This is a genomic window from Methanoculleus sp., from assembly GCF_036677455.1.
GTDB lineage: Archaea > Halobacteriota > Methanomicrobia > Methanomicrobiales > Methanoculleaceae > Methanoculleus.
This window is the reverse complement of sequence record NZ_JAVBWL010000007.1, coordinates 1-57,671: the sequence shown is the minus strand read 5'-3', so window position 1 is coordinate 57,671 and position 57,671 is coordinate 1. Positions and strand designations below refer to the sequence as shown.

48 protein-coding genes, 1 tRNA gene and 1 CRISPR repeat array (1 of these 50 running past the window's edge) are annotated in these 57,671 nt (G+C 62.0%); of the genes, 15 read left to right on the top strand and 34 right to left on the bottom strand.

Annotated elements, in window-relative coordinates; all coding sequences use genetic code 11:
* From V6K60_RS01790 to cfbC, 3 genes are all read right to left on the bottom strand, one after another.
* Positions 1 to 44, bottom strand: the start of a protein-coding gene (locus V6K60_RS01790) for a universal stress protein (RefSeq protein WP_332448798.1). The gene continues 430 nt to the left of window position 1, outside the view; only the first 44 of its 474 coding nucleotides appear in the window; the start codon lies at positions 42 to 44; its stop codon lies off the left edge, out of view.
* Between the two features lie 99 nt (positions 45 to 143).
* Positions 144 to 1,217 carry a nitrogenase component 1 gene (locus tag V6K60_RS01785; RefSeq protein ID WP_332448797.1) on the bottom strand — a complete coding sequence of 358 codons (1,074 nt, stop codon included), beginning with the start codon at positions 1,215 to 1,217 and terminating at the stop codon, positions 144 to 146.
* The gene (cfbC, locus tag V6K60_RS01780) at positions 1,177 to 1,995 is read right to left on the bottom strand and encodes a Ni-sirohydrochlorin a,c-diamide reductive cyclase ATP-dependent reductase subunit (protein ID WP_332448796.1); all 819 of its coding nucleotides are present in this window, start codon (positions 1,993 to 1,995) and stop codon (positions 1,177 to 1,179) included. Before cfbC ends, V6K60_RS01785 begins: the two co-directional genes overlap by 41 nt.
* A gap of 228 nt (positions 1,996 to 2,223) precedes the next feature.
* On the opposite strand from cfbC, the gene V6K60_RS01775 reads away from it, so the two are divergent.
* The gene (locus V6K60_RS01775; protein ID WP_332448795.1) at positions 2,224 to 2,847 is read left to right on the top strand and encodes a hypothetical protein; all 624 of its coding nucleotides are present in this window, start codon (positions 2,224 to 2,226) and stop codon (positions 2,845 to 2,847) included.
* Between the two features lie 17 nt (positions 2,848 to 2,864).
* Here V6K60_RS01775 and V6K60_RS01770 read toward each other — a convergent pair whose 3' ends face one another.
* From V6K60_RS01770 to nfi, 4 genes are all read right to left on the bottom strand, one after another.
* Positions 2,865 to 4,322 carry a TrkH family potassium uptake protein gene (locus V6K60_RS01770; RefSeq protein ID WP_332448794.1) on the bottom strand — a complete coding sequence of 486 codons (1,458 nt, stop codon included), beginning with the start codon at positions 4,320 to 4,322 and terminating at the stop codon, positions 2,865 to 2,867.
* A gap of 80 nt (positions 4,323 to 4,402) precedes the next feature.
* Entirely contained in the window at positions 4,403 to 5,428 is a 1,026-nt protein-coding gene (locus V6K60_RS01765; RefSeq protein ID WP_332448793.1) for a phosphoribulokinase, read from the bottom strand.
* Positions 5,429 to 5,543: 115 nt separating this feature from the next.
* Positions 5,544 to 6,734 carry an FprA family A-type flavoprotein gene (locus tag V6K60_RS01760; protein ID WP_332448792.1) on the bottom strand — a complete coding sequence of 397 codons (1,191 nt, stop codon included), beginning with the start codon at positions 6,732 to 6,734 and terminating at the stop codon, positions 5,544 to 5,546.
* Positions 6,735 to 6,892: 158 nt separating this feature from the next.
* The gene (gene nfi, locus V6K60_RS01755) at positions 6,893 to 7,603 is read right to left on the bottom strand and encodes a deoxyribonuclease V (protein WP_332448791.1); all 711 of its coding nucleotides are present in this window, start codon (positions 7,601 to 7,603) and stop codon (positions 6,893 to 6,895) included.
* A gap of 139 nt (positions 7,604 to 7,742) precedes the next feature.
* On the opposite strand from nfi, the gene V6K60_RS01750 reads away from it, so the two are divergent.
* Both V6K60_RS01750 and V6K60_RS01745 read left to right on the top strand, forming a co-directional pair.
* Positions 7,743 to 7,943, top strand: a complete 201-nt coding sequence (locus V6K60_RS01750; RefSeq protein ID WP_332448790.1) for a rubredoxin — start codon at positions 7,743 to 7,745, stop codon at positions 7,941 to 7,943.
* Positions 7,924 to 9,543: a thiamine pyrophosphate-binding protein gene (locus V6K60_RS01745; RefSeq protein WP_332448789.1), complete on the top strand. Its 1,620-nt coding sequence runs from the start codon at positions 7,924 to 7,926 to the stop codon at positions 9,541 to 9,543. The genes V6K60_RS01750 and V6K60_RS01745 overlap by 20 nt, the downstream gene beginning before the upstream one ends.
* A 25-nt stretch (positions 9,544 to 9,568) precedes the next feature.
* On the opposite strand, the gene V6K60_RS01740 is transcribed toward V6K60_RS01745, so the two are convergent.
* The 6 genes from V6K60_RS01740 to V6K60_RS01715 form a co-directional block, all read right to left on the bottom strand.
* A complete protein-coding gene (locus V6K60_RS01740) occupies positions 9,569 to 10,312 on the bottom strand; it encodes an MIP/aquaporin family protein (RefSeq protein WP_332448788.1) in 744 nt (247 codons plus the stop codon).
* A gap of 63 nt (positions 10,313 to 10,375) precedes the next feature.
* Positions 10,376 to 10,591 (bottom strand): DUF2180 family protein, encoded by a 216-nt coding sequence (locus V6K60_RS01735; protein WP_332448787.1) that lies wholly within the window; start codon positions 10,589 to 10,591, stop codon positions 10,376 to 10,378.
* 3 nt (positions 10,592 to 10,594) lie between these two features.
* A complete protein-coding gene (locus V6K60_RS01730; RefSeq protein ID WP_332448786.1) occupies positions 10,595 to 12,094 on the bottom strand; it encodes a DUF2193 domain-containing protein in 1,500 nt (499 codons plus the stop codon).
* Between the two features lie 52 nt (positions 12,095 to 12,146).
* Positions 12,147 to 12,323, bottom strand: a complete 177-nt coding sequence (locus tag V6K60_RS01725; protein WP_332448785.1) for a hypothetical protein — start codon at positions 12,321 to 12,323, stop codon at positions 12,147 to 12,149.
* Positions 12,324 to 12,457: 134 nt separating this feature from the next.
* Positions 12,458 to 13,459, bottom strand: a complete 1,002-nt coding sequence (gene fen, locus V6K60_RS01720) for a flap endonuclease-1 (RefSeq protein ID WP_332448784.1) — start codon at positions 13,457 to 13,459, stop codon at positions 12,458 to 12,460.
* 46 nt (positions 13,460 to 13,505) lie between these two features.
* Positions 13,506 to 13,820 (bottom strand): hypothetical protein, encoded by a 315-nt coding sequence (locus tag V6K60_RS01715; protein ID WP_332448783.1) that lies wholly within the window; start codon positions 13,818 to 13,820, stop codon positions 13,506 to 13,508.
* A gap of 57 nt (positions 13,821 to 13,877) precedes the next feature.
* Between V6K60_RS01715 and V6K60_RS01710 the strand changes: the two genes are divergently transcribed.
* Positions 13,878 to 14,783 carry a presenilin family intramembrane aspartyl protease PSH gene (locus V6K60_RS01710; protein ID WP_332448782.1) on the top strand — a complete coding sequence of 302 codons (906 nt, stop codon included), beginning with the start codon at positions 13,878 to 13,880 and terminating at the stop codon, positions 14,781 to 14,783.
* Here V6K60_RS01710 and V6K60_RS01705 read toward each other — a convergent pair.
* Entirely contained in the window at positions 14,722 to 15,702 is a 981-nt protein-coding gene (locus tag V6K60_RS01705) for an NOG1 family protein (RefSeq protein WP_332448781.1), read from the bottom strand. The two genes, V6K60_RS01710 and V6K60_RS01705, sit on opposite strands and share 62 nt — an antisense overlap.
* Before the next feature lie 48 nt (positions 15,703 to 15,750).
* On the opposite strand from V6K60_RS01705, the gene V6K60_RS01700 reads away from it, so the two are divergent.
* The 3 genes from V6K60_RS01700 to V6K60_RS01690 all read left to right on the top strand — a co-directional run bounded on the left by V6K60_RS01700 (position 15,751) and on the right by V6K60_RS01690 (position 17,592).
* Positions 15,751 to 16,632, top strand: coding sequence for a CBS domain-containing protein (locus tag V6K60_RS01700; protein WP_332448780.1), 882 nt, complete (start codon positions 15,751 to 15,753; stop codon positions 16,630 to 16,632).
* 144 nt (positions 16,633 to 16,776) lie between these two features.
* Positions 16,777 to 16,986 carry a histone family protein gene (locus V6K60_RS01695; RefSeq protein WP_292386548.1) on the top strand — a complete coding sequence of 70 codons (210 nt, stop codon included), beginning with the start codon at positions 16,777 to 16,779 and terminating at the stop codon, positions 16,984 to 16,986.
* A gap of 354 nt (positions 16,987 to 17,340) precedes the next feature.
* Entirely contained in the window at positions 17,341 to 17,592 is a 252-nt protein-coding gene (locus V6K60_RS01690; RefSeq protein ID WP_332448779.1) for a PRC-barrel domain-containing protein, read from the top strand.
* Here the strand turns inward: V6K60_RS01690 and V6K60_RS01685 are convergent.
* The 5 genes from V6K60_RS01685 to V6K60_RS01665 all read right to left on the bottom strand — a co-directional run bounded on the left by V6K60_RS01685 (position 17,574) and on the right by V6K60_RS01665 (position 23,090).
* Positions 17,574 to 18,278: a phosphoglycolate phosphatase gene (locus V6K60_RS01685; protein WP_332448778.1), complete on the bottom strand. Its 705-nt coding sequence runs from the start codon at positions 18,276 to 18,278 to the stop codon at positions 17,574 to 17,576. The two genes, V6K60_RS01690 and V6K60_RS01685, sit on opposite strands and share 19 nt — an antisense overlap.
* Positions 18,272 to 19,246, bottom strand: coding sequence for a DNA repair and recombination protein RadA (radA, locus tag V6K60_RS01680; RefSeq protein ID WP_332448777.1), 975 nt, complete (start codon positions 19,244 to 19,246; stop codon positions 18,272 to 18,274). The genes V6K60_RS01685 and radA overlap by 7 nt, the downstream gene beginning before the upstream one ends.
* Before the next feature lie 106 nt (positions 19,247 to 19,352).
* The gene (locus V6K60_RS01675) at positions 19,353 to 20,636 is read right to left on the bottom strand and encodes a nucleotide-binding protein (RefSeq protein ID WP_332448776.1); all 1,284 of its coding nucleotides are present in this window, start codon (positions 20,634 to 20,636) and stop codon (positions 19,353 to 19,355) included.
* A 16-nt stretch (positions 20,637 to 20,652) separates the two neighbouring features.
* Entirely contained in the window at positions 20,653 to 21,945 is a 1,293-nt protein-coding gene (gene lysA / locus V6K60_RS01670) for a diaminopimelate decarboxylase (protein ID WP_332448775.1), read from the bottom strand.
* Complete coding sequence (locus V6K60_RS01665) at positions 21,942 to 23,090, bottom strand: LL-diaminopimelate aminotransferase (RefSeq protein WP_332448774.1); 1,149 nt, start codon at positions 23,088 to 23,090, stop codon at positions 21,942 to 21,944. Before V6K60_RS01665 ends, lysA begins: the two co-directional genes overlap by 4 nt.
* A 203-nt stretch (positions 23,091 to 23,293) precedes the next feature.
* On the opposite strand from V6K60_RS01665, the gene cutA reads away from it, so the two are divergent.
* The 4 genes from cutA to V6K60_RS01645 are packed head-to-tail and all read left to right on the top strand — an operon-like array spanning position 23,294 to position 25,087.
* Positions 23,294 to 23,611: a divalent-cation tolerance protein CutA gene (gene cutA / locus V6K60_RS01660; RefSeq protein WP_332448773.1), complete on the top strand. Its 318-nt coding sequence runs from the start codon at positions 23,294 to 23,296 to the stop codon at positions 23,609 to 23,611.
* On the top strand, positions 23,611 to 24,360 hold the full coding sequence (gene fdhD, locus V6K60_RS01655; RefSeq protein ID WP_332448772.1) for a formate dehydrogenase accessory sulfurtransferase FdhD: 750 nt from the start codon (positions 23,611 to 23,613) through the stop codon (positions 24,358 to 24,360). Before cutA ends, fdhD begins: the two co-directional genes overlap by 1 nt.
* Positions 24,357 to 24,833 carry a DUF1890 domain-containing protein gene (locus V6K60_RS01650; protein WP_332448771.1) on the top strand — a complete coding sequence of 159 codons (477 nt, stop codon included), beginning with the start codon at positions 24,357 to 24,359 and terminating at the stop codon, positions 24,831 to 24,833. Before fdhD ends, V6K60_RS01650 begins: the two co-directional genes overlap by 4 nt.
* Positions 24,809 to 25,087 carry a DUF1894 domain-containing protein gene (locus V6K60_RS01645; protein ID WP_332448770.1) on the top strand — a complete coding sequence of 93 codons (279 nt, stop codon included), beginning with the start codon at positions 24,809 to 24,811 and terminating at the stop codon, positions 25,085 to 25,087. The genes V6K60_RS01650 and V6K60_RS01645 overlap by 25 nt, the downstream gene beginning before the upstream one ends.
* Positions 25,088 to 25,165: 78 nt before the next feature.
* Here the strand turns inward: V6K60_RS01645 and V6K60_RS01640 are convergent, their stop codons facing one another.
* Positions 25,166 to 27,208 carry a PKD domain-containing protein gene (locus V6K60_RS01640; protein WP_332448769.1) on the bottom strand — a complete coding sequence of 681 codons (2,043 nt, stop codon included), beginning with the start codon at positions 27,206 to 27,208 and terminating at the stop codon, positions 25,166 to 25,168.
* Positions 27,209 to 27,681: 473 nt separating this feature from the next.
* Between V6K60_RS01640 and V6K60_RS01635 the strand changes: the two genes are divergently transcribed.
* Together V6K60_RS01635 and V6K60_RS01630 are read left to right on the top strand one after the other, a co-directional pair.
* Complete coding sequence (locus V6K60_RS01635) at positions 27,682 to 30,030, top strand: PAS domain S-box protein (protein WP_332448768.1); 2,349 nt, start codon at positions 27,682 to 27,684, stop codon at positions 30,028 to 30,030.
* Positions 30,031 to 30,141: 111 nt separating this feature from the next.
* Positions 30,142 to 30,627 (top strand): TspO/MBR family protein, encoded by a 486-nt coding sequence (locus V6K60_RS01630; protein ID WP_332448767.1) that lies wholly within the window; start codon positions 30,142 to 30,144, stop codon positions 30,625 to 30,627.
* A 69-nt stretch (positions 30,628 to 30,696) separates the two neighbouring features.
* On the opposite strand, the gene V6K60_RS01625 is transcribed toward V6K60_RS01630, so the two are convergent.
* The 14 genes from V6K60_RS01625 to ppsA form a co-directional block, all read right to left on the bottom strand.
* Positions 30,697 to 31,299 (bottom strand): CDP-alcohol phosphatidyltransferase family protein, encoded by a 603-nt coding sequence (locus tag V6K60_RS01625; RefSeq protein WP_332448766.1) that lies wholly within the window; start codon positions 31,297 to 31,299, stop codon positions 30,697 to 30,699.
* Entirely contained in the window at positions 31,296 to 31,808 is a 513-nt protein-coding gene (locus tag V6K60_RS01620) for an adenylate kinase family protein (protein ID WP_332448765.1), read from the bottom strand. Before V6K60_RS01620 ends, V6K60_RS01625 begins: the two co-directional genes overlap by 4 nt.
* Positions 31,805 to 32,863, bottom strand: a complete 1,059-nt coding sequence (gene hisC / locus V6K60_RS01615; protein WP_332448764.1) for a histidinol-phosphate transaminase — start codon at positions 32,861 to 32,863, stop codon at positions 31,805 to 31,807. Before hisC ends, V6K60_RS01620 begins: the two co-directional genes overlap by 4 nt.
* Positions 32,847 to 33,971: an aspartate aminotransferase family protein gene (locus V6K60_RS01610; RefSeq protein WP_332448993.1), complete on the bottom strand. Its 1,125-nt coding sequence runs from the start codon at positions 33,969 to 33,971 to the stop codon at positions 32,847 to 32,849. Before V6K60_RS01610 ends, hisC begins: the two co-directional genes overlap by 17 nt.
* 49 nt (positions 33,972 to 34,020) lie before the next feature.
* Positions 34,021 to 34,938, bottom strand: coding sequence for a glutamine-hydrolyzing GMP synthase (gene guaA / locus V6K60_RS01605; protein ID WP_332448763.1), 918 nt, complete (start codon positions 34,936 to 34,938; stop codon positions 34,021 to 34,023).
* 6 nt (positions 34,939 to 34,944) lie between these two features.
* Positions 34,945 to 36,540 carry a CTP synthase gene (locus tag V6K60_RS01600; protein WP_332448762.1) on the bottom strand — a complete coding sequence of 532 codons (1,596 nt, stop codon included), beginning with the start codon at positions 36,538 to 36,540 and terminating at the stop codon, positions 34,945 to 34,947.
* A 139-nt stretch (positions 36,541 to 36,679) separates the two neighbouring features.
* Positions 36,680 to 37,087: a PaaI family thioesterase gene (locus V6K60_RS01595; RefSeq protein WP_332448761.1), complete on the bottom strand. Its 408-nt coding sequence runs from the start codon at positions 37,085 to 37,087 to the stop codon at positions 36,680 to 36,682.
* A gap of 86 nt (positions 37,088 to 37,173) precedes the next feature.
* Entirely contained in the window at positions 37,174 to 38,823 is a 1,650-nt protein-coding gene (locus V6K60_RS01590; protein ID WP_332448760.1) for an ABC1 kinase family protein, read from the bottom strand.
* Between the two features lie 43 nt (positions 38,824 to 38,866).
* Positions 38,867 to 40,036, bottom strand: a complete 1,170-nt coding sequence (locus V6K60_RS01585; protein WP_332448759.1) for an MFS transporter — start codon at positions 40,034 to 40,036, stop codon at positions 38,867 to 38,869.
* A gap of 5 nt (positions 40,037 to 40,041) precedes the next feature.
* Positions 40,042 to 40,653: an METTL5 family protein gene (locus tag V6K60_RS01580; RefSeq protein WP_332448758.1), complete on the bottom strand. Its 612-nt coding sequence runs from the start codon at positions 40,651 to 40,653 to the stop codon at positions 40,042 to 40,044.
* Positions 40,650 to 41,618, bottom strand: coding sequence for a diphthamide biosynthesis enzyme Dph2 (gene dph2, locus V6K60_RS01575; RefSeq protein WP_332448757.1), 969 nt, complete (start codon positions 41,616 to 41,618; stop codon positions 40,650 to 40,652). Before dph2 ends, V6K60_RS01580 begins: the two co-directional genes overlap by 4 nt.
* Positions 41,581 to 42,132, bottom strand: coding sequence for a hypoxanthine/guanine phosphoribosyltransferase (hpt, locus tag V6K60_RS01570; RefSeq protein ID WP_332448756.1), 552 nt, complete (start codon positions 42,130 to 42,132; stop codon positions 41,581 to 41,583). Before hpt ends, dph2 begins: the two co-directional genes overlap by 38 nt.
* On the bottom strand, positions 42,125 to 43,222 hold the full coding sequence (mfnA, locus tag V6K60_RS01565) for a tyrosine decarboxylase MfnA (protein ID WP_332448755.1): 1,098 nt from the start codon (positions 43,220 to 43,222) through the stop codon (positions 42,125 to 42,127). The genes hpt and mfnA overlap by 8 nt, the downstream gene beginning before the upstream one ends.
* Positions 43,215 to 45,509 carry a phosphoenolpyruvate synthase gene (gene ppsA, locus V6K60_RS01560; RefSeq protein ID WP_332448754.1) on the bottom strand — a complete coding sequence of 765 codons (2,295 nt, stop codon included), beginning with the start codon at positions 45,507 to 45,509 and terminating at the stop codon, positions 43,215 to 43,217. Before ppsA ends, mfnA begins: the two co-directional genes overlap by 8 nt.
* 95 nt (positions 45,510 to 45,604) lie before the next feature.
* On the opposite strand from ppsA, the gene serA reads away from it, so the two are divergent.
* Both serA and V6K60_RS01550 read left to right on the top strand, forming a co-directional pair.
* Positions 45,605 to 47,188 carry a phosphoglycerate dehydrogenase gene (gene serA / locus V6K60_RS01555; RefSeq protein ID WP_332448753.1) on the top strand — a complete coding sequence of 528 codons (1,584 nt, stop codon included), beginning with the start codon at positions 45,605 to 45,607 and terminating at the stop codon, positions 47,186 to 47,188.
* Positions 47,189 to 47,292: 104 nt separating this feature from the next.
* Positions 47,293 to 47,366 (top strand) — tRNA-Val (locus tag V6K60_RS01550).
* A 720-nt stretch (positions 47,367 to 48,086) separates the two neighbouring features.
* Positions 48,087 to 57,589: direct repeats of the CRISPR family, unit length 32 nt; unit sequence ATTTCAATCCACGCACCCGTGAAGGGTGCGAC.
* Positions 57,590 to 57,671 lie beyond the last annotated feature (82 nt).

Genomic DNA, 57,671 nt, shown 5'->3' with positions numbered 1-57,671 from the left:
GATGGTTTTGAAAAGTCCGTTGGGAATAGGATGCGTTTGAACATACTCTAGCACTCTCCTTGATGAGGTTCTCTGTGGGCCAGGTATTTAAATGGCGTTGTGGGGGCTGCTGGCCGGGTGTCGAGGTTGGTGTATACGGTTTATCACCCCCGCCTCTTCCCCCGGATCAGCACCCTCCACCGGTGGAGCATCCTTCCCAGGCCGGCGGTCCCCACCGGCGCCGGGTAGGGAAATGGTATGACCACTCCGTCCGGATCGACGGCAAGATCGAGGGCTTCGACGCACTCGGCGCAGACGGCCTCTGCACCCGGATCAGCCTCGAGCATGGGGTGGGGGGACTTGAAGCATATCCTGCTGCCCGCGACGTCGGAGAACTGCCCAAGCATCTCTCCCTGGTAGGCACGCTCCTCCTCGACCGCACCCGAAGGATCGACGCCGCAGATCCGGCCCGCCTCCTCGATGAACCGGCGCGTCCCGGCAAGGCCGGCCGGGAACGAGTCGATGTAAGGCGTGCCCAACCGTCGTTTGAGGTCGTCGCCGACCGGCCGCAACGTCGGCTCCCGGAGGATGTTAACGGCAGCCGAGCCGAGGCGTTCCACATCCCGGGTCGTGATCCCCCGGACAAACCGGAGGTTGACCCCGATGCCGAGCCGGGAGAGAAGGCGTGCGATCTCGGCCGCGTTCTCATCGACGCCGTACTCCAGGTTCTTCTCGCCGACCAGGTTCGCTGTGAGGGTCGTCTCTGCCGTGGGCAGGGCGAGCGCGGCGACGGCGGAAAGGGCGTTTCTGACGCCGGTCTCAAAGACCCCGCCGAGAAACCCCGCGGTCGGCACGGCGACCACCGGGACGCCTCGCGGTTTTGCACAGACCCCCGCGGTGTCGTCCCCGATTGTATCGACGATGCAGGTCGAGAGGACGAAGACGGAAGCGGGGGCAGGGGAGACCGAGAGTGCCCGGGTTATGGTCGCCTCCAGCGCATCCTCCCCCCCGAAGATGATGTCGTTCTCCGTCAGGCGGGTGGAGAGGAGGCGGGGGAGTTCGAGCCGGTCGTTCGAGAGCAGGGTAGCGTGGAGGAGGGAGAAGTTGTGGTGCGTGCATCCCGAAGGGCCGTGGATGATGCAGACTGCGTCCCGTACCTCTGTCGCCACCGAGAGCGCTCCGGTCAGGGTGCACCCCTCAAACCTGGACGAATTCAAGGGCGAAGGATTCGAGCTCATCCATCTCGAGAGGGGTGGGGATACTCGTCGTCTGGTTGTCGCGGATCGTGCGGGCGAGTTCCCGGTAGACCGCTGCCTGGTCCGAGTCGGGGGCGTATTCGACGACCGTCTGCCGGTTCAATTCCGCAACCTGCACCACCCGGTCGCGGGGGATGTAGGCGATGAGCCGGGAGTTGATCCGGCGGGCGAACTCCTCCACCAGGTCCCGCTCGCCGTCGATGTTCTTTGCGTTGCAGATCACACCGCCGAGCGTGCACTTGCTCCGCACCCGGTGCGAGAGGCGCGCGATGGCCTTCGCGATGTTATTTGCCGCGTAGATGGACATCAGTTCGCCGGAGGTGACCAGGTAGATCTCCTGCGCGTATCCCTCCCGCATCGGCATCGCGAACCCGCCGCAGACGACGTCTCCGAGGACGTCGTAGACGATGACGTCGCCTTTGAGGGCGTCCAGACGTTCGAGGAGCTGGAACGTTGCGATGATCCCCCGGCCCGCGCACCCAATCCCCGGCTCGGGCCCGCCTGCCTCCACGCACCGCACCCCCCGGAAGCCCTGGTAGACTACATCGTCGACGGTGATGTTTGCGTCCCCGCGCTCCCGGATAAGATCGAGGACCGTCGGGATCCAGGTCCCGTGCATCAGCATACGGGTGCTGTCGTGCTTCGGATCGCACCCGATCTGCAGGATATCAAGCCCCTCTCCCGCGAGCGCTGCCGATAGGTTTGCTGCCGTCGTGGATTTCCCGATTCCCCCTTTCCCGTAGAGGGCGATCTGCTTCATTATTCCTATTATGCGCTCGCATGGGTAATTAGGTGTCGGATGGAGTTCGCAATGCCCAATTATATACTATTTACTAGTATGCCATAACAGTCTCAGAAATTGCCTGGTGACGAAAAATCCCAAAATATTGCATCATTTGAATAATATGACTGTTATAATGCATTTTTTATTTTTAGAAAAGTATATAATAATGAACTAGAAACACATGGTTAAGCAAGAGGCATAGCGATGGATCCACGGTTTCGATCACGGTTGGTTGCGGCGGTTATTCTTATCTCCGTCGTCTGTTCGGTCTTCTCTGTGAGCCCGGTCACCGGCTTCCGCCTGGAGAATCGTGATGGGAGCGGCGCCGAGGCGGCACTTGCAGAGGCCCTGGTGTTCCAGCAGAGCACCAAAATAAGAAACGAGTTTATGGAGGATCTCACCGTTTACATCGACAGCAAGAATGCATTCTTCAAGCAGCATGATGCATCCGGAATCGGCATAAGCGGTCGTTACGTCTCCGACGAGAACGCCATCTACATCCGCTCGGACAGGGACCCGGCGCGGGCCGACGAGGTCTTTGTCCAGCAGGTCGGGTATCGGGTCTACCGCACCATGGGGTTTGAGGAGAGCACGGTCTTTGAGACACTGGAGATCAACTCGGGGTCGTACCTCTCCCGGGTCAGCGCACCCCCTGGTGAGGAGTGGAAGGCGGCGGTCTTTGCCGAGGCCTTCATGCTCTACCATGTCTCCCCGGCGCTCCTGGAGGAGGATGCCCCCGAGGTCTACGCTTACATGGACCTCCTTGTGGCGAACGGCGGGGACCGGGCGAAGGTGGACGACCTCTACGCCCATGACCGGCCGGAGTGACCCCCCTCTTTTTATGTTCAGTCGAACCGCTTAAAGAACCCCATTACGAACATGATCACCGGTATGACCTCAAGACGCCCTATCCACATGAGCAGGATAAAGAGGATCTTCCCCGGCCAGGTCATATCGGGTGAGACGAACCCGGTGGAGATGCCGCTGTTGCACATCGCGGAGACGACCTCGAAGATCACGTTGCTTGAGTCGAATGCCGTCGGCTGCAGGTGCATCACAAGCACTGTGGCGACGAAGATCGAGAGGAAGTAGAGCATGATGATCAGCATGTTCCGGGAGACCTCGAGGTCGGCGACGTTCTTCGGGATCACCCTGCCGTCGTACTTGAAGGGGACAAGGACATTCCCGGAGACGAACATCCGCCGGAACCACCAGAGCAGGCTCTGAAAAGCGAGGACGACCCGGGAGAGTTTGATGCCGCCGGCGGTGCTCCCCGACGCCCCGCCGATGACCATCAGCATCGAGAGGAAGAGGACCGTCACGCTCGCCCATTCGTTCGGGGAGGTGACCTGGAATCCGGTGGTGGTGACCGCCGCGGCCGACATGAAGAGCGCATGACGGATGGCGGTAGGGATATCGGTTGCGTTGAGCGTGACGAGATCCCAGGTTATCACGACGATCCCGAGCGCGATGAGCATGAAGAGGAGTCGTGCCTGCTGGTCGTCGAAGAAGCGCACGCCGTTCTGGCGGTAGAGGATGTAGTAGAGCTTGAACGGCAGGGCGCCGGCGATCATGATCGGGACGATGAGGACCTCGAGGAACGGGTTGTTGTAGAAGGGGATCCCCTCCGTGTGGAGGGAGAACCCCCCGGTGGAGATCGCGACGAGGGCGATGTTCACCGCGTCCCAGGGGGGTACCCCCGAGAGAAGGACGAGCCCGATCGAGGCGACGGTCAGCACCAGGTAGATCTTCCACATCTCCATGCCCGTTGCGACGACGCTCGGCATCAACGCCTCCGAACGTCCTTCCGAACGGTAGAGGCGGAACTGGGTCAGCCCGGTCCTTGAAGCCATCGCGATGGTGAAGGCGACGATGCCGAGGCCGCCGAGCCACTGCATCAGCGACCGCCAGAAGAGGAGCGTCCGGGGCAGGTCTTCAACCGACCGCATCATCGTCAGACCCGTATCGGTCCATCCCGACATCGCCTCAAAGACGGCGTCGAGGTACGGGACACCGAGCCCGAGGCTGAACGGCAGGGCACTCACCAGGGCGATGACGAGCCAGATCAGGGCGACGGCCATGAGGGCGGCGGAGAGAGGCGCCTCTCGCTCGTCCCGGGGTACCCGGACGAGGAGTGTCCCTAAAAGGAGGAGGGTGACCGGGACGGAGAGCATGGGCAGGATCATCTCCCACTCCCGGTAGATCGCCGCCACGAGAAGCGGCGCCGCTGTGGCGACGCTCATATACCGGAAGATATTGCCGATATCGGGTGCGATGGTCGAGAACCGCTCGATCCTGTCCATCGGTATATCTTCTCCGGGTGCTCTTATCTATCTTCGCTCACACGATCGTTCGAGGTTCCGGGCACCATTGAGCGATGGAATCATCGCCGGCCGCATCCACAGCCGCCGCTCCTGTCCGGCATCTCCCGTCTCCCGCCATCCGTCCCCGGAGCGCTCTCGATGAAGATCCGCCGGTTGATGATTCGCCAGGCGAGGATGAGCTGGGCCATATCCCCGGCCGTCAGGTAGTCGCCGCCCTGACTGAGATCGATGGGCTCCACCTGCGTCTGGATCTCGATGTTCCGCTCCAGTTTTCGTGCAACGGTGTCGTTCAACTCACCGTCGAACGTGAGCGCCCCCATCGCCTCTCCCCCGACGTCCTCGGTGGTGAACTCGACCATGAAGTCACGCTCTGAGAGCGAGAGGAGCCCGAAGAGGTCGATCGAGAGGTCGACGTCGCCGATGCTCTTCTCAAGCCTGCTCTGGCAGAGGGTGACGCGGTAGACGTTCCGCTCCTCGCTCACCTCCCTGCCGTACTTCGAGAAGGCGATCCGGATGACCGCATCCGCAAAGAGGCATTGCGGCGCGACATACTGCTCGTAGTCGGGTTTGCGCTCCTCCATCTCCTTGATGACCGCATCAGGGGCGTATCCCCGCTTCTCTACGTCGCGCTTGATCTTCCAGGCGCGTTTGACCCCGGGGTCCGGGTCCACATAGAGTTTGAAGTCGATCAGGTCACGCAGTGTCCCCGTGACGAAGGGGTGCAGCCCCTCGAGGATCAGGATCTTCGTGGGGCTGAAGGGCACCGGGGGATCGAACTGCCCGTTGTCGTGATTGTAGACCGGTTTTTCGATCGTCTTCCCTGCTTTGAGGGCGACAAGATGCTCTTCGAGCAGGTCGAACCGGTTCGCCTCGGGGACAAGCGGGGTGATCCCGAGAGCCTTGCGCTCCTGGCGGTCGTAGCGGTGGTAGTCGTCGATGGTGATCGTGGAGACGAGTTCCTCTCCAAAGATCTCCCGGATGGCCCGGGTGAAGGTCGTCTTGCCGCTTCCGCTGTCTCCCGCTACGCCGATGATGAAGACGTAGGGCGACTCTGCGATGACTCTCTTGAAATCGGACGGGAACATAGGTCAGCTCAATAGATTGGTCGGTATCTCACAGTTAAGATTTTGGTGCCGGATGAAGGGTTTTGGGGCAGGGAAAAAAGGGAGGCCAGCCGGAGTTCATCCCTTATACAGGTGCCTATGACGGGATGATCCCCGCTTCCTGGTGCTTCTTCAGGATATCGTCGGCGAGCCGATCGAGTGCCGCGAAGTCCTCCTCCTTTGGGTAGCCCTTGATATAGACCGGGTCGATAACCTCGACCTTGAGCCGGCCGAGCATGCCCGCCAGGGTATCGACGGTCTTCCCGCCCCAGCCGTAGGACCCGATCACCGAGACATACCGGGTCTTCGGGCGGAGAAGGTTTGCGAGATAGGCAGCGTAGACCGCCTGCGGGTGGGGGCCGAAGATGAGCGTCGGAGTCCCGATAACGATCGTCGCGGCGTCCACGATGCCTTTTGCAAGTTCGCCGATATCGGTCTTCGGGAGGTTGAACGGCTGGACCTGGACACCCCGCTCCATCAGGGCGCCGACGAAGTGGTCGACCATCGCCTGGGTGCTCCCGTGCATGGAGACATACGGAAGGATCACCACGTTCTTGACGTCGTCACCCACCCAGTCCCGGTAGGCGTCCATGATGAACGCCGGCCTGTCGTAGACCGGGCCGTGGCTCGGGGCGATCACGGCGATCTCGCGGGGCTCCAGTTTCGCGAGGTGCGCCTTGATGCTCGACCTGAAGGGCATCATGATCTCGGCGTAGTAACGCTTCGCGGACTCGTAGATCACCGCCTCGTCGGGGACATAGAGAGAACTCGTCGCGTAGTGCGAACCGAAGAAGTCGCAGGAGAAGAGGATCCGGTCCTCCTGGAGGTAGGTCAGCATCGTCTCCGGCCAGTGGACCCAGGGGGCGAGGATGAACTCAAGCGTCCGGTCCCCGAGGGTGAGCGTATCCCCGTCCCCGATGACGATGGCCTGGTCGGCGGAGATATGGAGGAGGTCAACCAGGAAATCCCGGCACTTTGCGTTCGTCACCACTTTCGCGCCGGGGAACCGGTCGAGCATCGCCGGTATCGAGCCCGAATGGTCCTGCTCGGCGTGGTTGGCGATGATGTAGTCGATCTTCTCGACCCCGAGCCGGTCCAGGTTTCTCGTGAGGTCCGAAAACTTCGGCGGGTTGACGGTATCGATCAACGCTGTCTTCTCGCTGCCCCGGATGAGGTAGCTGTTGTAGGAGGTGCCGTCGGGGGTCGGGATCAACTCATCAAAGAGCCGGAGATCCCAGTCGATGGCCCCGACGGAGAAGACGCCCGGCACAATCTCACGCGGGGTCATGCGCTGCCCCCCCAGGGTGCATTCCGGCGGTAATACAGTGTATGTGAGTAAATTCCTGACATAATTCACACTCCATAGGCTGCAACCGGTCGCGGTTTCTACCATGCCGGTCGGTGAACGCTTATTCAGCCCGAACGCAGATAACAGTTTCGCCCCCATTACCCGGTGGGGAGACCGGTCTGCCTCTCACCCCGGTCCACCTCCCTCCGGACCTCATTGGCATAGAGATGGGCCTGCCGGGTCGGCTCCGGGAGCCGGTAGCCCCGGGCGGTCGCGAGGACGAGATCGACCGCGGAGGGAAGATCGATCCGGTGGCCCACCGAGACGTAGACCGGTTTCGTCCTCTCTTTCGTCCGGACTGCCATCCCGATCGTCTCGCCGTCCCGGAGCATCGGGCTCATCGAGCCCCTTCCCGGACCGGGCTCCGTCACCGTGCCGACGAGGAGGCTCTTTGCAACCCCGATGGTGGGCCGGTCGAGCAGGATGCCCATATGGCTTGCGATGCCGAGGCCGCGGGGATGGGCGATCCCCTGTCCGTCGAAGAGGATGACGTCCGGCTCGGACCGCAGTCTCCGGAACGCCTCAAGGAGGGCGGGACCTTCCCGGAAGGTGAGAAGTCCCGGTATGTAGGGAAACGACGTCTCGATAGAGGCAGAGACACGCTCGACGACGGCGAGGCCGGGATACCGGAGAGCAACGGCGACCGCATGGATCTCGTTTGAGCCTCTCGCGTAGGAGGCGTCGGCGCCGGCGAGGAGAGTGACCTCACCTATGTCGCCGGAGAGGCTGATCTTCGTCCGGAGCGTCTCCTGGAGGCGAACGGCCTCCGCCGGGGCAAGGTCAAACGGGTGGGTCTCGTTGATCTCCATGATCACCGATACCTGATCCTTACAGACTATTACTGCCTGTTGGTGGGTGCGGCCCGAACCAGGTGCCGGGGTTCGGGGGCATATTTATATGTCTCGAGGTAGGGTACGGCTCGCGAGTCATCTCCGGGACGTGAGCGGTATGGCGCGATGGGTATGCAGCGTCTGCGATTACGAGTACAACGAGGAGACGGGAGACCCGGCCACCGGTATTCCGCCGGGGACGCCGTTTGAGGACCTCCCCGACGACTGGCGGTGTCCCGAATGCACCGTGGGAAAGGGAGCGTTTGTGCGGGTTGATGAAGAGGATGAGGTGAAGACAGATGAAGAAGACGACCTTTGAAGGGGCTATAGCGACGGTGGCCGACGTGATGGTAGCAGAGTTAGAAGCATGGGGGGTCACCCTCTACTTCGGTATGCCCGGATCGTCGGCGCTCCCGCTCGTGGACGCGGTCAGGAGAAACCCGAATGCCCGGTATATCGTCGTCCGGCACGAGCAGACGGCGGCCTTCGCCGCGTCTGCCTACAACAAATTCACGGGAAAGATAGCGGTCTGCCTGACCATCGCCGGGCCGGGAGCGACGAACCTCGCCACCGGCCTGTACGACGCAAAGGAGGATCATGCGAGTGTCCTCTCGCTGAATGGCCAGGTCCAGACGCAGTATGCCGGACCCGGCGGCATCCAGGAGATCGACCAGGACGCCTTCTTCCGGCCCATCACGGTCTTCAACAACACCGTCGCCGACCCGACGACGGCGATCAAACTCCTCACCCGGGCGCTGCGCTACGCCGTCGTCGCCCGCGGCGTCGCCCAGCTCTCGCTCCCGAACGATGTCCAGAGAGAACCGCTTGATGCAACTTACTGCGAGCGTGAGACCTGCCTCCCGGAGGTCGGGGTTGCGCCGACCGACGGAGCCGTCGCGGCCGCGGCGGAGGCGATCGACGGCGCCGCACGACCGGTCATCCTCGCGGGGTTCGGGGCCATGCGTGCGGCCGGTCCGGTCCTCGACCTCGCGGAGACGATCCAGGCGCCGATCGTCACCACCTTCCGGGCAAAGGGCATCCTTCCCGACGATAACGAGTGGGTTGCCGGGCTTCACGGGCAGCTTGGGACGCCGCATGCCCTGACCCTCGTCCTGAAATCGGACCTGGTGATCGCCTGCGGCGCAAGTTTTTCCGACCTCACCGGGATCCCCGGGAGTAAGCGGGCCGTCCATATCGATATCGACCCGCTTCAGCTCGGGAAGCACCCGCTTGCGGTCGGGGTCTGGGGCGATTGTGCCATTGCCATACCCCGGATCCGTGAACGGGTCCGGCCGCGGGATGACCCCGGGACCCGGCAGTGGCTCGCGGAGAAGAAGCAGGAATGGCGCGACCGGCTCGACCGGGAGGCCGACCCGGAGGCCGTCCCGCTCCGTCCTCCGTTCATCATGAAGGTCCTCTCAGAGACCTTGCCGGAGGACGCGGTCATATCGCTTGATGTCGGGGAGAACCAGTGGTGGTTCGGGCGGAACTTCCGGATGAAGCGGCAGCGGTTCGCGATGTCGGGCTACCTCGGGACGATGGGGTTCGGGCTGCCCGGGGCGATTGCGGCAAAACTGGCCTATCCGGAGAAGAGCGTCGTCTGCATCACCGGGGACGGCGGGTTTGCCATGGTCATGGCCGACTTCACCACGGCGGTCAAATACGATCTCCCCATCACGGTCCTTGTCTTGAACAATCACGACCTCGCCATGATCCGCGAAGAGCAGCGGGAGGCGAAATACCCGCCCTTCGGGACCGACCTCACGAACCCCGACTTTGCGGCGTACGCGGAGGCCTGCGGCGGCGCCGGGATACGGGTGACCCGGCCAGGAGACCTCCGGGACGCCGTCCTCCGTGCACTGGCGATGGAGAAACCCGTTCTGGTCGATATCGAGACCGACCCAAAGCGCTTTGCGTGAGGAAAAAAAAGGTAGGGGAGGTTCATCAGTCGCTACAGAGGTAGTCGTAGAGGAACGCAGCGAGCAGCGCACCGACGATGGGTCCGATGATGTAGATGGGGAAGAACTCCCAGAGGTTCTGGCCGGCAAGCAGCCAGTCACCGAGGTAGGGCCCGAATGTACGGGCAGGGTTCAACGACGCGCCGGTCAGGTTCCCGGTCGTCGTGATGATGCCCGCGACCGCGAGGCCCACCATAAGCCCGGCAAAGCCCGGCGTGGCCCGTTCGTCGACAGCGACGCCCATGATGACGAGCATCAGGAGGAACGTCCCGATGAGCTCGATGACGATCGCCTGCAGGTAGCCGATGCCGGGGAAGGGTGCTGTTGACCCGAGGCCCCCGATGGTGACGGCGTCCGGGCCGATGACCCAGGCTAAGAGCAGGCTTGCGGCCGCAGCGCCGATGAGTTGCACGACGATGTAGGCAACCGTGTCGCGCCCGGAGAACCGCCGGGTTGCAAAGAGGGCTATCGTGACCGCCGGGTTGATGTGACAGCCTGATACCCTCCCGAAAGCATAGATGGACCCGGCGATGGCTATGCCGAAGGCAAGTCCTATGGCGAGCCAGTCGCCGAGGCCCCCAAGCGCCCCGATCCCTATGTTAAAGGGGGTCGCCGGGGTGGTCCCCGCGGCGAGCATCAGCGTGACTACTGCGGCACCGGTTCCGAAGAAGACCAGGATGAATGTCCCGATAGCTTCGGCAATGCAGCGTTTTCCAAGGGATGTGGTCATGATTACACCAGATTGGCATAGATTTTACGAGAAGCCGACCAAAAAAGGTCGGGGGCGTGTGCTTTACTTCTCCTTTCCATACAGGGCAGCATAGCACTCGGGACAGAGGATCCTCGGCAGTGGAGCCTTCACGCGCCTGCTGGGGAGCGGGTAACCGCCCTCCCAGACATCGATATCCTTTCTGATGGCATGATCCATGCAGAGTCCCATCCCGCAGACGATGCAGACTGCCACTGCTTCGCTCTCCTTCCCCTCAAGGGCGCAGTAGTAGCACTTCATGGTTTAGACCGCCTCTTTCCACTGGCAGTACTGGTGCCGCATGTCGACCAGGCACGCCGAGGCACAGTTCTTGCAGGCCCGCACCGGGGCGGCTGCCGTCTCCTTCTCGAGAGCGATGATGTTCGTCATCATCGTCGCGGTCACCGGCTCGCTCGTCAGGAGGCACGGGTAATCCGAAAGCCGCATAAGGGCGGAGAACCGGACGGATATCGCACAGGCCGCGTAGACGTACCACTGCGGGTTCATCAGCACCTCGTTCTTGTGGATGGGCGAGAGGTCGACGGGGTACTTGCCGACCATGGGAACCAGCGGTTCACCAGACCCGTTCCGCATCCGCCCTGCCTTGTCGAGGAGTTTCCACCCGCGGTAGATCATGTCCATGAAGTCGCAGTTGTGGAGCTCCGACGCTGCTCCCCGGGACGGGTAGATCTGGACGTAGTTGTGGAACCGCTTCGTGAGCAGGTCGACGATCATGGGTGCGTTGAACCCGTCGAGCTGGAGGAGATACTCGGTTGCGGCGGCAGACGACCCGGTCGCGACCGAGAGGACGTCCCAGTAACTCTTGTAAGAGTCGAGCGAGTTCCGGAGCGACGACTCCATCACGTCGGTGACCCCTTCGATCGTCGCCATGACGACATCGTCCTTGCACATGTTGAAGGTCGTCTGCGCGATGTGGTGCGCGATGTCGCCGACGCTGTAAGCCGGGATGGTCAGGATGTTGCCGTAGTGGACACCGTCGTCGATTGCGGCCTTGATCGTCCCTTCCATGCGGCGCCGGTACTCGCTCATGTACTTCCGCTGGTCAAAGGAAGTCATCCCGGCCGCATCCATCAACTCCGCCTGGGCTTCGACCGGGTCGCGGTAGATCTTCTGCATCGTCGCGATCTCTTTTGCCGTCGCCTCGGTGGGGGTGGCTCCTCCCTCGAGGGCGTGGGCGAAGTGGTCTCCAAACCCGTAGGAGGTGTTCATGGCCCATGATTTGGCGGCGAGGATCGCTCGCTTGTGCTCGACCGGTATATCGGTCTTCTGCAGCACCTGGTTCACCACGTTGCTCGTGCTCCCCGGGATCAGTGCAAAGTCGACGACGCAGGTGGGGCCGTAGAACCCGCCGTAGTGCCGCACTGCCTCAAGGCCGATCAGGCTCTCCGCATCCGCGATCGCCTGGACGAAGGTATCGACGCTTTTTGCAAACGCCTCGTCCTGATCTTTCAGGATCTCGAGCACCACGGGTGTCTGGTAGTGTTCGACGAACGGGTCGTCTTCGGGGCGGACGGTCGTTGTAAGGCTTTTCAGGGTCTCGTAATGCGAGACCACCGAGTCCTTGTGGAGGTCGATGACCGCCTGGCTCTGGTCCCCGATCGCCGTCATCTTCTTCGCCACGTCGACGTAGGGTTTCGTGTCCTCGATGACGAACTTCTGGCCGCGTTTCGCCTTTACCGTATCCACATCCGCCCGCTGGGCGGCCATGGCCTCGTTTATCATCTTCTCGTAGAGTTCTCTCATATCAATCACCTCTTGGTATCGTTTAACGGCGGTCCGGCAGGAGCCACCGTGGTTACAGGGCGACGCTGGGAGACGGAAGGGACTTGGTCCCGGGAAGAGCCCGGACGAACCGGGAGAACGAAAGGTCAATAATAGTCTGGGAGACTGAACGGTAATCAGAGATTGTGCGTGTCCGCTTTCGTCCCTGCACTCCCCATCCTGTCTTGAAGGCCCGGGGTTTCTTCGTCAATTGGCTTACTTGGTCGTTCTGCCATATAACTGTTGCGTCGTCTCCCGATGCGCCATTATGGAAAAGAGTGCGTCGCTTTCCGGGATTCGCCGCCATTCTGCGACCTTCCCGGGAGAGGCGGAGCATCGGGAGTATCAGAACCAGGCATCCAGTGTCTTCTGCGTCGCCTTCACCGAGACCTTGGCGAGAGCGCCCCTGACCCGTTCCTCGGAGAAGTCATAGCGGCCCGAGAGCATCTCGATAACCCCGTCGACGTCCGGCGCCCTCCACTCAAGGGCATAGTCGTCGGTGACCGGCGGGTCGAGGAAGAAGTCCCGGATGGGTTCGGGGTCGAAGTCGGGTGCTCTCTCTGCAATCACCGACTCGAACTCCCCGTTTCGGACGACTTTTAAGGCCGTCTTGCCGCCGACGCCCCGGATGCCCGGGTTGAAGTCCGTGCCCACCAGGATGCCGATCTCGACGAGTTGCTCCCGGGTGACGCCCAGGCAGTCGAGGAGGGAGGAGAGGACGATCCTCTCAGGGTTTACTGTGATCGTCCGCCCCCGCATCTTTCGCCGGCCGCTGATCGTGAGGTTCCGGACAAGCACCGGGGAACCGAAGAGGAGCGAGTCGTAGTCCTGCGAGACCGCGTAGGTGACCGTTCCCTTCCGCGCCATGTGGGCCGCCTGCGCTTCGCCCTCGCTCGGCGCCTGTACCCGGGGGATACCGAGCAGGTCCAGGAGTTCGTGGGACGACTCGAGGATCTGGCTGTCGATACGGGTGGACGCGCTCGCCTGCCGGTAGGCAACCTCCATATCCCCCTCCCGGAGTGCCGCTTTCCAGGCCTCGTCGGCCCGGAGACGAACCGCCCGCCGCTCGCGGATCGTCTCCTCCTTGAACTCCGGCGGCTTTCCGTCGAAGACGAAGACCGGTTTTATGCCCTTCTCCAGGAAGTTGACCGTCCGAAAGAGGATGCCGGAGAGGTGCGAGGTGACCCTTCCAGCCCCATTCATCAGCGGTGTGCCGTCAGGCTGCCGGATGATCGAGAGAAACTGATAGAGCGCGTTATGGGCGTCCACTGCGGCGGTGCCGGATAAATTCTCCCATGTCAACGTCTCTTTACAGTCTGCCAGAATATCACGGATAGCGACGCCCATGCTACCTATTCATGAGAGGGAAAGGCCATTAAGGTGGCGATTCAGTTCACCGGTACATCCGCCGGGAGAGCCCGTCGACGATCTCCTCGATGTGGCTCACGGTGTTGTCATACTTGGCGCTCATCGTGTTCCCCATCTCTTCTATGTTCACGCGCATGGTGCGCTCCCGCTGTACGACGCTCTGCTCAAGACTCACAATCTTCATACCGAGAGAGATGAGCAGCCCCCCGAGGGAGAGCATCATGAGCGTTGCGGCAATCGCTATGGTCAGGTCCTGCCAGAATCGCATCACCAGCACGACGGTGGAGACCACCATCACGATGGTGAGAACGATGTCGCCGATGAGTTCACGAATCTCCATATTTTAAAGTAATGAGGATGCATTAATTAACCTACCTATAGTGAATGGAGATTTGTGATGCAGATACGTGAATGGCTACCCTTTCTTGGAATGCCCCTGATGCTCCTCTCGGTCCAGATGATTGCCATCATCCTCGTCCTTCCCATGCAGGCGGCGGGGCTTGTGGCGTTTGAGGATCCCGAGTCGGTTGCAAACCCTCTCTTCTTCATAGGGATACTGCTCGCCTTCACCCTGGTCCTGCTCCTCCTGATCCGGGTGGGGGGACGGAGGTTCCTCGCTGTCTTCATCGGCATTGCCATATTCATGACGTTCGTCTACATATTCGGGGCGCTCCTCGGCCTCGCGCTCGGGGCCACCGATGCCGCCGCCGTCGGAACGCTCATCGCTGCCGGGGCGGCGACGACGCTCCTCTATCTCTATCCGGAGTGGTACGTCATCGATATTCTCGGCGTGCTGCTATCTGCAGGCATCACCTCAATCTTCGGTATATCCCTCGCCATCCTGCCGGTGATCGTGCTGCTCGTGCTCCTCGCGGTCTACGATGCCATATCGGTCTACCGGACAAAACACATGATCACGCTTGCCGAGGGTGTCATTGAGACGAAATCCCCTATCATGGTCGTGGTCCCGAAGAGAGCGGACTACTCATTCCGGCGTGAAGGCCTCAAGATCCAGGAGGGGGAGGAGCGCGGCGCGTTCCTCATGGGCTTGGGCGACCTGATCATGCCCTCCATCCTCGTGGTGTCGTCGCACGTCTTTGTGGATGCGCCCGCCGTCCTCTGGGTCCTTTCCGCCCCGACACTCGGGGCGATGGTGGGATCGCTTGCAGGGCTTGCCGTGCTCCTCTACTTCGTCAACAGCGGAAAGCCCCAGGCAGGGCTCCCCCCTCTGAACGCCGGTGCTATTCTTGGGTTTCTGGTTGGGGCGGCTCTCGCAGGTTCGTTTGGGTGGTGGCCTTTCTGAAGGTGAGCAGGAGGTCGAGTGCCCCTTCCACCCCTTCGCCGGTGAGCGTGGACATCGTCGGGTAGCCCTCGATCCCCTGGATGTCCGCCTTATTGACGACGGTCACCACCGGCACGTCGACGAGCCGGCGTATCTCCTCGAGGAGCCGGATCTGATCATCGAGTGAATACCCGCAGTGCTCGCTTGCGTCCAGGATGAAGAGGACGACGTCGGCGGTGTTGATGATGGCACTCACCGCCTGCCGCTCAATGGGGTTCCTCTCTTCAGCGGGTCGTTCGAGGACTCCCGGTGTGTCGATGAACTGGATCCGGTCGCGTTTCCCGATCTCGTGGTGACCGACGATGATCCCCTTTGTGGTGAACGGATAGGCGGCGATCTCGGGGTCCGCCGTTGAGACGAGCCTGATGAACGAGGATTTCCCGACGTTCGGGAAGCCGGCCACCACCACGGTGAACTCGTCCTCGGTCACATGCGGGAGTTTCCGCAGGACGTTGCGCGCATCATTGAGGAATACCAGGTCGTCTTCGACCTGGTGGACGATAGAGGCGATGCGGGCGACGGCCTGCCGCCGTTTCTGATCGGTCTCCTCCCCGGATCGCATACTCCGGGTGTAGCCGGAACCGATGGTCCAGACCTGCTCGGCAGCCCAGGTGACGGCGCCGAGGGACCGTTTCAGCCGGTCGAGCGAGACCAGGATCTCGGTCGCCTCCTGGTAGAAGGGGGGAAGACGTTCGAAGCTCGGGAACGAGCTGACCACGCTCTTTAATTTGTCGTGGATGGCTTTTGCGACCGCTCGCACGAACTCCTCGTTCGCTCGGTCTACATTGGTCTTCAACTTCTTCTTGGCGGCCGCCCTGCGAAGGCTGCGGTCGAGTAGTTCGTCCGCCGTCGGAACGGTCGGGATGGTTTCAAATTCCACTGTACGCACAACCTAATCTATTTAAACAACATATAATGACTGATAATTATGGATCTCTCTCCAATCCAGAAGGACATCCTGATAACTCTGATTACCCTATATCATCAGTCTTCTCACTCTATAAAAGGTGAGGAGATCGCGGACGTGCTGACGCGCAACCCCGGCACGGTCCGTAACCAGATGCAGGCATTGAAGGCGCTCGGGCTCGTAGACGGCGTGCCCGGCCCGAAGGGCGGGTATAGCCCGACCGCCCGTGCATACAAGGAACTGAACCTCGGCGACCTCGAGCACCAGTCTGAGGTGCCGATCTTCCGCGACGGTGAGAAGGTGAAGGGCGTCCGGGTCTCGGAGCTCGATTTTACCACCCTCTGCCACCCTGACCTCTGTCACGCGATGGTCAAGATCATCGGGAGCGTGAAACTCTTCAAGGTCGGCGAGATGGTCTCGATCGGGCCCACGCCGGTGAACAAAATGCTCGTCAAAGGAGAGATCTACGGGATGGATGAGAACCTGCAGGCGCTCCTGATCAGTGTCGCGGAGATGATATCTCTCCCGAAGCAGGCGATCAAACATTACATGAGCGCTCCCCTCCTGACCCTGTCGCTCTCCGCCACCCTCCGGGATGCGGTCCACCTCTTCAATGTGCATCACATCCACGGGGCACCGGTGAGGGGGGAGGGGACCGACCTTGTGGGCATCGTGACGGTGAGCGATGTTGCCCGCGGCCTGGACGAGGGCCTGACGCTGGATGCGCCCGTCTCAGAGATCATGACCCGTGACGTGGTCGAGGTGCCGTCATCGATCCGGCTCTACGAGCTCGTGAAGCGTTTCAAGGAACGAGAGATTGGGAGATTGATTGTGGTCGAGGATGGCAAGCCCGTTGGCATCGTTACCCAGACCGATATTATTCGGGTCTTTCCCTCACTTTGATCCCCTCCCCGTTCTGAATTTGGCACTTCAACCCCTCAGGAGAAGGATAACTATTTATATCAGAATACCTATGGTGCTTCTGTCAAACGAGTTCTGTGTGAGAGTACATTTCACAGAACTCAATGAAAAGGGGGAAATGAGAACATGACAGATATACCTCTGGCACCAGTTGGCAGAATTGTGAAGAAGTCCGGCGCGGAACGTGTGAGTTCCGATGCCAATGAAGAGCTCGCAAAACTGATGGAGCAGTACGCGTCACGGATCGCGAAAGAAGCGATCAAACTGGCGGGTCACGCAGGCAGAAAGACGGTCAAGGCGACCGATGTCCGGATGGCCGCCGAGACTGTGAGATAAACCAACCCTCTCTCTCCTATTTTGCAGCGCGGGAGCGCTCCCTCACAGGGCGGCCCGTCTGACCGTTTCCTGGAATGTCGGCGGTTCGCCGTGTGTGAGACTGGAGTATGGTGATCTGCCGCCCCCCCGTTACCGCCCGGCGAAGTGGTGCGATACGCCGGGGGACCGGGGGTGGCAGACGCCCTTGCCTGCGGCCGGTCCGGGGCGCGAGGCCACTTCGCCCCGGCAACCGGGCGTTCCCTGGCGGGCAGCGGCCGGCGGCAACGTTCCCGGGTAAAAAGGCGGTACCGGGGTTTTTCCCTGATTTTGAGGATTTTAAAAGATATAAATAGTATAAACGCCCCACGGTTCTGTATGAGTAAAACCTTCTGCCGTGCCCTCGCCAAGAAGAGAGTGATGAGCAACGATGGCATGCTCATCGGGAGCATCAAGAACATCGTGGTCGACCTCAATACGGGGCAGGTGATCGACCTGATCGTCAAACCGGACGAGACGTTCAAGACCGACGGTTACCGGACCGACGGGGACAAGATGCTCGTGCCGTTTGAGGCGGTGAAGGATATAAAAGACTATGTTGTGGTCGACCGCTACCTGCTGAAGAGATAAGGGTAATACTTTTTTACTGCTTCTACGAATCCGTCTCCGTACGGGGACGGGGACACCCAGTCTGCCGCCGCCTGCACCGGGGCCGTGGCGTTCTGGACCGCAACGCCGACGCCGGCGGCTTTGAGCATCTCGATGTCGTTCTCCGAGTCCCCGACAGCCATCATCTCCGAGAGGTGAAGGTCCATCTCACCTGCGAGTTCTGCGAGCGCCGTCCCCTTGTTCACGCCGAGCACCTGGAGGTGGACGGCAAACCCGGTGTCGAGCACCCGGACGGGGAGATGGCGATCGCGGACGACCGCCCGCGCCTCGTCCGGGTCGATGTTCCGGGCGAAGGCCACATCGGCGAACCGGTACTGCGCGCCGAAGAGTTCGAGTTCGACGCCTTTTTCGGCAAAATACTCTCTCAACACCTCGAACGCTTCAAGGCAGGTCTTCTGGTCGCCGGGAACCCGGAGGGTGCCTGAGAACCCCCTCCGGTAGACACCCCCGTTCTCGCCGATGATGGTCCCGTCCGTCCCGACCATCTTGCAGAGCCCGTCCATGAAGCAGACGGTGTTGCCGCTTGCGAGCACCACCTCGATGCCGGCATCGAAGAGCGTGCGGATGGTCTCGATGGCGGCGGTGTTGATCCGCCGCCGCCGGTCGGTGATGGTGCCGTCGACGTCGGTGACGAGCGCCTTCAGCACGATTTGAGCCCGGCCTGCTCGACCATGAATGCCGCCTCGCCCTCGGGGAGGTTCGGGCTGTCCACCAGGCGGGCGACCCTCTTGCCGGCCTTGCTCTTCCGGAGGTAGAGCCGGAAGGTTGCCGTGTGCCCGACGATGTTGCCGCCGATCGGCCTCGTGGGGTCGCCGAAGAGGACGCCGGGGTTCGACATCACCTGGTTGGTCACGAGACCGACGGCATTGTGGTCGTCGAGCAACTTGAGCAGGTCGTGCATGTGGCGGTTGAGTTTCTGCTGCCGGGCCGCAAGGGTGCCGCGCCCCGCGTACTCCGAGCGGAAGAGGGACGTCAACGAGTCGATGACGAAGAGCCTGATCGGATAGTCGGAGGTCCGCAGTTCGTTGGCGAGCTCCCGTGCGGTCTCGAGGAGCAGCATCTGGTGGTCGGAGCTGTGCGCCCGGGCGACGTGGATCCGCTCGAGGATATCCTCGATGGGCCCGAGGTCCGCCTCTTCGGGGAGCCCGTTGACCATCTGCTCGATCCGCTCCGGGCGGAACGTGTTCTCGGTATCGACGTAGATGACCCCGCCGGCAAGGCCGCCGAGTGCTACGGGAAGCTGGACGTTGACGGCCATCTGGTGAACGAGCTGGCTCTTCCCCGACCCGAACTCCCCGTAGACCTCCGTTATCGCCTGGGTCTCAAGGCCCCCACCGACCAGTTCGTCGAACTCGGGGACCAGTGTCTTGAGTTTCTCGATATCCTTTCTCTTGTCCAGGATATCCCGGCCCGTTTTGAAGCCCCCGATATCCGCCATCTTCCGGGCGGCGAGGATCACCTTCTTTGCGGTCCCCTCACCGATCTCAGCCGCTTCGGCGAGGTCCGATGTGGTGGCCGTTGCTATACTCTCGACGGTTCCGTATCCGGCCTCGCGGAGTTTCTCGGCAGTGGCGGTTCCAACGCCTGGTAAATCTTCAAGATCAATCTCTGACATCTCATTCCTCACTTGATCTCTGTGTGTGTTCTGCTCTGGTACACTTAGAGTCTATAGCGTGAGACATAAAGGTCGCTCGCCGTGCGGGGTGAAAGTGGAGAGTGGATCAGGATCCCCCGGAGAGTCGATCCAGGCGACGCCGCAGGTCGTCCTGATCGGGTAATACGGCCTCCAGAGCATGGAGGCTGATCACGCCCCGGTGCACCGTACCTCTCGCGCGCACAACGTACCCGACGGGCAGCTCTCTGTCGAGGAGGTAGCAGGCATCGCCGGTATCAAGCGCGATCCCCTGCGCGGTCGGGATGATCGTCCCAACGACTTCGACCTCCTTCTCCTCCTCTCCGCGGAGGACGAGAGCGCTCCCCCACGAGAGGTGGAGCTCGAGATCACCGTAGCGCCCGCGTTTCGCGGTCGCGTTGTAGGCCTCGATCCGGTCGCCGGACACCAGGTGCTCGTCTGCCTTCTCGCCCCAGATGACGACCGGGACCTCGTTCTTCCCGTCGGTGACAACCAGGTTCCGGACCGAGGACTGCCGCCCGTTCCGCGTGACAAACGAGTGCGGGGGCTCGACCTGCACCACGGCTCCGGTAAACGAGCAGGACCCCCCCTCCTTGATATCGGCAAGGGTGTCGAGCGGGACCGCGATCGCCTGCTCCAGGCGCGTGACAGACGCCGCCTCGCCGAGGCTGTACTCGATGCCCCGTTCGCCCTCCCGTGCCGTGGCCCCGCGGATGACGACCGTCTCTCCCGGTTCGAACCCGAGGAGGACGGCCGGAGCCCAGGCGACGAGCCGGAAGACACCGTCTTCGTTCCCGATCACCGCCTCGACCATCTCCCCCGGGCTTCCGTCGCGCCTCTTGAACGTCCGCGGGCTCTCGACGGCGAGCAGCCTGACCTCGAGGTCTCCCGTCGGTCCGGAGGATGTGGCGGGTCCCGTCTCCTCGCAGGTGATCTCGCATGATGCCTCCTGGATGGCGACGGCAGTGACGTCGGGGACCTTTCCTTTTCCCTTCGGCCGGCCGAGGACCTCGATCACATCCCCGGCCTCTACCTCATGGGCCCCGCCGGCCTTCTCGTCCCAGAGTGTCACCCTGGCCCTGCCGGTCTCGTCGCCCACCATCACGCTCGCGACGATGCCGGGCGTGCCGTCAGGCCGCTCGAACTCCCGCGGCTCAACGACCTCGAGGACCTTTGCAAAGAAACAGGCGAGGCTCGGAGCGGCCGCGAGGTCGCGGATCCGGATGTGTGCCCGTCCGAGGTCTCTGACGACCAGCATCGCCGCCGTCCGCTCGTCGAGGAGGTCCCCCGACTCCGCTACCTTCTCCTCCACCTTGCGCTCGAACTCTCCCTTCGCGATGAGGTCGTCGACCAGGAGATAGTGGAACTGCACGTCCGCCGCTCCGGTCCTACGCCTGCCAGGGCACCGTCACCATGGGTCCGGTCAGGTCCTCGATCGTCTCGGCCCGGCGCATCAGAGCCGCCTTCTCGCCCGCGAGGAGGACCTCGGCGCACCGGGGACGGCTGTTGTACTGGGAGGACATCGCAAACCCGTAGGCCCCGGCGTCCAGCACCGCGATGAGGTCGCCGGCCGATAGTTCGGGGAGCAGCCGGTCTTTCGCGAGGATGTCGCCTGTCTCGCAGATCGGCCCCGTGACGGAGTATTCCCGGGCCGCCGGCGCATCCGCCTTGTTCGCCGCCACGACCTCGTGGTAGGAGTCGTACATCGTCGGCCGGACCAGGAGGTTGAACCCGGCGTCGACGTTTGCAAACGTCTTATGCGCGGTCTTGACCGAGTTCACCCGGGAGAGGAGGAGCGTCGAGTCGGCAACGAGCCACCGGCCGGGTTCGACCCAGAGTTCGGGCTCGATCCCGAGGTCACGGATGCCGTTGAGGAAGACCGGCATGACCGCTCCCGCATACTCTTCGGGCGTCGGCGCCCGGTCGGTCTCCCGGCGGTAGGGGATGCCGAGGCCGCCCCCGATATCGATGAACGAGAGCTTGACCCCGATATCGATGAGGTCGCGGGCGACGCCGATCAGCACCTCGACCTCGTGGGCGAAGGGTTCCACGGCCAGGATCTGCGAGCCGATGTGACAGTGGATCCCGACGGGGTTGACATGCTCGAGAGCGAGCGCCTCCCGGTAGGCGTCGAGGATCTGCCTCGCCGGGATACCGAACTTGCTTGTGGCGAGACCGGTCGCGATCTTCGGGTGGGTGGGGACCTCGATCGCCGGATTGACCCGGAAGGCGATATCGACGGTCTTCCCTGCCTTTGCGGCCGCTCTGTCGAGTTGCCGGAGCTCGTCGGGCGAGTCGACCGAGACCCGGATCCCCTTCTCGACCGCGAGAACGAGGTCGGCGGGGGTCTTTGAGCTCCCGTTGAAGAGGAGCGACTCCGGCCGCATCCCGGCACCGAGGGCGAGCGCGACCTCGCCCGCCGAGAAGACGTCCGCTCCCGCGCCCATGGAGGCGAGGATCTTGAAGACCGCGAGGTTCCCGTTCGCCTTCGCGGCGTAGAGCACCCGGACCTTCGGATAGTGGGCGGTGAGGGCACCCGAGAGCCGGCTGAAGTTCTCGCGGATCCGGTCCTCGCTCGTGACGTAGAGCGGGGTGCCGAACCTATCTGCGAGTTCTATCGTGTCGTGTTCGCCGATCGCAAGGTGGCCGCCCCTGATCGAGAGGTGGGAGGGCAGGATCACAGGTCGAGCCCCCGCATCCGGTCCACCGCCTCGTTGATCCGCTCGATCGACCGCGTGATGGCGAACCGGACGAACCCTTCGCCGTTCTTGCCGAAGCCGACTCCGGGGGTCGCGACGATCCCGGCCTTATCGAGGAGTTGTGCCGCAAACGCCATGCTGTCGTCGACCGGCGCCCAGACGTAGAAGGTGGCCTTCGGTGCCCGGACGTCGAGGCCGATCTCGGTGAGTCCTTTCACCAGGGCGTCCCGACGCTCCTGGTAGACCGAGCAGGCCTCCCGGACGCAGTCCTGCGGCCCGGTGAGCGCGGTGATCGCGGCGTGCTGGATGGCGTCAAACGCGCCCGAGTCGACGTTGGTCTTGACCCGGCCGAGCCCGGCGACGATCCCGGGGTTGCCACAGGCCATGCCGATACGCCACCCGGTCATGTTGTAGGTCTTCGAGAGCGAGTGCATCTCGATCCCCACCTCCATCGCGCCGTCGACCTCGAGGAACGAGGGCGCCCGGTAGCCGTCGAAGGTGATCTCGGAGTAGGCGTTGTCGTGGACGACGACGATGTTGTGCTCCCGTGCGAACTCGACGACCTCCTCGAAGAACGAGAGGGGGGCTATCGCCGCGGTGGGGTTGTTCGGGTAGTTAATGAACATCAGTTTCGCCTGCTTCACGACGTCGGCGGGGATATCCTCGAGGACCGGGAGGAAGCCGTTCTCCGCCCGGAGGGGCAGTTCGTGGACCTTCCCCTCGGCAAAGAGCGTGGAGGTCTTGTAGACCGGGTAGCCGGGGTCGGCCGCGAGGACGACCTCTCCGGGGTTGACGAAGGCCTCGGCGATATGGGCGATGCCTTCCTTTGACCCGATGAGCGCGAGGGTCTCCTTCTTCGGGTCCAGGTCGACCCCGAACCGGCCATGATACCACTCGGCAACCGCCTCACGGTAGGCGAGCATGCCGGCGTAGGAGGGGTAATGGTGGTTCTTCGGGTCGCGGGCCGCGGTGCAGAGCGCCTCCACGATATGCGGCGGGGTGGGGAGGTCGGGGTCGCCGACCCCGAGGTCGATGACATCGACACCCTGGCGTCGTTTCTCCTCCTTCATCTCGTCAATGCGTGCAAAAAGGTAGGGGGGAAGATGGTCCATGCGTCTTGCGTACATTACCTCAGGTATTGCGCACGGGACCCTATCTAATTACTCGTCCGGCGGGTCTTCCCGCCCGCCCCCGGAACCGGCAGGGCCGCCGGAGCCATACCCGGTATGCACGGATATCCGGGAACGTTCCCCGGGCGGTGCAGCAGCGCAGTCCGGCACGGTTCTCGCCCGGAGAATGGTTATATACGGGGGATACGAAACGTAACCTCATGGTTCTCCCGGAATATATCGTGGCCTTCTGCACGGCCCCTGCCGGCGAGGCGGAGCGGCTCGCGAAAGCGCTCGTCGACGAACGCCTCGCCGCCTGCGTGAACGTGACCGGGGTGCAGTCCTGCTTCCGCTGGGAAGGCACGGTCTCGAACGAGCCCGAACAACTCCTGATCATCAAGACGCAGCACCGCCTGCTCGACCCCCTCATCGCCAGGATCCGGGAACTCCACAGTTACGACCTTCCCGAGGTCATCGCCATGCCCATCATCGGCGGCCACGTCCCCTATCTCGACTGGATACGGGAGGAGACGTCCTGATGGAGATCGTCAGCCGCACCGGGATCCAGGTGACGGAGAACGGCGCCCGTGAGGTCCATGACAGTATCATCGTCGAGGGCCGTGTCCGGCTCTTCCTGAACGGCGAGTACCTGACGACCATCGTGGCAAGCCCCGACCGCCTCGACGACCTTGGGGCCGGGTTCGTCGTCTGCGAGGGGCTGGCCGAGACCGTCACCTCGGTGGAGGTCTCCGGCTCCGACGTCTCCATCACCGCCCCGGTCAGGAAGGAGATCCGGCTCGAGATGGAGTCGTCCGGCGGTTACCGCGTCCTCGGCGAGCCCCGGAAGGTTACGTCGTCGATCACCGTCACGGCGGACGGCATCCGTGCGGTCACGGCGGCGATCGAGTCTGAGACATGGAAGAAGACCGGTGCCGTCCACTGCTCGGTCCTCTTCTGCGACGGCGAACTCGTCACCCGGGCCTGCGATGTCGGGCGGCACAACACCGTCGATAAGGTCGTGGGTTACGCGACCCTCCGGGGGCTCGACCGGTCGAGGTGCATCCTTGGCTGCACGGGCAGGCAGCCGTCGGGGATGGTGGCGAAGGTGGCGAACGCAGGCATTCCCATCGTCGTCTCCCGCGCCGCCTCGACCGACCGGGGCATCCTGACGGCGGAGAACGCCGGGCTCACCCTGGTGAGTTTCTCGCGGGGGGAGCGGTTCACCATCTACACGCACCCGGAGAGGGTGCCCGAAGTCCTTCAAGAACTGGAGAAGACCCGAAAATGACCGAAAACGACGAGAAAACCGCACTACTCCTGCTCGGGTGCCCGCAGGTACCCGTCCAGACAAGCATGGCGCTCTACCTGGCACACGGCCTCTCAGAGCGGGGCATCCGGCCGGTGGTTGCCGGGACGACCGCGGCACGGAAGTTGATGGAGGTTGCCGACCCGGGCCGGTACTACCTTGACGAGGTGACCGATATTGACGACGCGATCGACGATATCACGGGGAAGGTGCGGGACTTCGATCTCTGTTTCGTCTTCATCCATAACGACTCCGGGATCGCGTATGCCGGGACGATGGCCTACATATCGAAGGCACGGGTCTATGCGCTCATCTTCGGGGAGCACGCGGAGGAGCTCGCCGCCGAGATCGAGTTCCCCTGCGAGGTCGTCGCGGCGAAGGCCGTGCACAATCCCATGCCGCTGAAGCGAAAACTTGAGGAGGTGATGCAATGGGCGGCTGTCTCGAAGCGATGAAACCCGAGATCCTTCTCTCCCAGTCCTCGTTCAAGGATGCGCGGGAGTACATCAAGAAGAACGTCCGGGAGTTCTACGAGGTCGAACCGGGCTACAAGGTATTCGACGTCCACATCATCGGGGTCCCGCCGCTGTATATCGGGGTGGAGGGCGATGACCTCATCTTCCCCTACACCAAGCCCTGCCACGGGACGTTCCTGGTGAAGGTCCCGGGCGGCGAGGAGATCGCGCGGCTGCGGGCGCGGAAAAAATAGCCTCTCTCTATTTTTCTCTCAAAAAAGTGGGCGCTCTCTCGCGCCGCCTCAGTCGTAGTTCTTGAAGAGCGCCGGGTTCTATCTCCCGGTCCGCCTGCGCCGGACCCGGTGCCCGACGGCGACGAGCGCCAGAACGACCCCGAATGCAAGGGCGGCTGTCCCGAACGAGAATCCCGGGGTCGGTTGGCCGGCCGGTGCGGCCGTGGTCTCTTTTGCGGTGGGTTGTGTTGTCGCCTGCGGCGTGGTCTGCGTCGCCGTCGGGGTCGTTACGGCCTCCCCGGCCTGCTCGATCCCGGTGATTGCAGAGAGCGAGAACCCGGGGGTTGCCGCCCTGAAGGTGACCGTCGCCCCGCTGTCGCCCACGACCCACGTCGGGAGCGCCTCCCACACGGTGCCGTTGTAGCGGTGCATCACGATCTCACCCGGGGCAAACCCGTGCTCAGCGAGCCACGCGGCCGGGACGCTGAAGGTGATGTTCGCTCCGGTGATCTCCTCAAACCGTGCCGGCACCAGGTCGACGTACTGGTACGGGGTGCCCGGCGCCGGGGGGATCCCGGTTCCCGGGGAAGACTGTACCCGCCCGGTGACGATGAGTTTTTCAACCCCGGTGCCGGTGACGGTGACCTTACTCACAGCAGAGTCTCCGCCGACGTTATACCCGTCCGGCCCGCCGGTCGAACCGCCGCCACCGCCGCCGCCGCTGTAGGGCGGCCGGCTGGTCGGGGTTACGGTTGGAGTTACGGTTGGGGTCGGTGCGGGGGAGACCGTGATGTAGTCGGTCCTGGTCTCCGTATCCGGTCCTGCCGCGTTACTGGCCGTCAGGCTGACGGTGTATGTCCCGGCTACTGCGTAGGTATGCGTAACGTTCCTCTCCGCCGCGTCCGTGGTGTTGTGCCACGCGCCGTCACCGAACGACCAGTTCCAGACGGTGGGAGAGCCGGTCGAGGTGTCATTGAACTGGACGGCGAGCGGCTCGGTGCCGGTGGTCCGGTTGGCGGTGAAGGCCGCCGACGGGGCGACCGGTGCCGTGACCGTGATGTAGCCGACCTTCCGCGTGGCGTTGTAGCCGTCGTCGTTGTATGCCTGCAGGGCTACCGTGTAGGTGCCCGGGGTGGTGTAGGTGTGCGTGGGGTTCCGGGCGTTTGATCCTGCGGTTTCAAGGCGCCAGACATCGTTTTTCCTGACGCCGTCATAACCGCCCATGAGTATGATGCTTCCGCCCGGCATCGCGACGCTGGTGGGATCGTAGCGTGCCGACCACCCGGCGCTCGCGTTCACGCACGTCCATGTCGTGCCGTTATCGGTCGACCGCCAGATGTCGTACATGTACTTTAATGGGAGGGAATCACCGCCGAAACCGCCCATAAGTATGATGCTTCCGTCTGGCATCGCGACGCTGCTGTGGCCCTTTCTTTTCGACCATCCGGCGTTGGGCAACTGCGCCCAGGTTGCGCCGTTATCGGTCGACCGCCACACGTCTTTCTTGCCGCTGCCGTCATCGCCGCCCATGATTACGATACTTCCGTCCGGCATCGCGACCGCCGCGTGATCCGACCGGGCCGTCCACCCGGAACTTGCGTTCACGCACGTCCATGTCGCGCCGTAATCATCCGACCGCCAGGTGTCGTTCATTTTCCCGCCGCTGGAAGCAAAACCGCCCATGATTACGATGCTTCCGTCTGGCATCGCGACGCTGGCGTGCCCCTCCCCTGCCGTCCACCCGGAACTTGCGTTCACGCACGTCCATGTCATGCCGTTATCGGTCGATAGCCAGGTGTCATTCTTCGTATTGTAGCCGGCATCCACCCCACCCATGAGTACGATGCTTCCGTTCGGCATCACGACGCTGGTGTGACCGATCCGTCCGTTCCACCCGGCCGAGTCGGTCTGCTCAATCCACGGCGTGCTGTTATACGTCTCGTCGCCGAAGAACCACGCCCACCCGGTCGGGCTGCCGGAGGATGAATCGGTGAACTCTACAGTCAGTGGTGCGGCACCGCTGGTCACGTTGCCGCTGAAGGCCGCTTCCGGTACGGCGCCTGCCGTGCCGACCAGCAGCGAAAGAGCTGCAATAAACAGAAATAGCACTGCCGGAGGAGTGCTCCTGGAACGTTTCGCCATCAAATATTAAAAAAAGTTGAAATGTATATGGATTTCGTTTTGGCAATCCGGGCCCGGAGGCAATTCCGCCGTGAATCCATTCTTAAAAAGTCACCGATCTCCCGGCCCTGCGCAATATTATTTCCTATTTTGAATCGGAGCTGGATCCGGGATTGTGGAGCGATTCCACCACATCTCGCGCCGCCTCAGTCGTAGTCCCGAAGAGCCCGGGGTTCTGCCGGTATCTCTACCCGTGGTAAGCACCAGGTAGCCGCCGGAGGACCGGGGCGTTCGTGGTCTCTCCTGCGGTGGGCACTGCTGGCGCCCCAGGACCGGCCTCCCGTCCGCGCCCAAAGAACGAGATATAAATCCCCTGAGGACGGTACTACTGTATGTACGAACCCGGTCGCGTGCGGTCATGCCCGCGGTTGGCCGGGAGACCAGAATTTACGCCGATACGGGCTTACTGCCGGGCCCTGGATGCGAGTGATACCATGAGCGAACCGTTGAGCGTGTTGTTGATCGGGGGGAGCCCTGACGATCTCCGGAGTATCAGGGAGATGATCCGCGAGTGCGGGCGCGACGTTGAGTTGACCCACTGCGAGCGGTCCGGGGACGGGCTTGCCACGGTAGTGCGGGGCGGAATCGATCTGGTGCTCCTCGACTTCCCGGGCAGCGGGGGGGCGGCGGCCTTCGACCGCCTGCGCCTGGCCGCGCCCGATCTCCCGATCATCGCGCTCACCGCGAGGAGCGACGAGCATGCCGGGCACGATGCGATCCGGCGCGGCGCGCAGGACTACCTGGCCCGGGAGAGGATGGACGCGGAGTTGCTCTGCCGGGCCATCAGGTACGCGGTGGAGCGGACGCAGGTGGAGGTCGCGCTCCGACATTCAGAGGCGATGTACCGGAGGCTGGTCGAGAACCTCAACGAAGGCGTCGTCGCGGTGGACGAGAGGGGGCTCATCACCTTCGTCAACCCGCGGATGGAGGAGATGCTCGGCTGCCCTGCCGACCGCCTGATCGGGTCGCCGGTCGCAGCGTTCATCGCCGGAACCTCTCCGGGCGGAAGAAATCCCTTCTGCCGGGAGACCGACCGGAGGCAGGAGTTCGAACTGGACTTCCTCCATAGCGACGGAGGTCGCGTCCACGTGCTCGTGGTCACGTCGCCAATCACCGACGCTGCCGGAGCCTTCGGGGGATGCCTTGCCGGGGTGCTCGACATCACGGGCCGGAAGCAGGCGGAGGAGGCGCTCAGGCAGAGCGAAGAGAAGCACCGGCTGGTCGTGGAGAGCCTCAGCGAGGGGATATGGGTGCTCGACCCGGACGCCTGCACCTCGTTTGTCAATCCAAGGATGGCGGAGATGCTCGGCTACGCCCCGGAAGAGATGGCCGGAAAGCCCCTCGCCTCGTTCCTCTCTCCTCACGGCAGCGCCACGGCCCGGATTCACTTTGACTGCCGGAGGGACGGCGCCCGGGAGCAGTACGAGTGTGAATTCGTCCGAAAAGGAGGCGACTGCATCACCGGACTGGTGATAGCGTCCCCGTTCACGGACGGATCAGGCGCGTTCCGGGGCTCCATTGCGGGCGTTATGGACATCACCGAGCGTAAATGCGCTGAAGAGGAGCTCAGGGTCCGGAACGAGCAACTCATGGTGCTCAACCAGGTGATCAGCGTCTCGGCCACCTCGCTCTCCCTCGGCGAACTCTTAGAGGAGTCGCTTGAAAAGACGCTCAACCTGATGGGGCTCCATGTCGGCATCGTCTACATGCTTGACCCCGAGCGTAAAAGAGCCCTGCTGCAGCACCAGAGGGGGTTGTCGGAATCATGCCTCGCCCGGAACCGGGTGATCAAGGTCCACCACTGGCCGTTCAACTTCATCTTCATCGCCGGCCAGCCCCGCTACATCGAACGGCAGTCGGACCTGAACTCCATCGAGGCAAGCATACTCGAGGATCTCGGTGTCTCGGCGCTCGCGTGTATCCCCCTCATCGCCGAGTCGGTCGTTGTCGGGGCGGTCTACGCCGGCAGCGGGGAGAAGGATTCGTTCTCCCGCGAGGAGAGGACGCTCCTCGAGACGATAGGCAAGGAGATCGGGTCGGGCATCCTGAAAGGGATGCTCCATAAGAAGCTCGAGGCGGCGAACCGGGAGGCGAACCTCTACCTGGACATCATGACGCACGACATCAAGAACGCCGAGAACGTCTCGAGCCTCTACGCCGATCTCCTCCTCGATACACTGGAGGGAGAGGCGGCACAATATGCCGGCAAGATCCGGAGCAGCATTCACAAGAGCGCCGAGATCATCGGGAACGTCACGACGATCCGGCGCATCCACCATGACCCGCCCGAGCTCGGGCCGGTCGACCTCGATGCCGTCATCCGGGGGGAGGTCGCCACCTTCCCCGGTGTTGCGATCGGGTTCGGGATCAGCCGCCGCCAGGTCTGGGGGGACGACCTCCTCTCCGAGGTCTTCGCGAACATCTTCCGCAACGCTGTCAAGTTCGGCGGGCCGGGGGTCCGGATCGCTGTCAGGGTGGAGGAGTATGACGGCGAGAGCGTGCTCGTCTCGGTCGAGGACACCGGCCCGGGCATCCTCGACGGGATGAAGGAGTCGATCTTCCACCGGTTCGAGCGGGGATGGGCCGAGGGGTGCGGTGACGGGCTCGGGCTCTTCATCGTCCGCACCCTCATCGAGCGCTACGGGGGGACCATCCGGGTGGAGGACCGGGTGGAAGGGCGGCCGGACCTCGGTGCGGCGTTCCGGTTCACCCTGCGCGAGTACCTCCCCTCCGGGGGCGACGAAGACGATGATTACCCGGATGAGGAGAAATCCGAGGTATAACTCCCCGGGTCCGGTGCGGGAGTGGCGCACCGTCGGCTCTCTGTCGGGCCGGGACCGGCCTCCTCTCCTCGTATCAAAAGATTTAAGGACACCGATTCACCATGTAGCGTTATGGCATCCGTTTACGTTCGGGCGGTTCAGTTCCTTCTCTCGATCGGGGTCTGCCTGCTTGCAGGATTGATCGGGTCGATCTACTCGATACCGGCTATTCCCGGCTGGTATGCCGGTCTTATAAAAACCGGGCTGAATCCACCTCCATGGGTCTTTGGCCCTGTCTGGACGGTGCTCTATATCCTCATGGGCATCGCGCTCTACCTCGTCTGGAGCAAGGGGTGGGAGCAGAAGGATGTGAAGGTCGCCATGGCGATCTTTGGCGTCCAGCTGATTCTCAACGTCCTCTGGTCGTTCCTCTTCTTCGGGTTGCAGTCCCCCTTCCTTGCCCTCATCGAGATCGTCCTCCTCTGGATAGCAATCCTCATGACGATACTCGCCTTCTACCGGGTCTCGGTACCGGCGGCGGTGCTGCTTGTGCCCTACCTCCTCTGGGTGACGTTTGCGACCTACCTCACCTACGGCGTCTACGTCCTCAATCCGTAGGGGCGGCCTACCCCCAATTTTAGCAGTGAGAAAAGAGATGGTTCCGGCCGATAAAACCCGGAGGGCGCCTCACGGTTTATCGATCTGCCGCCAGACGTGGACGAACCGCTGAAGAGCGGTGTAGTGTCCGAGGATGCCGAATATGACGAGGAGCCACCCGAGGTAGTTCAGGCCGTAGATCTCCCCCGGTATCAGGACCGTGAGCGCCCCGGCGATGATGATCAGCACCAGGCGGTCCGCCCGGCCGAGGATGCCCCCGTAGAACCTGCCGACCCCGACAGCCTGCGCCTGGGTGCCGAGGTAGGAGGACATCAGGACCCCGGTCAGGGCAAAGACACCGATCGGCCAGGGGGCGGCGCCGCCCGCGAATATGCCGGTGATGATGAAGATGTCCGCATACCGGTCGATGACGTGGTCGAGGAAGTCCCCGCGGCGTCCGGCGATCCCGAGGTCCCGGGCAAGGGCTCCGTCGAGCGCGTCGAAGACGGCGTTGAACGCGACCATGACGGTGCCGAGCACGACTCCCCCGGCGTAATAAGCGAGCCCTGCGAGCGCCGATACGAAGAGCGATGCGATGGAGAGCCCGTTCGGCGTGACCCCGATCTTTCGCATCAGGTTCACCACGGGCTGCATGATACCCTGCACCTGCGGTCGGAACTGGTCGAGGGTCATCTGCCGGGCTCCAGGTAGCAGGTCCAGTCGATGGACCCGTAGGACGGCGGCAGTTCTCCCCGGATGAACCGTTCGATCCGGTCCGCGCACTCGTCGGCGGAGAGACCGGTCGTATCGAGTTCAAAGACATGCTCGTCCGGGTGGCCTTCGAGCGTCTCGATCAGGATGACATCGAGCGCCTCCGCCTCGACGTTCTCCGCGACCTTCGCGCTGGGGTAGTTCCGCGGGCTGAGGCGTGCCGCGAGGACGTCCGGGCGGCACCGGAGCACCACCACCCGGTCGCAGGGGAGGAGGTGCGCGAGGTGGCCCTCGACGATCCCGTCGACGGGCGTAAACTCCTCCACCCACCGGTCGACGTCCACCACCATGGTTTCGCGGCAGCGGTCCTCCTCGATGATGTAGGGCCGCACCGTATCGGTCAGGTGAACGACCCGGTGACCGCGCCGCTCGAGTTCAGCCGCGATGGACGTCTTTCCGGTTCCCGGCGTGCCGGTGATGCCGATCATCATAGGTTCTTCGCCGCCTCCAGGAATCGTTCGTTCTCCCAGTCTTCGCCGATGCTGACCCGGATGTAGTGGTCGCCGAGCCCCGGGAAACTGGTGCAGGACCGCACCAGAACGCCCTGCGCCGCGAGGTGGTCCACTGCCTCGTCACCAGTGTGGGGGGCGACGTCGATCATGACAAAGTTTGCGTCCGAGGGATACGCCGCAAACGGTATCTCTTCGATGAACCGCCGCCGCCACCGCCGGACATGGTCGCGGGTCCTCTGCACCCGGTCGGGGTCGGCGAGCGCCCCGGCCGCTGCTGCGATCGAGACCGAGTTCAGGGCAAACGGCGTCGCCGCCCTCAGGTAGAATGGCTCGAGCCACGCCGGGACAAAGGCGTAACCGACCCGGAACCCCGCGAGGGCGAAGATCTTCGACATCGTCCGCCCGAGGATGAGGTTCTCGTGCCGCCGCATCAGGGGCCGGTAGTCGATATCCGAGAAGTCGACGTAGGCGTTGTCGAGGAAGAGCAGCCCTTCCACCCCGTCAAGGATCTCCTCGACCGTCTCGATGGGGACCGAGTTTCCCGTGGGGTTGTTCGGGGAGCAGAGGAAGGCGAGTTTTGCTCCCCGGGAGGCCTCGATGAAGGCTGCCGGGTCGACCGAGAAGTCCTCCCTCCGGGGGACGCTCACGACCCGTGCGCCATGCGCCGTGGCCGCGATCCCGTAGAAGGAGAAGGTGGGGGTCGAGACGACCACTGCCTCACCGGGCTCGACGACCGTCCGGATCACCGTCTCGATGACACCGTCCATCCCGGCGCCGGTCACGAACCGGTAGTCGCCGTGATAGCGGCGGAGGGCTTCGACCAGCACCGATGCCCGTTCGTCCGGGTAGCGGTTCCCCTCCCGGAGAGCGGCCGCCGCCGCCTCAAGCGCGGCGGGCGATGGGGGGCAGGGGTTCTCATTGGACGCGAGACGGGCTATCCGGTCGATGCCGTGCTCGCGCGCGACGTCCTCCGCCTTCTTCGCGTAGGAGTACCCCGTCGCGCCCGCGTAGCACGCTCTAATCAAGTGCCGCATCGATGACACCGACAGCCGTATCGATCTCCTCGTCCGTGATCACCAGCGGCGGAATCAACCGGAGGTTGCCGTCGGCGGCACAGTTGACGAGCACGCCGTTCTCGGCGCAGATACGCTGGACCTCCGGACACCGGTCCCCGACCGAGATGCCGATCATCAGGCCGCGGCCCCGCGGGTTGTGACGAGCGAGACCCTTCATGAACCGTTCGCCCTTTGCCGGGATGCCGGGGAGGATCTTCTCGATGACCCCGATCGTCGCGAGCGCCGTAGCGCAGGCGAGCGGACCGCCGGCAAACGTGCTGCCGTGCTCGCTCCTGTCAAACTCGAGCCCCTCGCGGGCGACGAGCGCGCCGATCGGAAATCCGCTCGCAAGCCCTTTTGCGAGCGTGACGATGTCGGGGGTGACACCGGTGTGCTGGATGGCAAGCCACTTCCCGGTCCGGCCCATCCCGGTCTGCACCTCATCGACGATCATCAGTGCGCCGGCATCGTCGCAGATCTCCCGGATGCCCCGGAAGAAGGTCTCGGGCGGTATCAGGACGCCTGCTTCGCCCTGGATCGGCTCGACGAAGACCCCGGCGGTATCCTTATCGATGGCCGCGGCGAGCGCATCGAGGTCGCCGTAGTCGACGAATGTACAGGCGGGTTCGAGCGGCTCAAACGGCTCCCGGATCGTGGGCTTGTGGGTGACCGCAAGCGACCCGCAGGTCCTGCCGTGGAACCCGTGGGTGAACGCGACGAACTTCTTCCTTCCCGTCCGAACGCGGGCGAGTTTGATCGCCCCCTCGTTTGCCTCCGCGCCGGAGTTCGAGAGGAACGCCTTTGCAAGGCCCGTGGTCGCGACGAGTCTCTCCGCGAGTTCCGCCTGGTTCGGGACGTAGTAGAGGTTCGAGCAGTGGATCAGCCGACGGGCCTGGTCGCAGATCGCCTCGACCACCTCCGGGTGGCAGTGGCCGGTGCTGCAGACCGCAATACCGGCCACGCAGTCGATATACTCCTTTCCCTGGTCGTCCCAGACGCGTGACCCCGCGCCGCGGACGATCTTCATCGTCCGGGAAAACGCGGGCATGTAGTAGCGAGCATCAAGCTCCCGTGAATCTTTTGCCATGATCAGGTTGCGGGCGTCAAACACCCGCGATTGTTCTTCCATAGTCTCCTCACTCGTACTCGATCGTCGCCGGGGGTTTCGGGGTGACGTCGTAGACCACCCGGGAGACGCCGGGGATCTCGGCGGTGATCCGGGACGCCATCCCGGTGAGAGTCTCATAAGGCAGGAGCAGGGGTTCGGCGGTCATGCCGTCCCGCGACTGAACTGCCCGGACAGCGACGATCCAGCCGTGGAGCCTGATGTCGCCCTTCACCCCGGTCCCGAGACCGATGAGCGCCGCAAAGCACTGCCAGGGGCGGAACTTCTCCACCAGGCACTCCTCGGCGATGGCGTTTGCTTCCCGGACGATCGCTATCTTCTCTCTCGTCACCTCGCCGATCACCCTGACGGCAAGCCCCGGCCCGGGGAAGGGCATCCGGTGCTGGATCTCCGCCGGGAGCCCGAGCCCACCGGCGACCTCGCGGACCTCGTCCTTGTAGAGGTCGGCAATCGGCTCGATGACGCCTTTGAACTTGATATCGAGAGGCATGCCGCCGACGTTGTGGTGGCTCTTGATGCCCCCCTCGCTCTCGATGCGGTCGGGGTAGATCGTCCCCTGCAGGAGCATCGTTGCTCCCGTCCGCTTCGCCTCGCGCTCGAAGATACGGACGAACTTCTCGCCGATGGCTTTGCGTTTCTCCTCGGGATCGGTGATGCCTTCGAGCGCCGCGAAGAACTCGTCCGCGGCATCCACGACCTTGAGGTTTGTGTCGGCGAAGAGCGACCGGATGCGTTCGGTCTCTCCCTTGCGCATGAGGCCGGTATCCACGTATATCGGGACGAGGGCATCTCCTATGGCGCGGGAGGCGAGAGCCGCGCAGACCGACGAGTCCACGCCGCCGGAGAGCGCCATCACGACCTTTTCTCCACCTGCAGTCTGCCGTATCTGCCGGACTGCCTCATCGATGAATCTTTCAACGTTTACCATGCTGTGTCACCGTGTCTGGTCCTGGGATGAGGATTTATTCTTTTTGCATGCCTCTACAAACCCGATGTAGGGCGGAGAGGGGTTGGTCGGGCTTGATTTGAACTCGGGGTGGAACTGTGTCGCAAGGTAGAAGGGGTGGCCCGGGAGTTCGCAGACCTCCATCCGCTCGCCGCAGGACCCCGAGAAGACGAGGCCGGCGTCTTCGAGGTCGCCGATGAACGCCGGGTTTACCTCGTAGCGGTGCCGGTGCCGCTCCACGATCTCCGTCCTGCCGTAGAGGGCGGTCACCTTTGTCCCTTCTTTGAGCTCGATGGTGCAGTCGCCGAGGCGCATCGTGCCGCCGAGGTCGGCGACGCCCTCCTGCTCGGGGAGGATGGCGATGACGTGCGTCCCCGCCCCCATCTCTTCGCTCGTGGCATCGTTGATCCCGAGGACGTGGCGCGCATACTCGATCACCGAGAGCTGGAAGCCGAGGCAGAGGCCGAGGTAGGGAACCCGGTTCTCGCGAGCATACCGGATCGCCCGGATCTTGCCCTCGACGCCGCGCTGGCCGAATCCTCCCGGGACCAGGATGCCGTCGACGTCAGCGAGGTCCTGCAGGTCGAAGGTCTCCGCATCCAGCCAGCGTATGTTCACCTCGGTGGAGAGCGCTCTTCCGGCGTGCTTGAGCGACTCCTTGATGGAGATGTAGACATCCTCGATCCCGTACTTGCTGACGATGGCGATCGTCGCCCGGTTCGTGTACTCCTGCGAGACCAGCCGGTACCACGCGGGATCCGGCTCCCGGTTCTCGAGAGCAAGGTAGTTGCAGACGCCTTCTGCAATCCCTTCCTTCTCCAGTTCCACCGGGATCTGGTAGATGTCGGGGACATCCTTTGCGGAGACCACGGCCTTGACCGGGACGTCGGTGAAGGTGGATATCTTGCTCTTCGTCTGCGGGGTGATCACCTCGCGGCTCCTCACCACGATGATGTCGGGCTGCAGCCCGAGCTCCCGGAGCGCCTTGACCGAGTGCTGCGTGGGTTTGGTCTTGAAGTCGCCCATGGTGTCCATCGGGACCAGGGTGACGTGGACCAGGATCATATCCTCCGGCGCGAGTTCGCCGTGCATCTGCCGGACCGCTTCGAGGAACGGCATGCTCTCGATGTCACCGACCGTGCCGCCGACCTCCACCATGCAGACCTCAGCCTTTCTGTCGCCGTTGACCGGCTCCTCGGCTGCACGGCGGATGCAGTGCTTGATCTCGTCGGTGATGTGGGGGATGATCTGGACGGTCGCGCCGAGGAAATCCCCGCGCCGTTCCTTCTCGATGACGTTCCGGTAGACCTTCCCGGTCGTGATGTTATGGATCGACTTGAGGCTGATGTTCAGGAACCGCTCGTAGTTGCCGAGGTCGAGATCGACCTCGCCGCCGTCGGCAAGGACGAAGACCTCACCGTGCTGGGCGGGGTTCATGGTGCCGGCGTCGATGTTCAGGTACGGGTCGATCTTGACCGCCGTCACCTCATAGCCGCGATTTTTCAGGAGGCGACCGATGGATGCGGTGGTGATGCCCTTCCCGAGCCCGCTCATGACGCCGCCGGTTACAACAATATACTTCAAACTCTCGTTCCCCTCCGATGGTCCGGAATCACTACGTAATATATGTGATCTCTCGCTTGAGAATGTATTGTTCCGGGCGCCTCCGGAAGATCCCTGCCGGTGAAACGGGGGATTTCGCCGGCTCCGTGCCGTCCTGCCGTTAACTTATGACCGCATACGACGTCGATGTCCGGGTGAGAAGCGTATCGTCCGCCGCGCTCCGGACCTCACCGTCCGCAAACGCCACCCGGCGCCCTTTCCGGATGACTCTCCCGGTAGCGACGAGCGTCCCGGTATTGACGCCTTTTATGAAACTGGTGTGCTCGTCAATCGTGGCGATCCGCTCCTCCTCACCAAGGAGCGTGTAGAGCGCAAGCGCGATCGCCTCGTCTGCGAGCGCTACATAGACCCCGCCCTGGAGCCATCCGGCACCGTTCAGCATATCCGGCCGGACCTCCATCGTGAGGCGGGCGCGCCCGTCGCCGAACTCGTTCACTTCTATCCCCATCATGGTGAAGAAGGGGTTTGCGTCCCTCCCGATCCGTTTGAGTTCCTCTAAGTAGCCCACGTGACCACGCTCAATCCTGGTGAGGGTTTGGGGTCGGCCGGGATAAGTATTATGGGTGATTCTCCCGGGGCGGCGGCGCTCAGGCCTCACTTCCGGAGGGCGCGGGTGTGCCTGATGGCATCATACACCGCGTAGAACCCGAGGATAACCGCAAAGACGTAGCCCACGGTTGCAAGGATCGAGACGTATCCCGGGATCGGGAGATCGGCCACCCGGAGGATCAGCGAAGAGCCTACGACGATTGCAGCGATCACCAGCCCGATGATGATCTTGTCGCTCGTCCGGTCGATGACGCCGACGATCGCGATGAGGTCGCGGTTCTCGAGTTCGATCGTGACGGTGCCCTCCGAGAGGGTCTTTAAGGTCTCGTTCACGTTCCCCGGGATGGCAAGCAGGTTCTCCGTCGCGCTCACCAGGGACCGCACCGCACCCGTCACGTTATCGGAGGAGAGCCGCTGCTGTGCAGCGATCTCCGTCAGGTAGGGCCGGATCTGCTGCTCGAAGTTGAACGACGGATCGAGCCGGGTGCCGATGTCCAGCACCATGACGATCACCTTCATCATGAGCATCAGGGTGGACGGCACCCGGATGTGGTACCTGCGGAGGGCGTCGGTCAGATTCTGGATCGTTGTCGCAAAGTTCACCTGCTCGATCTTCGTCTCCCGGTAGTCGAGCAGGACCACGTAGAGGTCATCTTTCAGGGCATCGAGGATCTTCGGGTTGATCTCGACATCAAGCCTCCGAAACGCCGCGATCATCCCGGATACATCCATCTGGGTCATGGCGAGGAGGAGGTCGACGAAGGCGCGCCTCTTCTCCGGGCGGAGGACGCCGACGAGGCCGAAGTCGAGGAAGATGATCTCGCCCCGGTCGGTCACCAGAAGGTTCCCCGGGTGCGGGTCCCCGTGAAAGAACCCGTCGACGAAGATCTGCTGGACGTAGGCGGAAAAACCGATCTCGGCGATCTCTTGCGGGAAGAGGCCACGTCTCCGGAGGGCATCCACGTCGTCGATCCGGACCCCTTCGACAAACTCCATGGCAAGGAGGTAGGGGCCGGAGATCTGCCAGTAGATCGCGGGGATCTTCACGCACGGGACGTCGCTCAGGTTCCGTTTGAGGCGCTCCGCGTTCAGCCCGTCCTGGGTGAAGTCCAGTTCGCGCCGGATCTGGGCCGAGAACTCATCGAGCATACCCCGCAGGTTGTATACTCGCAGATCCGGGAAGACCGACTCCATCCGTGGCACGAGCGACTGCAGGATCTGGAGATCGGTCTCTATCAGATCCCGGATTCCCGGGCGCTGCACCTTGAGGGCGACGACGCGGCCGTCTCTCGTCACCGCACGATGGACCTGCGAGAGGGAGGCCGCCGCAACCGGCTCCGCTTCGATGATATCGAAGCACTCCTCGAGGTTTGGGCAGTATCTCATGATCTCCGGCCGGATCTCGACGAACGGGACCGGGGAGACGTGGTCCTGGAGTTTCTGCAACTCCTCGATGAGTTCGGGCGGAAAGAGCTCCCGGCGGGTGCTCATGATCTGGCCGAACTTCACATAGGTGGGCCCCAGCTCCTCGATAGCAAGGTGGATCCGCTCGTAGACCGATAGCTCCACTTCCGGTGGTCTGCGGAGTGCTTTGAGCCGCTTGCCCCCGGGGATAACCTCCTCGACGAGGATTCCAAAACCGTACTTGACCAGCACGTCCGCCATCTGCCGGTAGCGCTGAAGCCGGGTGACCATTGGGGGTGAATCAGCACTCCCTCTACTTAAGGGGTTGGGGCCCTCATCCCCGGGAGGGAGACCGACCCCGGGCGAGAGCCTTCCAGGGGTAGGGGACGGCGATGAAGAGCGGGATGGCAAGAGCGATCGCGACCGGGATCGTCATGAGGCCGAGCGTGAGCGTGGTCATATCGGCGATCCACCCGGTGGCCGCAACCCCCATCCCGCCGACGCCGACCGCGAGGCCGAGCATCAGGCCGGAGACGAGCCCGACGTTTCCCGGCGCTATCTCGTGGGCCATCGCGACGGTGACGGCGAAGGTCGACCAGAGGATGAACCCGAAGACCATCAGCGCAACGATCGAGACGATGCCGCTCGAGGTGAGGAATACAAAGAACGGTGGGACGGCGGCAACAAGCCCGATGAGCGTGTATTCTTTCCGGCCGTAGCGGTCGGAGAGGATCCCGCCGGCGAGTTGTCCCACGACCCCGGCGATCAGCATGCCCGAGACGAGCAGGTTCGCGGTCACGAGGTCGATCCCCCGCAGGGTGAGGAAGGTGGGGAGGTAGGCGACCGAACCGAAGATCGCCCACGCCCGGAGGCCCGATGCCACGACCAGGAGGGCGATCGCCCGGTAGGCGGGCCGCTCCGTCCGGGCAGGCGCCGCCGGGACGGCGGCACGGTCGGGGGCGGGCAGGATGCGCCGGAGCACCACCGCCATCACGATGCCGGGGATGACCAGGATGACGAGGCCGGCAAGGCCCATGAGCCCGACCACGATCCCGGCGCAGATGGGGCCGATCGCGTAGCCCAGGTTGCCGCCGATGACGAAGTAAGAGGTGAGCCGCCCGCGGTTCGCGTCCTTGACCAGGCGGCTGACGGTGCCGAGCGCGCTCGGATGAAAGAAGGCGTGCCCCAGCGCCGCGATGGCGACGGATGCAAGGACAAGGGCGTAACTGTCCAGAAGGCCGACGATGGATATGAAGATCGCGCTCAGAAGCACGCTCGTGCTGATATGGAAGGCAAACCCCCGGGTATCGAAGACCCAGCCGACGAGCGGCTGCACCATCGATGACGTGAGGTTGTAGACCGTGACGATCAGTCCCGCGAGGAAGAACGAGTAGCCCTGATCGGCGATGAGGAGCGGCAGGATCGCGGGCAGCACTGGTGAGTAGAGGTCGGTCACCAGGTGGGCTGCGGAGAGTCCCCAGACGGATTTTGTATTGGTGGTCACGGTCTTCAGATCCGGCGTAAATGTAGGATCTCTACCGTGATATCCACTCGCTCTCTCCGGTGGTGGGCAAACGTCCGCTTCATCGGGAACGCGCACCGGACCACCTCTTCGATCTCCGCCCGGCCTTCCGTGTAGGAGGCGACGAACGGGGCCGAGCCCTCGTTGAAGATGCCGTAGACCTCGCCCGCGATCTCGAGCGCAAGGTCGATGAACGGCCGGTCGGCGTGCGCCTTCTGCGCCCCGAACGGCGGGTTCATCACGACGGTGTCGCATAATAAGGCGGCCCGATCGAGGTCGGGGCTCCGGACGTCGGCGACGAGGAACTCTACCGAGACCCCGAGGGTCTCCGTGTTCCGCCGGGCGACGTCTATTGCGGCCGGGTCGATCTCCACCCCGGTCACGGCGGAGGCCCCGAGGAGCGCCGCCCCGCAGGCGAGGATCCCGGTCCCGCACCCGAGGTCGCAGACCCGACGGTCCTCGATCGCCCCCTGCATCGCGGCGTGGTGGAGGAGCCGGGCCGCGACCGGGGCCGGCGTCTGGTACTGTTCGAGCCGGGCAGTCGGCCGCTCGAAGCCCTCGAGCCGTTCGAGTTGCATCTCCAGTTGCCGCAGGTTCATGGGGAGAGGTACTCGTCGATGGTATAGTCGTCCCAGGCCCGGACCCCGCAGAGGATCTCGAACTCCGGCGGCGTCAGCACCGGGACCGGGAACCGGATCTGGTCGTCGTAGGCGAGCCGGGGACAGGCGGTGTTCACGTAGGCGGCAAAGCCGAGGTCGAGCATCTCGGCTGGCGAGACCTCCCGCATCGCGACCAGGACCGCCTTATCGGAGAGGGCGACGAGCCTTCGCGCGAGATCCATCCGCCGCTGCCCGCTCTTTGTGCTGACGATGATCCCGAAGTTCGCGGCGCCTTCCGCCTTCGCCATCACCGCGGCGCGGCGGCGGACCAGGCGGTCGGCGTCGACCTCCTCTACCTCGCGGGTGTAGGGGTCGAGCGCCACGACCCGTGCCCGGGTGGCGAGCCGGATACCGATGGGGTGAAAGACCCCGGTCCCGACGAAGAGGACCTCGTCCGCCCCCGTCGCCCGTGCGGCGGCGAAGTTGCAGCCGAGGACCTGCCCCGCGAGCGGGGTGCGCCCGTCACCGGTAGCGACGACCGCCTCGATTCCGTGGTCGCCAAGATAGGCCGCCATCGCATCGATCAGGTGGACGTGCTGGACGGTCGTGACGAGGCCGACCCGGCGGGAGCGGAGGAGCGGGAGGGCCGCCTCGAGCACCTCGACGTCGAAGTCGAACCAGACCGGCTCGTAGATTACGTCCGGCCGTTCCTCGACCGGTGCGTGGCCGAAGTGGACCAGGACGTCCGCGAACCCGAGGGCATCGAGCGCGAGGTCGCAGCCCCCGTAGCAGGGGTCGCCGCTGACGATCACCTCAAACCCCTCGCTGCGGAGGGCGGCGGCCGTCCCCGGGGCCTGCCGTGCGAGCCCGGCGGGGAACTGGAGGGCGACCGATCGCGCCCCGCGAGCGCGGAGTTTCTCGACGATATCAGCAACCGGTATCAACGACACGCACCCGGTCTTCATCGACCTCGATCCTGACCAGGGTCCTGATCGGCCTCCCGATCTCCGCATCACCCCGCCCGATGACCACGCAGATGTCGGCGATCTCGGCACCGGTGCTCTCTATCGCGCTGATCAGGGCGCGCATGGTCCCCCCGGTGCTGCAGACGTCGTCGATGATGACGACCCGGTCGCCCGCCTCGACGCCGTTTAAGTAGAGTTCTCCCTTTGAGTAGCCCGTGGTCTGGTGGACCGCGACCTCCCCGGGCAGGCCGTAGGAGCGCTTTCTGACGACCACCAGCGGGATATCGGTCATCATCGAGAGGGCGACGCCGATATGGATGCCCATCGCCTCACAGACGACGATCTTGTCGACCCCGGCGAAGTCGAGGCACCGCACCATGGCGCACCCGATCTCGCGGAGGAGCGCGGGTTCAAGGAGCGGCACCCCGTCGGTGATCGGGTGGATGAAGTAGTTGTACTCTCCCCGCTTCACGATAGGAGCGGTCTCCAGTGATTGAATCAGTCGTTCAAGCATTGCGATCACTCATGTCTTTTAAAAACGCCTCGATCACATCGCGGGTGACGTGGGGCATGCAGACGATCCGCATATGCCCTGCCCGGGTTCTCGAGACCCGCCAGCCGGGCGGCACACGGTCGCAGGAGAACGTCGCCACGTTGACGTCCGGGGTCACGGCCCGCGGACAGCCGAACGTCTCCATCCCCTCGATCAGCCTTCGCATGTTCTCCATACACCCGGCGACCACGGCCCGCATGCCGTCCATCCCCAGGTACTCGAGGACGGCGACGGCGGCGGCCACCGACGCCCCCGGCCGGGTGCCGGCCAGGGTGCACTCCCGCTTCACCGTCAGGTAGGGCGTCTCGACGTTGAGGCACGAGAAGCACGCCGGGTCCCGGGTGAGGAGGCAGCCTGCCGGGATGGTGCTCATCCCCATCTTGTGAGGGTCCACAGAGATGGAGTCGACGCCGGGGAGCCGGAAGTCGAACGGGACTGGCCGGTCCAGGAACGGGACGACCATCCCGCCGAACGCGGCATCGATGTGGAGGAAGACGTCCCGTTCCTCGGCAGCATCGGAGAGAGCGGCGATGGGGTCGATCATCCCGTACTCCGTCGTCCCGACGATGCCGACGAGGCAGACGGTGTTTCTGTCGATGAGATCGCCCGCCGCCTCCGCGTCCATCCGGAACTCCGCGTCGAGCGGTGCCGTCCGCATCTCAAGGTCCAGAATGTCGCAGGCCTTCTGGAACGAGAAGTGGCCGGAGGCGGGGACCACGACGTTCGGCGACGTCACCGGTTTCTGCTTCTTTGCGATCCGGAACGCCTGGATGTTCGACTCCGTCCCGCCGGAGGTGGCGTAGCCGCCTGCACCGGGATGGTGCATCAGGGTGCCGAGCCGCTCGACGAGGAGCTCCTCAAGCGCAGCCGTCCCCGGGAAGAGCCCCGGGTCTCCGAGGTTGGTCTCGAGGAACATGGCATGCGCCCGTGCCGCGACCGGATGGGGCGGCGTGCACATCGAACTTAAGATGTTCCGGTACCCGAGGTCCTCCTGTCGCTTTGACAGGAGGAAGGAGAAGAGGTCTTCCTCAGGGCATCCCACTTCACGCATTTCTTCTCGCCGCATCAAGAAGGATCTGCCGCTCTTTCCGCGCAACGGCCTCCCGGATCCGCGGAATCGCGTCGATGTTTGCGGAGACGCTGCTGATGCCGTGCTCGACAAGCCAGGTCACCATCTTCGGGTCGGAGCCGGCCTGGCCGCATATGGAGCACTCGACACCGTGCGCCCGGCAGGTCTGGATCGCGTAGTCGATCAGCCTGAGCACGGCGGGGTGCTCGGGCTCGTACATGTCGGCGACGTTCTCGTTGTTCCGGTCGATGGCGAGCGTGTACTGGATCAGGTCGTTCGTCCCGAAGGACGCGAACCGGATCCCGGCCTTGATGAAGTCCTCGACCAGGATGGCGCTGCTCGGGATCTCGATCATGACGCCGAGGGTCGCCGTCTCCACGTCGACCCCCCACTCCGCCATCATCGCCCGGGCCTTGATGAACTCCCGGGGGTGGTTGACCATCGGGAACATCACGCCTAGGTTGTCGTAGCCTGCGGCCCAGAGCCGCTTGAACGCTTCAACCTGCAGGCGGAACTGGCCGGGGCTCTGGAGGTCGCGGCGGATGCCGCGCCAGCCGAGCATCGGGTTGTGCTCAAGCGGCTCGTCCTCACCGCCCTCCATATTCCGGAACTCGTCGGTCGGGGCATCGAGCGTCCTGACCCAGACGGGCTTGCCCGGGAATGCGTCGAGGACCGTCTTGATGCCGGTGTAGAGTTCGGCGATGAACGTCTCCTCCTCGTCGTGCTCGATGTACCAGCCGGGGGTCTTTGAGAGGCCGAGGATGAGGTGCTCGATCCGCAGAAGGCCGACACCGTCCGCTCCGGTGGCGGCGGCACGCTGTGCGGCCTCGGGGAGGGAGACGTTCACCTTGACGAGGGTGCCGGTGATCACCGGGGCGGGCGCTGCCGCCGTCACGGCTGCCGGTGCCGCCGCCGTGGGCGCCTCGACCGCTCCCTCGTAGATGGTGCCCTTCTCTCCGTCGACGGTGACGATCTGCCCGTCGTTCAGGATCTTCGTTGCCTTCTTGGTCCCGACGACCGCAGGCGTCCCGAGTTCCCTGCTCACGATGGCCGCGTGGCAGGTCATGCCGCCTTCGTCGGTGATGATGGCGCTGACCCGCCGCATCGCCGGCACCATGTCGGGGTTGGTCATCTTCGTGACCAGGATGTCGCCGTCCTTGACGGCGCTTGTCTCCTTGACGTCCCGCACGATCACGACACGGCCGCTCGCGATGCCGGGGGAGGCGCCCTGGCCTTCCAGCAGCACCACGCCGAGGGGGGTATTCTTCTGCTGTCCCGCGGCCTCTGCACCGGCACGGGGGATCTCCGGCCGCCGGATCGTCGTGATGGGCCGGGACTGGAGGATGAAGACGTCGTCCCCCACGATGGCCCACTCGATATCCTGCGGGATGCCGTAGTGGTCCTCGGCGATCTTACCGAGCATGGCAAGGCGCGCCACTTCCGCATCGGTGAGGACCGGGGCGGTGCGCTCTTTTGCGGAGAGCTCGACGATCTTCGTCCCGTGCTTGCCCTCCGGTACAATCATGATCTCCTTCTCGGCGATCAGGCGGTCGACCACCCGCTCGGAGCGCAGGTCGAAGACGTAGTTGTCGGGAGAGACGCTCCCTGAGACGACGGCTTCCCCGAGGCCCCAGGACCCCTCGACGATGGTCAGCGGCTCGCCGGTGACCGGGTGGGAGGTGAACATGACGCCGGACTTCTCCGACCGGATGAGTTCCTGTACGACGACGGCGATGTTCACGCTCCGGTCGTCGAACCCCTGCTTTGCCCGGTAGTAGATGGCCCGCGCGCCATACAGCGAGGCCCAGCACCGCTGGACGGCATCGAGAAGGGCATCGTCACCGAGAATATTGAGAAACGTCTCCTGCTGGCCGGCGAAACTGGCTTCAGGCAGGTCTTCGGCGGTGGCACTCGACCGGACGGCGACGACCGTTCCGTTCGCCCCCATCCGGGCGTATGCATCGACGACCTCCGCTTTGATATGGTCGGGGATGCCGACGGCGAGGACGAGGTCCTGCACGTCCCTGGAGACCGACTCCAGTGCTCCGTTGTCATCAACATCCAGGCGTTCCAGCCTGCGGAAGAGGGTATCTTCGATTCCGGTTTCAACGAGGAACTTGCGGAACGCCTGGGCGGTCACCACAAACGCCTTCGGCACAGGAAGGCCGATGGCGGTCATCTCCCCCAGTGACGCTCCTTTTCCCCCTACGGATATGATATCTTCCTTCTTTATTTCTTCGAGCCACAATACGTTGGGCATTTCCTTCATGCACGCACCACACATATACTTCTCACCATTACATAAAAGATTTCGGAGGAAAAAGCATCAATACATATTATGTCGAATGAGATATGGGTTGAACTGTGAAATATAGAGTGCTGGTCAGCGACCCGCTGGCAGAAGAAGGGATCGACATCCTGAAGGGATTTGCCGATGTGGATGTCAATACCGGGCTAACCGAGGATCAACTCGTTGCGGTTATCGGGGGCTACGATGCCCTGCTGGTGCGTTCGGGGACCGAGGTTACGGCGCGTGTCATCGACGCGGGAGAAAAACTCAAGTTCATCGGCCGGGCAGGCGCCGGGGTCGACAATATCGATACCGAGGCGGCGACGCGCAGGGGCATCGTCGTCGCGAACGCTCCGGAAGGAAACACCCTCGCGGCCACGGAGCACACGATGGCAATGATGCTCTCGCTTGCGCGCAATATCCCCCAGGCGACTGCATCGCTCAAGAAGGGCGAGTGGAAGCGTTCTAAGTTCATGGGCGTCGAGCTCAACGACAAGGTCCTCGGGATCATGGGATTCGGGCGTATCGGGCGCGAGGTGGCAAAGCGTGCACAGGCTATGGAGATGAAGTGCATCGCCTACGACCCGTTCATCAGCAGTGAGCGGGCGGCAACCCTCGGCGTGGAGATGGTGCCGATGGAGGAGCTCTTCCGGAGGGCGGACGTCATCACCGTCCACACGCCGCTGATCAAGGAGACCCGTCACGTCATCAACGCACGGAGCATCGCCACGATGCGAGACGGCGTCCGGCTGATCAACTGCGCCCGGGGCGGGATCATCGACGAGCAGGCGCTTGCGGACGCGATTGCGAGCGGCAAGGTCGCCGGGGCGGCGCTGGACGTCTTTGAGAGCGAACCGCCAACGGACTCCCCGGTCCTCGGGCTGGACCAGGTGATCGTGACGCCGCACCTCGGGGCAAGCACGGTCGAGGCACAGCAGAACGTCGCGATATCGGTCGCGAACCAGTGCATCAGCGTTCTCTCGGGTGGCGCGGCGAAGTATGTGGTGAACGCTCCGATGATCCCCGCGGAGCAGCAGGCAGTCGTCGAGCCCTACGCGGTCCTCGCGCAGAAGATGGGGAGCCTCCTCATCCAGCTCATCGAAGGGAGGCTTGCCTCGATCACGATCACCTACGGGGGCGAGGCAGCGGCGCTCCCGAACACGAAGTTCATCACCCGCGTCATCCTGAAGGGGATGCTCGACCCGATCCTGCAGGCGCCGGTCAACTTCGTGAACGCGGAATTCGTGGCCAAGGAGCGCGGTATCCGGCTGAGCGAGACCACCACCGAGGAGGCGCAGGGCTTCCGGAACATCATCAGCATCACCGCAAAGACCGATAAGATGACCGAGTCGGTGAGCGGGAGTGTCTCGGCCCCGGACCATGCGCGGATCGTGAGCATCGGCGGCTACATGACCGACCTGACCCCGACGGGCCACGTGGTCATCTCCCGCCACATCGACAAACCGGGCGTCATCGGCAAGGCCGCGACGATCCTCGGCCGGGCGAACGTGAACATCGCCGGGATGCAGGTGGGGCGCTTCAAGCCCGGCCAGGAGGCGCTGATGGTCCTCACGGTCGACTCCGCGGTGCCGGCCGATGCGATGGAAGAGATCAAGAAGATCGACGGGATCCACACGGCGAAGCACGCCGAGATCTGATCGGTCCGATCATCACCCCTTTTTGCCGGCCCCTGATGAGGCGGAGCCTGCACGGGGAGAGGAATTAATTTATACCCGAAGCTCCAACCTTATTAGGCAGGCACGGGCTCGTGGTCTAGCTGGTTATGACGTCGCCTTGACATGGCGGAGGTCTCGAGTTCGAATCTCGACGAGCCCATTACTGTTTTTGAAACAATTGGTTTTTTGAAGTTATTTTTCTGGAGTTACATCGCCTGAACGGGCCGTGAAACTCGGGAGTTTTTGCTGGTATCGTACGGTCGCTCTGGTCTCTTTCGGGGCAGGATGCCCGGTCTCTTGCTTCTCTGCCCGGAGCTGTACCTGTAGCCGGTGCGTGTTTTTCGTACGGTTTCTACCCATTCCATGCCCGTGCCCGTCGGAGGAGAGGGCGTGCGGGCTGCCGGGGTGTGCTCGCGAGGAGGGAGTGAGATGTACTTTCGGTGCTTGAATGCGTAGCCAGGACGAGGTGATTGGGTGGGAAGCACCTTCCTGGAGGCTGCGACTCTGGTACTCCGGGTGATGCCTGTATACGTGCAGATCTCTCAAGTTGTACATCCGTGAGGGTGTGACATCTTCATCGTCACACCCTGATGATACGGTATACATCGCGTCGTGAACGATAGGGAATAGAGTATGATTTCAACCCACACACCCGTCGAGGGTGTGACATTTGCAACCTATACTTAGTCGCACTACTTGAAGAATTTCAACCCTATACCGCATCTTCTTGGCGACAAGATTTTTCACCTCACCACCCGTGAGGAAGGGGTGGGGGTGCGACACAGTCCCGCGGGGGTCAGCAGATAACTAGCATTTTGATCCACATACCTGTGAAAGGGTGCGACGGCTTACCCTCAACTTCGTCCCGCCAGTACTCCCGATTTCAATCCACGCACCCGTGAAGGGTGCGACGACCGGGATGATCTCCCGCCAGTTCGTGTAGCGGTTATTTCAATCCACGCACCCGTGAAGGGTGCGACGATCACCTCCGACGACCAAAAGACTGTATCCCGTCTATTTCAATCCACGCACCCGTGAAGGGTGCGACCCATGTGGCGCCGGTTGGCGCTGATTTGGGAAACCTATTTCAATCCACGCACCCGTGAAGGGTGCGACGTAATGGTTATGATATTGCTGGGTATTATGAGGTTATTTCAATCCACGCACCCGTGAAGGGTGCGACCATCCTTATGTTCATCCTGGGATACATGATTCTGAGATTTCAATCCACGCACCCGTGAAGGGTGCGACCACCCGGTCAGGGTTCAGGGGATCGCTCACGTCATTTCAATCCACGCACCCGTGAAGGGTGCGACCTGCTCGGCTACTCCTGGAACGCGGAGTCATCGGCATTTCAATCCACGCACCCGTGAAGGGTGCGACCAGAAACGTGTCGCGAAAGAGGCGCGGGACCGGATTTCAATCCACGCACCCGTGAAGGGTGCGACGAGGTCCGGCGGGCCGTGCACGCCGCCCTCCGGATATTTCAATCCACGCACCCGTGAAGGGTGCGACTCTTCGGCGTCGCAGAGGATCTCGTTGATGAGGTAATTTCAATCCACGCACCCGTGAAGGGTGCGACGGCAGCCGATGACGTCGTCCTGGTCGGGTTCACATTTCAATCCACGCACCCGTGAAGGGTGCGACGGTGGCGAACGATATCCTCGGCAAGCAGGTCCAATTTCAATCCACGCACCCGTGAAGGGTGCGACGCCGGCGCCGGAGCGGCACCCTCCAGGACCTCGTATTTCAATCCACGCACCCGTGAAGGGTGCGACGGGACCGGGCCGAGCGGATCACCGGCATGGAGCGATTTCAATCCACGCACCCGTGAAGGGTGCGACGGCGCGACGAAGCAGCCGATCGTCATCCGGCCGAAATTTCAATCCACGCACCCGTGAAGGGTGCGACGGTTGATCTCCTCATCCGCGCTATCCTGGGTTTTATATTTCAATCCACGCACCCGTGAAGGGTGCGACCGAAGATCGAAGGGAAGGATCTCAAACGGATACGATTTCAATCCACGCACCCGTGAAGGGTGCGACGGCTGCTCCCCGGAGCAGTTTATGCTCATGCTGATTTCAATCCACGCACCCGTGAAGGGTGCGACGCCACGAAGGGATATGTGGATGCCGAGGTCGCAGGATTTCAATCCACGCACCCGTGAAGGGTGCGACCTTTTCCGGGTGATCCCCCATGGCCGACCTACCTATTTCAATCCACGCACCCGTGAAGGGTGCGACGAGGTAGGTCCTGACGGCGTCCTGGATGGCCAGATTTCAATCCACGCACCCGTGAAGGGTGCGACGCCTGCAGAGCGTAATTCTCGCTGATGTAGGTCCTATTTCAATCCACGCACCCGTGAAGGGTGCGACGCTGATGCTCTTCAACAAGGCCGGCGAAGAGCGATTTCAATCCACGCACCCGTGAAGGGTGCGACCGCCGACGGACCGGTTCGAGGCGGTGCTCTCGGTATTTCAATCCACGCACCCGTGAAGGGTGCGACAGCCACCTCCGCAGGCTCCGCCTCGTCCAGAAGATATTTCAATCCACGCACCCGTGAAGGGTGCGACGCGCCGGCGGGACCTACCTCATCATGCAGCAGGCATTTCAATCCACGCACCCGTGAAGGGTGCGACGGTGTAGTGCTCCCACCGCTGCACCGTGACGTCGATATTTCAATCCACGCACCCGTGAAGGGTGCGACAATCGACGCGACCGGGACTAAAGTTGTGACAAAAGATTTCAATCCACGCACCCGTGAAGGGTGCGACCAAGGGTCAGCGACCCGACGTCATCATCATGTCCATTTCAATCCACGCACCCGTGAAGGGTGCGACCGCCCTGCCCCTGACTCGGATCCATGCCTGTCACGATTTCAATCCACGCACCCGTGAAGGGTGCGACATGCCTGGAGACTGGGACCCGTCAAAGTGCTCCCTATTTCAATCCACGCACCCGTGAAGGGTGCGACCTTATTTGCTGCCCCGGATTGCGGTTCACCGTGGTGAATTTCAATCCACGCACCCGTGAAGGGTGCGACGGATCTACGGGGTCCAGCGGCACCGCTACGTCCTATTTCAATCCACGCACCCGTGAAGGGTGCGACTCCGCCGGCACCCTCCGCTGCGAGTTCGACTGCCGATTTCAATCCACGCACCCGTGAAGGGTGCGACCAGACCCCGGCGACCCGCTGGGGCCTCAAGACCGGATTTCAATCCACGCACCCGTGAAGGGTGCGACCCTGCTGCGCGAGGACCTTATCTATCTCCTGGCATTTCAATCCACGCACCCGTGAAGGGTGCGACATCGGCCCGGCACTCGTCGCCGAGGATGCTCCCCCGATTTCAATCCACGCACCCGTGAAGGGTGCGACCCCCTGGTCGCCAGCGAGACCGGAGCAGTCTGCCCATTTCAATCCACGCACCCGTGAAGGGTGCGACCCCGGCGCAGGCGATCTTGCACCAGCTGGGGCGATTTCAATCCACGCACCCGTGAAGGGTGCGACCGCGATCTGGTACAGCAGGGTTGCCGCATACTGATTTCAATCCACGCACCCGTGAAGGGTGCGACAGACCGGCTCGACGCCATCTTAACTCAATTAGAATTTCAATCCACGCACCCGTGAAGGGTGCGACGTCATACGCCCCCCCGTGCCACAACGTACAACATATTTCAATCCACGCACCCGTGAAGGGTGCGACGCGCTCCAGGATGATCTGCATCGGGGCATACTGATTTCAATCCACGCACCCGTGAAGGGTGCGACGATCCGGACAGTCATGCTGGCCAACATCGGACCCGATTTCAATCCACGCACCCGTGAAGGGTGCGACGCCGCACCACGGTCCCGCTCCTCGAGCTCATTGCATTTCAATCCACGCACCCGTGAAGGGTGCGACACCCAACCCAGCCCACCAGCCTCTTCAAGGGCAGATTTCAATCCACGCACCCGTGAAGGGTGCGACGGTCCGTGCGGCGATCTGCCAGTCCCCCTTTGTATTTCAATCCACGCACCCGTGAAGGGTGCGACGGGTCAACCCCGCCCGCAAGCCCGGTTGCCGCGTTGATATTTCAATCCACGCACCCGTGAAGGGTGCGACCTTGTCGTCCCGGGACCTCGACGGTTCCGCACGATTTCAATCCACGCACCCGTGAAGGGTGCGACTACCTCGCCCGCCGTCAACCCGAGTGCCGCGTAATTTCAATCCACGCACCCGTGAAGGGTGCGACGATTTTCTCCGGGACGCCCTCGGTCTGCTCCCAGTTATTTCAATCCACGCACCCGTGAAGGGTGCGACGGTGGACAAGTTCCAGGCGTGCCAGCCGCTCGCCTCATTTCAATCCACGCACCCGTGAAGGGTGCGACTGCTGAAGGCCTCGATGCAGACGGCATGGAAAAATTTCAATCCACGCACCCGTGAAGGGTGCGACCATCAATCGCGACCGGCCCGCCCAACGGGACAGTATTTCAATCCACGCACCCGTGAAGGGTGCGACCTCCCTTACCTCATGCAGCACCACGGGCAGGATCCATTTCAATCCACGCACCCGTGAAGGGTGCGACGGACGGGAACGGGATGTGGTCAGTCTCTGCGCCATTTCAATCCACGCACCCGTGAAGGGTGCGACCAGGCGGATCGTCTCCTTGAGCGAGACCGGGCAATTTCAATCCACGCACCCGTGAAGGGTGCGACTACTTCCACGTAAACAAGAGGTAACAAATAGGGCAATTTCAATCCACGCACCCGTGAAGGGTGCGACTATCTTGATCTGTACCGCAACCTTCCCCTCTTTCTCATTTCAATCCACGCACCCGTGAAGGGTGCGACGAAAGTTCAGTTGTTTTCTCAACCACGTATGGGTTATTTCAATCCACGCACCCGTGAAGGGTGCGACCGAGACCCGCGCACTTCTCTGCGATGCTGATGGTATTTCAATCCACGCACCCGTGAAGGGTGCGACTGCTCTTAACCATCACACAGATGATTACAAGTATATTTCAATCCACGCACCCGTGAAGGGTGCGACCTACAGTCACCGGATGTAGCGCGGCGAATAGCAGAATTTCAATCCACGCACCCGTGAAGGGTGCGACCGCTACTTGGTGGTTATAATTGTCATGTTTGTGGATTTCAATCCACGCACCCGTGAAGGGTGCGACATTGCCTACCAGAGCGTGATTCTCGATACGTCCATTATTTCAATCCACGCACCCGTGAAGGGTGCGACTCCATTTTCTCTATCTCCTCTCCCCTGCGGGGAATTTCAATCCACGCACCCGTGAAGGGTGCGACACGAGATCGTGGAACGGGATGTTTGAGCCGCGCTTATTTCAATCCACGCACCCGTGAAGGGTGCGACAACTTCATTGTCGCGCACATCACTGGATTTAAACGTATTTCAATCCACGCACCCGTGAAGGGTGCGACTCTATGACTACGGCACAAGCGATTGGTCCGATTGATTTCAATCCACGCACCCGTGAAGGGTGCGACCTTAATCCCTTTCGGGAAAAATCCTCCATTGGATTATTTCAATCCACGCACCCGTGAAGGGTGCGACAAATTCTCTATGAAATTAAGCAGCATTTGATGGAATTTCAATCCACGCACCCGTGAAGGGTGCGACGCACAATCCAGATGGTTGAAATCGAAATTAAAAGCATTTCAATCCACGCACCCGTGAAGGGTGCGACGTCGCCGCCAAGTGCATAACCAATAAATCCACCAAATTTCAATCCACGCACCCGTGAAGGGTGCGACCAACATATCGTAGTGGTGATGAGTACAACAAATTTAATTTCAATCCACGCACCCGTGAAGGGTGCGACGAGATTGTCGATTTCCTCATCAGCGCTGGAATTATATTTCAATCCACGCACCCGTGAAGGGTGCGACTGTCGCAGTGAGGTGTAACTGATAGTAGTTAGTAATTTCAATCCACGCACCCGTGAAGGGTGCGACCATTGAAGATGCCGTTAACATCTCCCTTCATAAACATTTCAATCCACGCACCCGTGAAGGGTGCGACCATGCACTTAAGCAGTTGATTTACTACCTACCCATTATTTCAATCCACGCACCCGTGAAGGGTGCGACCTTTAATAAAACTCTCTTCCTACAAGGTAGGAAGATTTCAATCCACGCACCCGTGAAGGGTGCGACTGTTACCATTGAGGTTGCCCCTGATGAGGTAATATTTCAATCCACGCACCCGTGAAGGGTGCGACCGTAGTATCGTTTACAGATGATCAACCTTTCCCTATTTCAATCCACGCACCCGTGAAGGGTGCGACAGGATCATCCTGGTTATGATGTAGGGGTGTATCCCATTTCAATCCACGCACCCGTGAAGGGTGCGACCGTCGATCACCACCTTCACCGATTTGCCCGCCCACTCATTTCAATCCACGCACCCGTGAAGGGTGCGACGTATACCATACTCTCACGCTCCTCCGTCTGCAAACATTTCAATCCACGCACCCGTGAAGGGTGCGACAGTCTTGCCAATAGTTGTCATGTTCATGCCTCACTATTTCAATCCACGCACCCGTGAAGGGTGCGACCGTCGCGGTCTTCGCATCACCGGCATACCATTTCGCATTTCAATCCACGCACCCGTGAAGGGTGCGACGAGGAGAGATCCATGACTGCAACTGACGATATTGTATTTCAATCCACGCACCCGTGAAGGGTGCGACCGAGAGTGCCAATCTGCACCCCGTTGCAGTACACCTATTTCAATCCACGCACCCGTGAAGGGTGCGACCGGAGTAGATACTCTCGATATACGGCCACACCCACTCATTTCAATCCACGCACCCGTGAAGGGTGCGACTTTAATAAAACTCTCTTCCTACCTTGTAGGAAGATTTCAATCCACGCACCCGTGAAGGGTGCGACGGACGAAGCAGACGGATTGACCACCGATGCACAATTTCAATCCACGCACCCGTGAAGGGTGCGACGGTTTGGTAACGTTGATGTGGTAGAAAGTAACTGATTTCAATCCACGCACCCGTGAAGGGTGCGACGCTAACCTCGTTTGCCTGATCGTAGGTCCACTGCTATTTCAATCCACGCACCCGTGAAGGGTGCGACAAGAAGAATCCCGATGATATCACGGTAGTCTTTATTTCAATCCACGCACCCGTGAAGGGTGCGACCTCTCCGGCAGTCATACCAGATTCCATTGCCTTTGTATTTCAATCCACGCACCCGTGAAGGGTGCGACCAGCACCGTAAATACTCGACATGCCGCCAAGAATTATTTCAATCCACGCACCCGTGAAGGGTGCGACATACTATCCATACCGCGCTGACCGTGTAAAGAAATTTCAATCCACGCACCCGTGAAGGGTGCGACTTAATCCCTTTCGGGATAAATCCTTCAGTGGATTATTTCAATCCACGCACCCGTGAAGGGTGCGACAACTATCAAGGGGTTTGTGATGATTTCAGGGATATTTCAATCCACGCACCCGTGAAGGGTGCGACGCTTAAAATTGATGCTGACGAGGATAAGATTATGATTTCAATCCACGCACCCGTGAAGGGTGCGACCCCGTTGGTAACATCCTATGTTCTTTGATTATTTATTTCAATCCACGCACCCGTGAAGGGTGCGACTCAAGGGCGTCGGCACCTTTAACTCTCGCAGTGTATTTCAATCCACGCACCCGTGAAGGGTGCGACTGTATTTTAACGCATACACTAAGTCTTCAGCGTCAAGATTTCAATCCACGCACCCGTGAAGGGTGCGACAGGATCTGTGCGTTGGTGATGTAATTGAGCGTGATATTTCAATCCACGCACCCGTGAAGGGTGCGACTGAATTAGATCAGTTACTTACCACGAATATTCTTATTTCAATCCACGCACCCGTGAAGGGTGCGACATCACCATAATCACGTTCATTGAGAATCATTTCTCATTTCAATCCACGCACCCGTGAAGGGTGCGACTCGAGGCCGGCGGCACAGTCCTCGGAGTCATCGCCGAATTTCAATCCACGCACCCGTGAAGGGTGCGACAATATGTTGCCGAGATGTACGAGGACCCCGACCCCAAATTTCAATCCACGCACCCGTGAAGGGTGCGACCTGGATGCCACTGTTCTTACACCAGTGTGCCGGGAATTTCAATCCACGCACCCGTGAAGGGTGCGACGCTCCAGGCCGAGGTGCAGTATGCCGCCCAAGTCATTTCAATCCACGCACCCGTGAAGGGTGCGACGTACGAGGCAACCCTCCGATACGGCTCCCCCTCCGAATTTCAATCCACGCACCCGTGAAGGGTGCGACGGAAAGGGTCAGACAGTGCCGTCGCTCAGATGATCGCATTTCAATCCACGCACCCGTGAAGGGTGCGACGAGGCAATGTCCCTCGCGTGGAGCACGGGATCAATTTCAATCCACGCACCCGTGAAGGGTGCGACACCTCGCAGAGCGCAAAGGTGTTCCACTGGTCCCGATTTCAATCCACGCACCCGTGAAGGGTGCGACGTGTCGATCCCCTCATAGGTGAGCGTTGCCCCCACCTATTTCAATCCACGCACCCGTGAAGGGTGCGACCAGGATCGAGATCGTCGGGAGCGTGTCGAGCTCCGTATTTCAATCCACGCACCCGTGAAGGGTGCGACCCACCGCGCCGCCATCCTGTCATTTGCGACGATATCATTTCAATCCACGCACCCGTGAAGGGTGCGACCTCCCGCGACCGGGCCATGCTCGCCGTGCTCTATATTTCAATCCACGCACCCGTGAAGGGTGCGACCTCGTCCCGGACCACTTTGTCGGCGCCGGAACTCGCATTTCAATCCACGCACCCGTGAAGGGTGCGACGCTCGCGCTGCTCCGGCAGGACTACCGATGGCAATTTCAATCCACGCACCCGTGAAGGGTGCGACTCTTTAATTTAAGGTGAAATCATGGCAGTAAAAAAACAATTTCAATCCACGCACCCGTGAAGGGTGCGACGACACGCAAGGTCGCGCAGGCCGTATTGACCGGCATTTCAATCCACGCACCCGTGAAGGGTGCGACGGGGAGTTAGGGTTAGCCATCACTCCTCTACCACATTTCAATCCACGCACCCGTGAAGGGTGCGACAGGGGTTCCTTCACGCAGAAATGGCGAGATCCGAATTTCAATCCACGCACCCGTGAAGGGTGCGACATCCTCGGCTAGATTGACCGTAATTCGCATATACAGATTTCAATCCACGCACCCGTGAAGGGTGCGACTATGCATATGGTTTCCATACTCATCTACGAGTTCAAATTTCAATCCACGCACCCGTGAAGGGTGCGACTTATTCGTCCTATTTCTGTTCCTCTTACACCAAAATTTCAATCCACGCACCCGTGAAGGGTGCGACTTTGTAGGTTTTTACCCCTTTTTGTGCTTTTTTGTAATTTCAATCCACGCACCCGTGAAGGGTGCGACTACAATTAGTTTTACGCTTATCTATAAAAGGTTTTTATTTCAATCCACGCACCCGTGAAGGGTGCGACGTTTCTCTAATTTCTCATAGAGATATCTAAGAGATTTCAATCCACGCACCCGTGAAGGGTGCGACTTACTGTCTCATCACCGGGATAGTGGATTAGTGGAAATTTCAATCCACGCACCCGTGAAGGGTGCGACATACCATACATGCTCTCCATGATTTCATTAGCGGAATTTCAATCCACGCACCCGTGAAGGGTGCGACCTTATGAACGAGACTAAAGATAGGTTCAATACCCATTTCAATCCACGCACCCGTGAAGGGTGCGACTATCGCCGAGGGCGAGGGCGCCGGGAAATACGACATATTTCAATCCACGCACCCGTGAAGGGTGCGACGGCGCCGGGGCATGTGCAGGAGTGGACTGCCGAAATTTCAATCCACGCACCCGTGAAGGGTGCGACCGTTCGACGCGCTCGTCTCCCGGTCGCCCAAGTGGGATTTCAATCCACGCACCCGTGAAGGGTGCGACGGTGATCCACGATCTCGCGGTTCGTGCGGGGGTATTTCAATCCACGCACCCGTGAAGGGTGCGACGGTGTTTCAAATTCATTGACTACTTCTTTTGTTTATTTCAATCCACGCACCCGTGAAGGGTGCGACGTTCCGGTGGACTTATTCTTCAGGGTTAATTGGTATTTCAATCCACGCACCCGTGAAGGGTGCGACTGTTCCAAATCTCATTTGTATCCACATGCCAACGGAAATTTCAATCCACGCACCCGTGAAGGGTGCGACTGCATCTGCAAGTTTCTCTATGTCCTGGTCACTACATTTCAATCCACGCACCCGTGAAGGGTGCGACGTACGAGTATGATCGGCACATCAAGCGACCTATTATTTCAATCCACGCACCCGTGAAGGGTGCGACCGCAAAACAATCCGCATCAACACCCCCCCACTGTTACAGAGGAATGGCCGATCCGAATCTATTGATATTCAATCGGCGGAGA

What these genes read in the sequence shown, in the direction of transcription:
- V6K60_RS01735 (WP_332448787.1), bottom strand. Translation starts at nt 10,591, where the DNA reads ATGAAGTGCTACTACTGCGCCCTTGAGGGGAAGGAGAGCGAAGCAGTG.
- V6K60_RS01620 (WP_332448765.1), bottom strand. Translation starts at nt 31,808, where the DNA reads ATGATGATCGGCATCACCGGCACGCCGGGAACCGGAAAGACGTCCATC.
- cutA (WP_332448773.1), top strand. Translation starts at nt 23,294, where the DNA reads ATGGTTCTCCCGGAATATATCGTGGCCTTCTGCACGGCCCCTGCCGGC.
- V6K60_RS01775 (WP_332448795.1), top strand. Translation starts at nt 2,224, where the DNA reads ATGGATCCACGGTTTCGATCACGGTTGGTTGCGGCGGTTATTCTTATC.
- V6K60_RS01625 (WP_332448766.1), bottom strand. Translation starts at nt 31,299, where the DNA reads ATGACCCTCGACCAGTTCCGACCGCAGGTGCAGGGTATCATGCAGCCC.
- V6K60_RS01700 (WP_332448780.1), top strand. Translation starts at nt 15,751, where the DNA reads ATGGATCTCTCTCCAATCCAGAAGGACATCCTGATAACTCTGATTACC.
- V6K60_RS01785 (WP_332448797.1), bottom strand. Translation starts at nt 1,217, where the DNA reads ATGAGCTCGAATCCTTCGCCCTTGAATTCGTCCAGGTTTGAGGGGTGC.
- V6K60_RS01710 (WP_332448782.1), top strand. Translation starts at nt 13,878, where the DNA reads ATGCAGATACGTGAATGGCTACCCTTTCTTGGAATGCCCCTGATGCTC.
- V6K60_RS01730 (WP_332448786.1), bottom strand. Translation starts at nt 12,094, where the DNA reads ATGAGAGAACTCTACGAGAAGATGATAAACGAGGCCATGGCCGCCCAG.
- hpt (WP_332448756.1), bottom strand. Translation starts at nt 42,132, where the DNA reads ATGCTTGAACGACTGATTCAATCACTGGAGACCGCTCCTATCGTGAAG.
- V6K60_RS01635 (WP_332448768.1), top strand. Translation starts at nt 27,682, where the DNA reads ATGAGCGAACCGTTGAGCGTGTTGTTGATCGGGGGGAGCCCTGACGAT.
- nfi (WP_332448791.1), bottom strand. Translation starts at nt 7,603, where the DNA reads ATGGAGATCAACGAGACCCACCCGTTTGACCTTGCCCCGGCGGAGGCC.
- V6K60_RS01715 (WP_332448783.1), bottom strand. Translation starts at nt 13,820, where the DNA reads ATGGAGATTCGTGAACTCATCGGCGACATCGTTCTCACCATCGTGATG.
- V6K60_RS01745 (WP_332448789.1), top strand. Translation starts at nt 7,924, where the DNA reads ATGAAGAAGACGACCTTTGAAGGGGCTATAGCGACGGTGGCCGACGTG.
- fen (WP_332448784.1), bottom strand. Translation starts at nt 13,459, where the DNA reads ATGGGCGTCGCTATCCGTGATATTCTGGCAGACTGTAAAGAGACGTTG.
- V6K60_RS01580 (WP_332448758.1), bottom strand. Translation starts at nt 40,653, where the DNA reads ATGAACCTGCGGCAACTGGAGATGCAACTCGAACGGCTCGAGGGCTTC.
- V6K60_RS01650 (WP_332448771.1), top strand. Translation starts at nt 24,357, where the DNA reads ATGACCGAAAACGACGAGAAAACCGCACTACTCCTGCTCGGGTGCCCG.
- fdhD (WP_332448772.1), top strand. Translation starts at nt 23,611, where the DNA reads ATGGAGATCGTCAGCCGCACCGGGATCCAGGTGACGGAGAACGGCGCC.
- V6K60_RS01770 (WP_332448794.1), bottom strand. Translation starts at nt 4,322, where the DNA reads ATGGACAGGATCGAGCGGTTCTCGACCATCGCACCCGATATCGGCAAT.
- guaA (WP_332448763.1), bottom strand. Translation starts at nt 34,938, where the DNA reads ATGGTAAACGTTGAAAGATTCATCGATGAGGCAGTCCGGCAGATACGG.
- V6K60_RS01740 (WP_332448788.1), bottom strand. Translation starts at nt 10,312, where the DNA reads ATGACCACATCCCTTGGAAAACGCTGCATTGCCGAAGCTATCGGGACA.
- V6K60_RS01590 (WP_332448760.1), bottom strand. Translation starts at nt 38,823, where the DNA reads ATGGTCACCCGGCTTCAGCGCTACCGGCAGATGGCGGACGTGCTGGTC.
- hisC (WP_332448764.1), bottom strand. Translation starts at nt 32,863, where the DNA reads ATGCGGCACTTGATTAGAGCGTGCTACGCGGGCGCGACGGGGTACTCC.
- ppsA (WP_332448754.1), bottom strand. Translation starts at nt 45,509, where the DNA reads ATGAAGGAAATGCCCAACGTATTGTGGCTCGAAGAAATAAAGAAGGAA.
- V6K60_RS01765 (WP_332448793.1), bottom strand. Translation starts at nt 5,428, where the DNA reads ATGTTCCCGTCCGATTTCAAGAGAGTCATCGCAGAGTCGCCCTACGTC.
- mfnA (WP_332448755.1), bottom strand. Translation starts at nt 43,222, where the DNA reads ATGCGTGAAGTGGGATGCCCTGAGGAAGACCTCTTCTCCTTCCTCCTG.
- V6K60_RS01630 (WP_332448767.1), top strand. Translation starts at nt 30,142, where the DNA reads ATGGCATCCGTTTACGTTCGGGCGGTTCAGTTCCTTCTCTCGATCGGG.
- V6K60_RS01750 (WP_332448790.1), top strand. Translation starts at nt 7,743, where the DNA reads ATGGCGCGATGGGTATGCAGCGTCTGCGATTACGAGTACAACGAGGAG.
- V6K60_RS01640 (WP_332448769.1), bottom strand. Translation starts at nt 27,208, where the DNA reads ATGGCGAAACGTTCCAGGAGCACTCCTCCGGCAGTGCTATTTCTGTTT.
- V6K60_RS01665 (WP_332448774.1), bottom strand. Translation starts at nt 23,090, where the DNA reads ATGTACGCAAGACGCATGGACCATCTTCCCCCCTACCTTTTTGCACGC.
- radA (WP_332448777.1), bottom strand. Translation starts at nt 19,246, where the DNA reads ATGTCAGAGATTGATCTTGAAGATTTACCAGGCGTTGGAACCGCCACT.
- V6K60_RS01690 (WP_332448779.1), top strand. Translation starts at nt 17,341, where the DNA reads ATGAGTAAAACCTTCTGCCGTGCCCTCGCCAAGAAGAGAGTGATGAGC.
- cfbC (WP_332448796.1), bottom strand. Translation starts at nt 1,995, where the DNA reads ATGAAGCAGATCGCCCTCTACGGGAAAGGGGGAATCGGGAAATCCACG.
- dph2 (WP_332448757.1), bottom strand. Translation starts at nt 41,618, where the DNA reads ATGAAGACCGGGTGCGTGTCGTTGATACCGGTTGCTGATATCGTCGAG.
- V6K60_RS01610 (WP_332448993.1), bottom strand. Translation starts at nt 33,971, where the DNA reads ATGGCAAAAGATTCACGGGAGCTTGATGCTCGCTACTACATGCCCGCG.
- V6K60_RS01645 (WP_332448770.1), top strand. Translation starts at nt 24,809, where the DNA reads ATGGGCGGCTGTCTCGAAGCGATGAAACCCGAGATCCTTCTCTCCCAG.
- V6K60_RS01695 (WP_292386548.1), top strand. Translation starts at nt 16,777, where the DNA reads ATGACAGATATACCTCTGGCACCAGTTGGCAGAATTGTGAAGAAGTCC.
- V6K60_RS01760 (WP_332448792.1), bottom strand. Translation starts at nt 6,734, where the DNA reads ATGACCCCGCGTGAGATTGTGCCGGGCGTCTTCTCCGTCGGGGCCATC.